Source organism: Cupriavidus sp. C1SS-2L, from assembly GCF_057073735.1.
In genome coordinates this window covers 674,820-730,813 of the sequence record NZ_CP172708.1, presented here as the reverse complement: position 1 = coordinate 730,813, position 55,994 = coordinate 674,820, and the positions used below count along the sequence as shown (strand labels likewise).

General features: G+C 66.1%; 52 protein-coding genes and 1 riboswitch (2 of these 53 cut by a window edge). Of the genes, 23 read left to right on the top strand and 29 right to left on the bottom strand.

The annotated features are described in order from the left end of the window. From ACIGJG_RS03430 to apbC, 4 genes are all read right to left on the bottom strand, one after another. A protein-coding gene (locus ACIGJG_RS03430; RefSeq protein ID WP_483672754.1) for a 4Fe-4S dicluster domain-containing protein crosses the window boundary here: on the bottom strand, positions 1–1,388 show its 5' portion. Its footprint begins 766 nt before the window's first position; the window shows 1,388 of its 2,154 coding nt (coding positions 1–1,388); its start codon is at positions 1,386–1,388; its stop codon lies beyond the left edge, outside the window. A 99-nt stretch (positions 1,389–1,487) separates the two neighbouring features. Continuing rightward, entirely contained in the window at positions 1,488–2,045 is a 558-nt protein-coding gene (locus ACIGJG_RS03425; protein ID WP_483672753.1) for a DUF3306 domain-containing protein, read from the bottom strand. A gap of 12 nt (positions 2,046–2,057) precedes the next feature. Continuing rightward, positions 2,058–2,570 carry a DUF3305 domain-containing protein gene (locus tag ACIGJG_RS03420; protein ID WP_011296864.1) on the bottom strand — a complete coding sequence of 171 codons (513 nt, stop codon included), beginning with the start codon at positions 2,568–2,570 and terminating at the stop codon, positions 2,058–2,060. 11 nt (positions 2,571–2,581) lie between these two features. Next, positions 2,582–3,670, bottom strand: a complete 1,089-nt coding sequence (gene apbC / locus ACIGJG_RS03415; protein ID WP_011296863.1) for an iron-sulfur cluster carrier protein ApbC — start codon at positions 3,668–3,670, stop codon at positions 2,582–2,584. A 366-nt stretch (positions 3,671–4,036) separates the two neighbouring features. On the opposite strand from apbC, the gene ACIGJG_RS03410 reads away from it, so the two are divergent. After that, positions 4,037–4,675 carry a YiaD family glycine zipper/OmpA-like lipoprotein gene (locus ACIGJG_RS03410; protein WP_011296862.1) on the top strand — a complete coding sequence of 213 codons (639 nt, stop codon included), beginning with the start codon at positions 4,037–4,039 and terminating at the stop codon, positions 4,673–4,675. Positions 4,676–4,985: 310 nt separating this feature from the next. After that, a complete protein-coding gene (gene metG / locus ACIGJG_RS03405; protein ID WP_011296861.1) occupies positions 4,986–7,052 on the top strand; it encodes a methionine--tRNA ligase in 2,067 nt (688 codons plus the stop codon). Between the two features lie 74 nt (positions 7,053–7,126). Here metG and bamE read toward each other — a convergent pair whose 3' ends face one another. The 3 genes from bamE to ACIGJG_RS03390 are packed head-to-tail and all read right to left on the bottom strand — an operon-like array spanning position 7,127 to position 13,759. Beyond that, positions 7,127–7,675: an outer membrane protein assembly factor BamE domain-containing protein gene (gene bamE / locus ACIGJG_RS03400; protein ID WP_011296860.1), complete on the bottom strand. Its 549-nt coding sequence runs from the start codon at positions 7,673–7,675 to the stop codon at positions 7,127–7,129. 52 nt (positions 7,676–7,727) lie between these two features. Further along, complete coding sequence (locus ACIGJG_RS03395; protein ID WP_483672752.1) at positions 7,728–11,921, bottom strand: translocation/assembly module TamB domain-containing protein; 4,194 nt, start codon at positions 11,919–11,921, stop codon at positions 7,728–7,730. Further along, complete coding sequence (locus ACIGJG_RS03390; RefSeq protein ID WP_011296858.1) at positions 11,921–13,759, bottom strand: autotransporter assembly complex protein TamA; 1,839 nt, start codon at positions 13,757–13,759, stop codon at positions 11,921–11,923. Before ACIGJG_RS03390 ends, ACIGJG_RS03395 begins: the two co-directional genes overlap by 1 nt. Before the next feature lie 231 nt (positions 13,760–13,990). Between ACIGJG_RS03390 and ACIGJG_RS03385 the strand changes: the two genes are divergently transcribed. From ACIGJG_RS03385 to panC, 3 genes are all read left to right on the top strand, one after another. Next, a complete protein-coding gene (locus ACIGJG_RS03385; RefSeq protein ID WP_041679489.1) occupies positions 13,991–14,182 on the top strand; it encodes a DUF3460 family protein in 192 nt (63 codons plus the stop codon). A gap of 34 nt (positions 14,183–14,216) precedes the next feature. Continuing rightward, positions 14,217–15,107: a segregation and condensation protein A gene (locus ACIGJG_RS03380; protein WP_140950942.1), complete on the top strand. Its 891-nt coding sequence runs from the start codon at positions 14,217–14,219 to the stop codon at positions 15,105–15,107. A gap of 149 nt (positions 15,108–15,256) precedes the next feature. Next, entirely contained in the window at positions 15,257–16,105 is an 849-nt protein-coding gene (panC, locus tag ACIGJG_RS03375) for a pantoate--beta-alanine ligase (protein WP_011296855.1), read from the top strand. Between the two features lie 66 nt (positions 16,106–16,171). Here the strand turns inward: panC and ACIGJG_RS03370 are convergent, their stop codons facing one another. Continuing rightward, positions 16,172–17,389: a PepSY-associated TM helix domain-containing protein gene (locus tag ACIGJG_RS03370; RefSeq protein ID WP_483672751.1), complete on the bottom strand. Its 1,218-nt coding sequence runs from the start codon at positions 17,387–17,389 to the stop codon at positions 16,172–16,174. 162 nt (positions 17,390–17,551) lie between these two features. Here ACIGJG_RS03370 and ACIGJG_RS03365 point away from each other — a divergent pair, with 162 nt between their 5' ends. After that, positions 17,552–18,109: a GNAT family N-acetyltransferase gene (locus ACIGJG_RS03365; RefSeq protein ID WP_011296853.1), complete on the top strand. Its 558-nt coding sequence runs from the start codon at positions 17,552–17,554 to the stop codon at positions 18,107–18,109. On the opposite strand, the gene ACIGJG_RS03360 is transcribed toward ACIGJG_RS03365, so the two are convergent. Continuing rightward, the gene (locus ACIGJG_RS03360) at positions 18,106–19,572 is read right to left on the bottom strand and encodes a cobyric acid synthase (protein ID WP_011296852.1); all 1,467 of its coding nucleotides are present in this window, start codon (positions 19,570–19,572) and stop codon (positions 18,106–18,108) included. The genes ACIGJG_RS03365 and ACIGJG_RS03360 overlap by 4 nt on opposite strands. A gap of 121 nt (positions 19,573–19,693) precedes the next feature. Here ACIGJG_RS03360 and cobU point away from each other — a divergent pair, with 121 nt between their 5' ends. Genes cobU through ACIGJG_RS03340 form a run of 4 tightly spaced genes read left to right on the top strand, consistent with a single transcriptional unit; the run spans position 19,694 to position 23,268 of the window. After that, the gene (gene cobU, locus ACIGJG_RS03355) at positions 19,694–20,356 is read left to right on the top strand and encodes a bifunctional adenosylcobinamide kinase/adenosylcobinamide-phosphate guanylyltransferase (protein WP_483672750.1); all 663 of its coding nucleotides are present in this window, start codon (positions 19,694–19,696) and stop codon (positions 20,354–20,356) included. Further along, positions 20,350–21,330: an adenosylcobinamide-phosphate synthase CbiB gene (cbiB, locus tag ACIGJG_RS03350; RefSeq protein WP_011296850.1), complete on the top strand. Its 981-nt coding sequence runs from the start codon at positions 20,350–20,352 to the stop codon at positions 21,328–21,330. Before cobU ends, cbiB begins: the two co-directional genes overlap by 7 nt. Next, the gene (gene cobD, locus ACIGJG_RS03345) at positions 21,327–22,349 is read left to right on the top strand and encodes a threonine-phosphate decarboxylase CobD (protein WP_011296849.1); all 1,023 of its coding nucleotides are present in this window, start codon (positions 21,327–21,329) and stop codon (positions 22,347–22,349) included. The genes cbiB and cobD overlap by 4 nt, the downstream gene beginning before the upstream one ends. A gap of 16 nt (positions 22,350–22,365) precedes the next feature. After that, the gene (locus ACIGJG_RS03340) at positions 22,366–23,268 is read left to right on the top strand and encodes a cobalamin-binding protein (RefSeq protein WP_483672749.1); all 903 of its coding nucleotides are present in this window, start codon (positions 22,366–22,368) and stop codon (positions 23,266–23,268) included. Here ACIGJG_RS03340 and ACIGJG_RS03335 read toward each other — a convergent pair whose 3' ends face one another. The 7 genes from ACIGJG_RS03335 to ACIGJG_RS03305 are packed head-to-tail and all read right to left on the bottom strand — an operon-like array spanning position 23,269 to position 30,128. Next, complete coding sequence (locus ACIGJG_RS03335; RefSeq protein ID WP_011296847.1) at positions 23,269–23,859, bottom strand: histidine phosphatase family protein; 591 nt, start codon at positions 23,857–23,859, stop codon at positions 23,269–23,271. Further along, a complete protein-coding gene (locus ACIGJG_RS03330) occupies positions 23,844–24,620 on the bottom strand; it encodes an adenosylcobinamide-GDP ribazoletransferase (RefSeq protein ID WP_011296846.1) in 777 nt (258 codons plus the stop codon). Before ACIGJG_RS03330 ends, ACIGJG_RS03335 begins: the two co-directional genes overlap by 16 nt. Positions 24,621–24,627: 7 nt before the next feature. Further along, positions 24,628–25,668 carry a nicotinate-nucleotide--dimethylbenzimidazole phosphoribosyltransferase gene (gene cobT / locus ACIGJG_RS03325; RefSeq protein ID WP_483672748.1) on the bottom strand — a complete coding sequence of 347 codons (1,041 nt, stop codon included), beginning with the start codon at positions 25,666–25,668 and terminating at the stop codon, positions 24,628–24,630. 46 nt (positions 25,669–25,714) lie between these two features. Further along, the gene (gene cobO, locus ACIGJG_RS03320) at positions 25,715–26,356 is read right to left on the bottom strand and encodes a cob(I)yrinic acid a,c-diamide adenosyltransferase (RefSeq protein ID WP_140949605.1); all 642 of its coding nucleotides are present in this window, start codon (positions 26,354–26,356) and stop codon (positions 25,715–25,717) included. Next, a complete protein-coding gene (locus ACIGJG_RS03315) occupies positions 26,353–27,189 on the bottom strand; it encodes an ABC transporter ATP-binding protein (RefSeq protein ID WP_011296843.1) in 837 nt (278 codons plus the stop codon). The genes cobO and ACIGJG_RS03315 overlap by 4 nt, the downstream gene beginning before the upstream one ends. After that, positions 27,186–28,193, bottom strand: coding sequence for a FecCD family ABC transporter permease (locus ACIGJG_RS03310; RefSeq protein ID WP_011296842.1), 1,008 nt, complete (start codon positions 28,191–28,193; stop codon positions 27,186–27,188). Before ACIGJG_RS03310 ends, ACIGJG_RS03315 begins: the two co-directional genes overlap by 4 nt. A gap of 18 nt (positions 28,194–28,211) precedes the next feature. Further along, entirely contained in the window at positions 28,212–30,128 is a 1,917-nt protein-coding gene (locus ACIGJG_RS03305; RefSeq protein ID WP_483672747.1) for a TonB-dependent receptor plug domain-containing protein, read from the bottom strand. A gap of 73 nt (positions 30,129–30,201) precedes the next feature. Next, a riboswitch (cobalamin riboswitch) is annotated at positions 30,202–30,452 on the bottom strand. A 219-nt stretch (positions 30,453–30,671) separates the two neighbouring features. On the opposite strand from ACIGJG_RS03305, the gene ACIGJG_RS03300 reads away from it, so the two are divergent. From ACIGJG_RS03300 to ACIGJG_RS03280, 5 genes are all read left to right on the top strand, one after another. Then, on the top strand, positions 30,672–30,998 hold the full coding sequence (locus ACIGJG_RS03300) for an MreC domain-containing protein (protein WP_041679487.1): 327 nt from the start codon (positions 30,672–30,674) through the stop codon (positions 30,996–30,998). Beyond that, positions 30,995–31,336 carry a cell division protein ZapA gene (locus tag ACIGJG_RS03295; protein ID WP_483672746.1) on the top strand — a complete coding sequence of 114 codons (342 nt, stop codon included), beginning with the start codon at positions 30,995–30,997 and terminating at the stop codon, positions 31,334–31,336. Before ACIGJG_RS03300 ends, ACIGJG_RS03295 begins: the two co-directional genes overlap by 4 nt. 575 nt (positions 31,337–31,911) lie before the next feature. After that, the gene (locus ACIGJG_RS03290) at positions 31,912–32,415 is read left to right on the top strand and encodes an EVE domain-containing protein (RefSeq protein WP_011296838.1); all 504 of its coding nucleotides are present in this window, start codon (positions 31,912–31,914) and stop codon (positions 32,413–32,415) included. Positions 32,416–32,491: 76 nt separating this feature from the next. Then, on the top strand, positions 32,492–33,304 hold the full coding sequence (locus ACIGJG_RS03285) for a sulfite exporter TauE/SafE family protein (protein ID WP_140949603.1): 813 nt from the start codon (positions 32,492–32,494) through the stop codon (positions 33,302–33,304). 121 nt (positions 33,305–33,425) lie between these two features. Beyond that, entirely contained in the window at positions 33,426–34,130 is a 705-nt protein-coding gene (locus tag ACIGJG_RS03280) for an SIMPL domain-containing protein (protein WP_011296836.1), read from the top strand. 43 nt (positions 34,131–34,173) lie between these two features. Here ACIGJG_RS03280 and ACIGJG_RS03275 read toward each other — a convergent pair whose 3' ends face one another. From ACIGJG_RS03275 to ACIGJG_RS03255, 5 genes are all read right to left on the bottom strand, one after another. Further along, positions 34,174–35,727 carry a malonate--CoA ligase gene (locus ACIGJG_RS03275; RefSeq protein ID WP_140949602.1) on the bottom strand — a complete coding sequence of 518 codons (1,554 nt, stop codon included), beginning with the start codon at positions 35,725–35,727 and terminating at the stop codon, positions 34,174–34,176. Positions 35,728–35,819: 92 nt separating this feature from the next. Continuing rightward, positions 35,820–36,602 (bottom strand): enoyl-CoA hydratase/isomerase family protein, encoded by a 783-nt coding sequence (locus ACIGJG_RS03270; RefSeq protein ID WP_140949601.1) that lies wholly within the window; start codon positions 36,600–36,602, stop codon positions 35,820–35,822. A 3-nt stretch (positions 36,603–36,605) separates the two neighbouring features. Next, positions 36,606–37,610, bottom strand: coding sequence for a Bug family tripartite tricarboxylate transporter substrate binding protein (locus ACIGJG_RS03265; RefSeq protein WP_140949600.1), 1,005 nt, complete (start codon positions 37,608–37,610; stop codon positions 36,606–36,608). A gap of 146 nt (positions 37,611–37,756) precedes the next feature. Then, positions 37,757–39,199: a malonyl-CoA decarboxylase domain-containing protein gene (locus tag ACIGJG_RS03260; RefSeq protein ID WP_011296832.1), complete on the bottom strand. Its 1,443-nt coding sequence runs from the start codon at positions 39,197–39,199 to the stop codon at positions 37,757–37,759. Beyond that, positions 39,196–39,930, bottom strand: a complete 735-nt coding sequence (locus ACIGJG_RS03255) for a GntR family transcriptional regulator (protein ID WP_483672745.1) — start codon at positions 39,928–39,930, stop codon at positions 39,196–39,198. The genes ACIGJG_RS03260 and ACIGJG_RS03255 overlap by 4 nt, the downstream gene beginning before the upstream one ends. A 751-nt stretch (positions 39,931–40,681) precedes the next feature. On the opposite strand from ACIGJG_RS03255, the gene ACIGJG_RS03250 reads away from it, so the two are divergent. Together ACIGJG_RS03250 and ACIGJG_RS03245 are read left to right on the top strand one after the other, a co-directional pair. Then, a complete protein-coding gene (locus tag ACIGJG_RS03250) occupies positions 40,682–41,782 on the top strand; it encodes a YjgN family protein (RefSeq protein ID WP_483672744.1) in 1,101 nt (366 codons plus the stop codon). 50 nt (positions 41,783–41,832) lie between these two features. Further along, on the top strand, positions 41,833–42,876 hold the full coding sequence (locus ACIGJG_RS03245) for a M48 family metallopeptidase (RefSeq protein WP_483672743.1): 1,044 nt from the start codon (positions 41,833–41,835) through the stop codon (positions 42,874–42,876). An 18-nt stretch (positions 42,877–42,894) separates the two neighbouring features. Here ACIGJG_RS03245 and lgt read toward each other — a convergent pair whose 3' ends face one another. Further along, positions 42,895–43,725 carry a prolipoprotein diacylglyceryl transferase gene (gene lgt / locus ACIGJG_RS03240; protein WP_011296828.1) on the bottom strand — a complete coding sequence of 277 codons (831 nt, stop codon included), beginning with the start codon at positions 43,723–43,725 and terminating at the stop codon, positions 42,895–42,897. 17 nt (positions 43,726–43,742) lie between these two features. After that, positions 43,743–44,699 carry a LysR family transcriptional regulator gene (locus tag ACIGJG_RS03235; protein WP_011296827.1) on the bottom strand — a complete coding sequence of 319 codons (957 nt, stop codon included), beginning with the start codon at positions 44,697–44,699 and terminating at the stop codon, positions 43,743–43,745. Between the two features lie 128 nt (positions 44,700–44,827). Between ACIGJG_RS03235 and ilvD the strand changes: the two genes are divergently transcribed. Further along, entirely contained in the window at positions 44,828–46,501 is a 1,674-nt protein-coding gene (gene ilvD / locus ACIGJG_RS03230; protein WP_483672742.1) for a dihydroxy-acid dehydratase, read from the top strand. 759 nt (positions 46,502–47,260) lie between these two features. Here ilvD and ACIGJG_RS03225 read toward each other — a convergent pair. Next, positions 47,261–47,812, bottom strand: coding sequence for a nucleoside 2-deoxyribosyltransferase (locus ACIGJG_RS03225; protein ID WP_011296825.1), 552 nt, complete (start codon positions 47,810–47,812; stop codon positions 47,261–47,263). 160 nt (positions 47,813–47,972) lie between these two features. Between ACIGJG_RS03225 and ACIGJG_RS03220 the strand changes: the two genes are divergently transcribed. The 5 genes from ACIGJG_RS03220 (at position 47,973) to ACIGJG_RS03200 (ending at position 51,657) form a co-directional block, all read left to right on the top strand. Next, positions 47,973–48,914 (top strand): 2-hydroxyacid dehydrogenase, encoded by a 942-nt coding sequence (locus tag ACIGJG_RS03220; protein ID WP_483672741.1) that lies wholly within the window; start codon positions 47,973–47,975, stop codon positions 48,912–48,914. 63 nt (positions 48,915–48,977) lie between these two features. Further along, positions 48,978–49,172 carry a DUF1059 domain-containing protein gene (locus tag ACIGJG_RS03215; RefSeq protein WP_011296823.1) on the top strand — a complete coding sequence of 65 codons (195 nt, stop codon included), beginning with the start codon at positions 48,978–48,980 and terminating at the stop codon, positions 49,170–49,172. 218 nt (positions 49,173–49,390) lie between these two features. Then, a complete protein-coding gene (gene modA / locus ACIGJG_RS03210) occupies positions 49,391–50,191 on the top strand; it encodes a molybdate ABC transporter substrate-binding protein (protein WP_011296822.1) in 801 nt (266 codons plus the stop codon). 18 nt (positions 50,192–50,209) lie between these two features. Beyond that, complete coding sequence (gene modB, locus ACIGJG_RS03205) at positions 50,210–50,926, top strand: molybdate ABC transporter permease subunit (protein WP_011296821.1); 717 nt, start codon at positions 50,210–50,212, stop codon at positions 50,924–50,926. An 8-nt stretch (positions 50,927–50,934) separates the two neighbouring features. Then, entirely contained in the window at positions 50,935–51,657 is a 723-nt protein-coding gene (locus ACIGJG_RS03200; protein WP_011296820.1) for an ATP-binding cassette domain-containing protein, read from the top strand. Here ACIGJG_RS03200 and ACIGJG_RS03195 read toward each other — a convergent pair. The 5 genes in view from ACIGJG_RS03195 to ACIGJG_RS03175 are tightly spaced (at most 52 nt apart) and all read right to left on the bottom strand, a layout consistent with a single transcriptional unit that may run on beyond the window. After that, complete coding sequence (locus ACIGJG_RS03195; protein ID WP_011296819.1) at positions 51,627–52,166, bottom strand: class IV adenylate cyclase; 540 nt, start codon at positions 52,164–52,166, stop codon at positions 51,627–51,629. The genes ACIGJG_RS03200 and ACIGJG_RS03195 overlap by 31 nt on opposite strands. 41 nt (positions 52,167–52,207) lie before the next feature. After that, entirely contained in the window at positions 52,208–53,002 is a 795-nt protein-coding gene (locus tag ACIGJG_RS03190) for a TOBE domain-containing protein (RefSeq protein ID WP_483672740.1), read from the bottom strand. Positions 53,003–53,054: 52 nt separating this feature from the next. Continuing rightward, positions 53,055–53,333, bottom strand: coding sequence for an RNA recognition motif domain-containing protein (locus ACIGJG_RS03185; RefSeq protein WP_483672739.1), 279 nt, complete (start codon positions 53,331–53,333; stop codon positions 53,055–53,057). 29 nt (positions 53,334–53,362) lie between these two features. Next, positions 53,363–54,142, bottom strand: coding sequence for an enoyl-ACP reductase FabI (gene fabI, locus ACIGJG_RS03180; protein ID WP_011296816.1), 780 nt, complete (start codon positions 54,140–54,142; stop codon positions 53,363–53,365). 33 nt (positions 54,143–54,175) lie between these two features. Continuing rightward, positions 54,176–55,994, bottom strand: partial view of a DUF3141 domain-containing protein gene (locus tag ACIGJG_RS03175; RefSeq protein WP_483672738.1) — the 3' portion only. Its footprint extends 557 nt past the window's final position; the window shows 1,819 of its 2,376 coding nt (coding positions 558–2,376); its start codon lies off the right edge, out of view; its stop codon occupies positions 54,176–54,178.

The window sequence follows — 55,994 nt, the reverse complement described above, 5'->3', positions numbered from 1 at the left end:
AGCCAGAGTTCCAGCCCGGCCGAGGCCGGATGGAACACCTGCACCGGCATCACGTTCGGCGGCACGCCCTGCGCCAGTCCGGCGCGCGCGGCACGCCCGAGCGCCAGGATGGCCGGCGTGCCAGCCTCTTCGCCATGCAGCAGCACCACGGCGTCTCGGCCGCCTGCCGAGCGATACGCCGACAGCAGCGTGCGCAGGCGCGTGCCCAGCACCTCCGGGGCCGGATACGCGTAGCTGATTGCCCCGCTCGGGCAGACCGTGGTGCACGCTCCGCAGCCCATGCAGAGATTTGGCGTGACCTCGATGCGTCCCTTGCCGTCATGCCATTGCGAGCGGATCGCCTGCGTCGAACAGATGTCGATACAGGCCGTGCAGCCGGTGGTCTGGTTGCGGCCGTGGGCGCAGAGGCTTTCCTTGTAGCGGAAGAATTTCGGCTTTTCGAACTCGCCCACGAGCTGCGTCAGGGCCAGCGCCTGTTGTTGCTGGCGCAGTGCGGCGCCGCCTGCGTGCAGGTAGCCCTGCGGCGGCTGGTGCATCGTAAAGGCCGGCGTGTCATTGAGGTCGAAGACCAGGTCGAAACGGCCCCCGGCAACCGCCGCCGGCCGGTCGAAATCGATCGCAGCCGCCGCGCCGCAGGCGCGCACGCAATCGCGGTGGGCACGACAGCGGTCCATGTCGATCTGGTAACTGAAGTCGATCGCGTTCTCGGGACAGGCTTCGATGCAGGCATTGCAGCGCGTGCACAGATCGAGGTCGATCGGGTTGCCGCGGCCCGCGCCGGTATCCCACGAGGCCTCGAACGCGCCCAGCCACCCGGATAGCGCGCGCAGCGTTCCGCTGTGCACTGGCCAGGCACGCTCCGCTGGCGCGGCAGCCGATGCCACCTGAATGTCGCCGTGCGTCAGCAGGACGGTGACCTCCAACGACATCGCCGCCAGACGTTCGGCCCACGGCAACGCGCGATCGGGGGGGCCCATCACGAGCACGGAGCCGTCTGAACGGTAGTCCACCACGGGGACCGGGTCCGGCTCGGGCAGCGCGGCGACGGCCAGCAGCGCGGCAATCTTGGCGTTGGCGGTCTTCGGGTCGCGCTTTGCGCCCTGCGACCAGCCGCCGGTCTCGCGGATATTGACGAAGCGCACAGGCGCGACCACCACCGGGCGGCCGTTGTCGCCGCGCGCGGCCTGCGCGGCCACCTCGGCAAAAAGATGCCGCTCCTGCGTGCAGGCGACGATCACGTCGTCCGTGCCGTCGAGCGCCGCCATGAAATCGCCGATCTCCCGGCGACACAGCAGGCGGTGGACCTTAAGCGGGCCACCATGGGCTTGCGACAGCGCCGCCCCATCAAGCGGCATGGTCTCATTGCAACTGCAAATCAGCGTCGGCATGGCGAATCCGGCTGACCGGCCCGGATGCCCTTCTTGCGAGGGTCTGCAGGCCGGGAGTTCATGGGGAGTCCTATTCTAGGCGCGGCTGCAGCCGCGGGGCTACGCGTGTTTATCCGGCCCCGTATCCTCGGGCTGCGCCGGAGATCCGGACGGGGCCGCGTCATCCGGTGCGGCATCGGACAACGCTGCTGCCTGCGCTGCTGGCGCAGGCAGCTCTTCGGCGTCCGTCGCTCCGGTTGCTTCCGTCGCCTCCTCGGCGTCGAACAATCCCAGCGCCTCCGACTGCCGCAGGCGCCGCAGCACGTCGGGGGGAATCGGGTCAGGCTTGCCGTAGTCGTCGATATAGGTATCGAGACCGTCCATCACATTGAAGTGCGGGTCGGCAAACAAGTTCTTGAGCGCGGCGCGCTTGACGCCCTCGTCCACGCCGCGCACGACAAAGCGCGCGATGTTATCGCCAGGCTGCAGCAGGGCCACGTCGGCCATGGTCGGCAACTCGACCGGCATTTCGGCGGCGGCCGGTGTTTGCTCTGCAGCGTCCGGCACTTGCGCGGGCAAGGTCGCTTCGGGTGCGTCAGGTTCGTCCGGCACGACACCGCCTTCCCGCACTGCGGCCTTGCGGCGCGACCAGCGTGACAGGAAGGACGATTCGCTCATGGCAGGTGGCCGTCAGTAACGCGCGCGATCCTCCGGCGCCTTGAACGACTCGGGCCGGCGGCGCTGCTTCGGTTCGGGGCGGTAGTTCTGGTCGACGTAGGCCTGCAGCCAGTCACGCTGGTCGGGCGCAAGCGGCACGTTTTCCACGGTTTCGCCGGCGTCCAGCCAGCGGCCGGCCTCGTTGTACGACAGCGAGACCGTCACAGGCACCGGCCGCGCCTCGTCCGCGGGCACGTCTTCCTGCATGCGCCAATGCACGAACCAGCAGGGCTGCGTCGATGTGAGGTTGAGGTAGTAGCCTTCGCCCTGGTCATGGAACAGCACGACCTCGAACCCCGGATACAGCCAGCGTGCGCCGTGCTCGTCCTGCTCGAGGCACATGGGCACGGTGCCGAATTCGCCCAGGTCCGGCCAGACCGCGTCGAGTTCCCATTTCCAGGGCTGCCAGCGGCTGGCCAGCGCCACCCTGCGCATGACCACCGCCATGGTGACGGCGGGACGGGCTTGCGGGGCGCTCGTTTCCATGGCGCAGGGCCTCAGGTGTTCTGCACGACGATGCTGGGGAACTTGCTGGTCATGTCGCGAGCCTTGTCGGCCACCTTGATGGCGACCTTGCGGGCGATGCCACGGTACAGCTCCGCCACCGGGCTGTCGGGGTCGGATACCACCGTCGGGCGGCCCGAGTCCGCCTGTTCGCGGATCGACAGGTTCAGCGGCAGGCTGCCCAGCAGGTCGACCCCGTAGTCGGCGCACATCTTTTCGCCGCCGCCCTGGCCGAAGATATGTTCGACGTGGCCGCAGTTCGGGCAGCAGTACACCGCCATGTTCTCGACGATGCCCAGGATGGGGATGCCCACCTTCTCGAACATTTTCAGGCCCTTCTTGGCGTCTAGCAGTGCAATGTCCTGCGGCGTGGTCACGATCACGGCACCCGTGACCGGCACCTTCTGCGACAGCGTGAGTTGGATGTCGCCGGTGCCCGGTGGCATGTCGACGATCAGGTAATCGAGGTCATGCCAGTTGGTCTGCCGCAGCAGTTGTTCAAGCGCCGACGTGACCATCGGGCCGCGCCACACCATGGGGTTGTCCTGTTCGATCAGGAAACCGATCGAATTGGCCTGCAGGCCATGGCCTTCCAGCGGCTCCATGGTCTGGCCGTCGGACGATTCCGGGCGGCCGTCGATGCCCAGCATCATCGGCAGGCTCGGGCCGTAGATATCGGCGTCCAGCATGCCAACACGCGCGCCTTCGGCAGCCAGCGCCAGCGCCAGGTTGACCGCCGTGGTGGACTTGCCCACCCCGCCCTTGCCCGACGCCACGGCAATCACGTTCTTCACGCCAGCCAGCAGCTTGACGCCACGCTGCACGGCGTGGGCGACGATCTTCATGCTGATGTTGACGCTGACATTGCTGACGCCAGGCAGTTGACGCACTGCAGCGACAACCAGCTTGCGAATCGGCTCGAACTGGCTCTTGCCCGGATAGCCGAGTTCCACCTCGAGCGACACGTCGCCGCCGTCGACACGGATATTCCGGGCCGAGCGGGTGGACACCAGATCTTTGCCCGTATTGGGATCGATGACCGTGCGCAGGACTTCCGTGACCTGTTCAGTGCTGAGGCTCAAGACAAACTCCGCTTGTTTGTAGATAGTGGGGACAGGCTAATGTATCAAAGTATGAAGCAGTGGCCATCAAGTCCGCGAGTCGGCCCGCAATCCCTTGCATGGCTTATGGGTTTTCCCGCTGCGGGCCGCGTGGACTTTTTGTGGGATTACAGACATTTACAATTCTCACAAGCTTGCACTTGTGCGCGCGCCGCCATATCCATATTGTAGTGCCCCGGTGCTGCACGGGGCTCTGCCCTGCCCGCCGCATGCACGGCGCCCAGGGAGTTGCGAGGTGCGCCGGGTGCGCAGCGCGTTACTATCGGCGTTACCATCTACGTTGCAGCAGGCAAGAATACTTCTACGGGATCTTCAGAAGGAGAAAGCATGAAATTCAAGTTCGCCACCGTCTCGCTCGCCGCGGCCACACTTCTGGCTGCCGGCTGCGCCACCGAACAACAGACGCACACCGCCGTCGGGACCGGCGTGGGCGCTGCCGTGGGCGCGGGGCTGGGCAACCTGATCGGCGGCAACACGACTGGCACACTGGTCGGCGCTGCCGTGGGCGGCGCAGTCGGTGGTGCCACGGGCTACAACTGGAACGCCATCCGCGGCAAGCTGAACAAGGACACGGCCGGCACCGGCACCCAGATCACCGAGCAGCCGGACGGCTCGCTCAAGGTCAATATCCCGAGCCAGGTCACGTTCGATACCGACAGCGCCACGATCAAGCCGTCGTTCCGCTCGGTGCTCGACCAGGTCGCCCAGACGCTGGGCCAGCACCAGGACGTGGTCGCCAATGTCGTGGGCCATACCGATAGCACCGGCAACGCGCAGTACAACATGCAGCTGTCGCAGCGGCGCGCCCAGAGCGTGGCCACCTACCTGGGTGATCGCGGCGTCGCACGGAACCGCCTCTCGGCCGAGGGGCGCGGCCAGACTCAGCCCGTCGCGGACAACGCTACCGAGGCCGGCCGGACACAAAATCGCCGGGTCGAAATTTTTTTGAAACCAATTCAGGGATGACCTAGTCATAGAAACAGGTACCGCTTGCCACCGTTGCTGGCTCGCGATAGGTGGCTGACCTCCCGGGCGGTGCCTGATTTCTCCTCCTTTTCCGTTGTGGAAAGCTGCGCCGGCGCTGACCGGCGCTTTTTTTTGGCCCGCGCCACAAGGAGTGTCCATACGAGCACTCGACAATCCACGGGATTTCGCCGCGCGCAATGCCGGCCCTGTGACGCGGTGCTTGCTAGAATAGCCCTTTCGCGCCTGCCGCCCGGCTTCGCCGTAGCCGCTTGTCCGAACGCTTCCCCGTCACCCCCACCGGCTCTTTTTTATGACCGCACGTCGTATCCTCGTCACATCTGCCCTGCCATATGCCAACGGCCAGATTCATATCGGCCACCTGGTGGAGTACATCCAGACCGACATCTGGGTGCGCTTCCAGCGCATGATGGGCAACGAGGTTTACTACGTCGGCGCCGACGACACCCACGGTACGCCGGTCATGCTGCGCGCCGAGAAGGAAGGCATCACGCCCAAGCAACTGATCGACCGCGTCTGGACCGAGCACAAGCGCGACTTCGACAGCTTCCTGGTGTCGTTCGACAACTACTACAGCACCGACGCGGAGGAAAACCGCGAGCTGTGCGAAAAGATCTACCTGGCCCTGAAGGCCGACGACCTGATCGCCGAACGCGAAGTCGAACAGTTCTACGACCCGGTCAAGAACATGTTCCTGCCGGACCGCTTCATCAAGGGCGAGTGCCCGAAGTGCGGTGCAAAGGATCAGTACGGGGACTCGTGTGAAGTCTGCGGCACCACCTATGTGCCGACCGACCTGAAGAATCCGTACTCGGTCGTCTCGGGCGCCACGCCGGTGCGCAAGTCGTCGACGCACTTCTTCTTCAAGCTGTCCGACCCGCGCTGCGAAACCTTCCTGCGCGAGTGGGTGGCCGATCTGGCCCAGCCTGAAGCCGCCAACAAGATGCAGGAATGGCTCGGCAGCGAAGGCGAAGCCTCGACGCTCTCGGACTGGGACATCTCGCGCGACGCGCCGTACTTCGGCTTCGAGATCCCGGGCGCACCGGGCAAGTACTTCTATGTGTGGCTGGACGCCCCGATCGGCTACTACGCAAGCTTCAAGAACCTGGCCGAGAAGAAAGGCATCGACTTCGACGCATGGGTCGGCCCGCACTCCACGGCCGAGCAGTACCACTTCATCGGCAAGGACATCCTGTACTTCCACACGCTGTTCTGGCCGGCCATGCTGCGCTTCTCGGGCTACCGCACGCCGACCAACGTGTTCGCGCACGGCTTCCTGACCGTGGATGGCGCCAAGATGAGCAAGTCACGCGGCACGTTCATCACCGCGCAGAGCTACATCGACACCGGCATGAACCCGGAATGGCTGCGCTACTACTTCGCCGCCAAGCTCAACGCGAGCATGGAAGACCTGGACCTGAACCTGGACGACTTTATCGCTCGCGTCAACAGCGACCTGATCGGCAAGTACGTCAACATCGCGAGCCGCGCGGCGGGCTTCCTGGTCAAGCGCTTCGAAGGCAAGGTCGACGAAGCCGCGCTGGCGCACCCGCTGCTCAAGCAACTGCGCGAAGCCGCGCCGCAAGTCGCGCAGCTCTATGAAGCACGCGAGTACAGCAAGGCGCTGCGCCTGGTGATGGAGCTGACCGACACGGTCAATGCGTTCGTCGATACCGAAAAGCCGTGGGAACTGGCGAAGGATGAAGCCAAGCGCAGTGCGCTGCATGCCGCATGCTCGGTGTCGCTCGAGGCCTTCCGTCTGCTGACGGTCTATCTGAAGCCCGTGGTACCGACCGTGGCCGCCGGCGTGGAGCGCTTCCTCAATGTCGAGCCGCTGGACTGGCGCGCGATCGACAAGCAGCTGTCGGCTTCCAGCCCGGTGCAGGCGTACCAGCACCTGATGACGCGCGTCGATGCCAAGCAGGTCGATGCGCTGCTGGCCGCCAACCGGGAATCGCTGCAGGCGACGGCGCCCGCCGCCGGCGCGGCAGCGGCCGCTTCGATCGAGCCGATCGCCGACACCATCACGATCGACGACTTCGCGAAGATCGATCTGCGGGTTGCCAAGATTGTGGAATGCCAGAAGGTCGAAGGCTCCAGCAAGTTGCTGCAGCTGACGCTGGACCTTGGCGAAGGCCGTACGCGCAATGTGTTCTCCGGCATCCAGTCGGCCTACACGCCGGAGCAGCTTGTCGGCAAGCTGACCGTGGTGGTTGCCAACCTGGCACCGCGCAAGATGAAGTTTGGCGTATCCGAAGGGATGGTGCTGGCTGCTTCGGCCGCTGATGAGAAGGCCAATCCGGGGCTCTACATCCTGGAGCCGCACAGCGGTGCGGTGCCCGGCATGCGGATCGGCTGATCTGCCTGCACGACAGGAAAAAAACGGCGGCGCCCTCCAGGCAGCCGCCGTTTTTCTTTATCGCCTCGGAGCTATCACCCGCCCTGCATGCGAGAAGGATCGTCGCTGCGCGACGTCGTCGTCACCACCCCCTCAGGATTGAAGTGCACATTAAAGAACGCCTTCTCCTGCGACGACTCCCACCACCGATACCCCCAAACCTCTTCCTTCTTCAAGGCAAATTTCTCAACCTTGGTCGGCTTGCCAAGGATCCGCCTGACCTGATCCTGGTTCATCCCAGGCCGCACGCGCGTGAAGTTCTCCGCGGTCAGCACCTGCTCGATGCGCGCGACCTTGCCATCCGCACCGATCGTCACCATCCAGGTGGTCGCTCCTTCCGGCCCACGCGGGTACTCCAGCCGCCGGGCCCCATTCTCATCTTCCCAGACGATATCGGGCTTGCCCGCCTGCCGCAGCACATCCTCTTCAGTCGACTGCCCCGGCTCGATGCCCTTGAACAGCTGGCTGTCAGGCTTGACCGAATTCCACGTCGCGCGCGCCGTGTCGCCGGCTTTTTTCATGGCCTCGTCGACCTTCCGCTGGTCGCAGCCAAACAATGCAAGCAAGGAAGCTATCAGACCCATGGCGGCAAGGCGTCGCGGCGACGCGTAATGGAATGGGGAACAATCAAAGCGGTCAGCGCTTGACCGGCTCAGCGACCGCGGCGGATGCGGCCTGCACCGCGCTTTCGATATCGGATTCGGGATTGCCATCGTCCTGGCTCCTTCTGGTACTGCTGCGGTTCGAGGCACCCGAAAACAGGACGCCCCAGTTATCGAAGCGGCGGTTGAACAAGACCGACAGGCCATTGATGGAGCCGCCCTTGGCGATCAGCGACCAGCGTCGCGAAAACGCCCAGGTCAGCTTGACCACGTTGGACGCCGACGTCAGGCTCTGCTCGTAGCCCACCGACAGCTTGTCGGTCACCGCCTTGCCCACGCTCACAACCTGCTGGTCGTTCAGGCCGGCGGTGGAAGGACCGATGGAAAACTCGTCGAGCCCGAAATGCTGCACGACGCCCTTCCCCGCCTTGCCGCCGATCATGCCGAGCGCGGCGCCGCCGAGTGCCGCGCCGCCGAGCTGCTTCTGCTGGCCCGCCGCAGCGCTTTCCGCTCCGTAGCCGAACATCAGCCAAGACAGCTTGTCTTCCTCCGGCACATTGGGCTCGGACACCAGCCGCACGCGCGGAAGCCGCACCGTGCCGGTCACTTCCACGCCAGCCTCCACTTCCTGTCCGCGCCGCATCGCGCGGATGTACATGTTCGGATTGTCGATCGGACCGTTGAAATTGATGGTACCGCGTTCGATGTTCAGCTTGCGGCCAAAGGCTTCGTAGGTGCCCTCGGTGACGCGCACGGTGCCCGTGGCCCGCATCGGCGCGAGCGGCTCGCTGCGCACGTTCATCTGCCCGGCCAGTTCCAGATCAGCACCGGCGCCGCGGAAGCGGAAGTCGTTGCCGAGGTCCACGGTAATCTCGATCAAAGGACTGAACTTGCTCGCAGGTTTTGCTTCCGGTGCGGGCGTGGCCGCCGTCTTCAGTTCGCGCTGGTCCTTGCGGCGCACCACCACGACGTCGTCGCCAAGCACCGGCGCGCCGGCCTTTGGCAGGTCGAACAGGCCGCGGTCGACGCGGAACTTGCCGCGGATCACCATCTGGCGGTTTTCGTTGCCAATGGTCGCATCACCCGACAGGATCAGCGTGCGTTCGGGGCTCGCGAACAACTGCAGCTTGTCGGCGACGATCCTGGCCGTCAGGTTCGGATCGGCCTCGCCCAGCTTGACGTTACCGGTCGCGGTGACCTTGCCGTCGCCGCCGCGGAATTCCACCTGCTTCAGCTCCACGGTGTTCTGGTCGAGCACAATACGCACGATGCCATCCGTGAGGCGGATGCCGAGGTCGTACATCGTCAGCGCGATGCCGTCGCCGTCGACGGTGCCAGTCAGCACCGGCGCGCCCACGGTGCCGGACAGCTTCAGCGCGGCCGCCAGCTTGCCTTCGAACGCGTACTGCGGGCCGCTCAGCGCTTCCAGCGATTTGAGCCGCGGCACATCCACTTGCACCGACCCACCCAGTGTGGAGGCCGGCCCAACGCTGAGCAGGCCTTGATCCGGCACCAGGCCGGCCGATACATCGACCGCCACCTTGCCGATGCGATCGGCCAACGTACCGCCACGCAGCGTGATGCGATTACCGGCAATATCGGCGCGCAGCGAGGTCTCGCCGAGCCCGAGCGATGTGAAGCCACGCCCCGCGTTGACCGAGGCATCGCCGCTGCGGCGTCGGATCTCGGCAAACCCGGCAGCGGTTTCCGCGAGCGTCAGGTTCCAGCGGCCATCGATGACCAGGTCGGAACGCAGTGGCGGCTTCTCACCCGTCAGCGTTTCGACGAGTTCGAGCACGTGGCCGACCTGCAAGCCGTCCAGGTGGCCTTGCGTGCGGATGCGGCCATGATCCCAGTTCAGGCTGTCGATCTGCAGCACGGCGCGATCGAACAGCAAGCGCGTGGCACCGAGCTCCAAGCGCTGCTCGGCCACAGTCAGCTGTGCCGGCGCGGCCAGCCGCAGGTTGACCGAGCTGCGTTCCTCAAACGTGCGGATGGTGCCCTGCCAGCCGTCCTTCGGCCCCTTCCAGCCGCCCTGCCCGGACAGTGCCACGTGCAGCGGCCGCTGATGCAGCGTGCCGTCAGCCTTGGCATCGAAAGTATGGCTGGCCTGCGTGCCGTTCAGCGTGGCGTCGAGCGTGCTGAGGCTGGCCTGCGGCCCTTTGTAGCCGCGCGCCGCGAGCTGCACCGACAGCGTGCCGTCGAGGCCGCCGCGTATCTCGGCATGGCCGCTGGCCGTGGCCACGCTGTGCGGGCCGACGGTCAGGGCCTGTGCGCTGTAGTCGCCCACGACCTCGGGCCGCTTGATCGTCCCGCTCACGTCGGCGTCAAGCTTCAGCTTGCCTGCCACGCCGAATTTCAGCCGATCGAGCTGGGGCGCATCCACGGCCACATGCAGGCGATCGCCGCGCGCGCCGAAACTGCCGCGCAGATCGACCTGGTTGCCGGCCATGCTGAGCGAGGCCTCGCTCGGCAGCAAGCGCTCGCCGGCCACGCGGATCTTGCCGGAGCCGGTCATCGGCAGGCCCGCGTACTCGCTCTCACGCACCGTGAAATCCACGGCGGCGCGAATTTCCTTCGCCAGCGTGCCTGTCGTGCTGAAGTCGGCATTGATGCGGCCGCTGGCAACCTTGGCGAGCCGCGCCGGATCGAACGCGGCCAGCTTGCCCTTGAATTCGAACGCCTGTTCGTCCTTGAGGCCAAGCTTGCCGTCGGCGGTGAGGGTTCCTGCCCCGAGCGTCGCGCGCAATGCCGACAGGGTCAGCGTTTCTTCGTCCATGCTGGCATCGGCAAACAGCTTGAGCTCGCCACCGGTCAGGTCCAGCGCCACACTCTGCCGGCCGGGTTCCAGGCGCACGGCCAGCGGACCGGACAGGCTGGCCTCTGTCAGGGAACCGTACAGCGCGGCCGGGTTGAGCCGGTGCACGTCCAGGTCGAACGCACCGCGGCCATCCTGCAGCGTGCCGCTGCCGGTAATCTCGGCCTTGCCGGACAGCGCAATACGCAGGTCGCGCAGGGTCTGGGACTTCTCGTTGAGCTGCACTTGCGCCTGCACGGACTGCAGCGGCAACTTGCCGGCATCGATCAGTCCCGGTTCGAGGTTGCGCACTACGATGTCGCCGGCCACGGTGAGCGGCGCGGCGGCGGATGCAGGCGCGGACACGGCGGAAGCCGCCGTCGATGCGGGTGCCGATGCGGGTGCCGATGCGGGTGCCGATGCGGGTGCCGATGGTGGCGCCGACGCAGCGGCTGGCTTCGCCGGCGCACCGGCTTCGTCGACCGGCCGCAATTCGGCATGGACCGTCAGGTTCGCCTGTGGCGCCGACGGACTGAACAAACGTGGATTGATGCGCTCCCCGTCGACGAGCAGGTGCGTGAACGGCACCTTGCCGAACGGCGTCACATCGGCATTCGCCCGCGCGCGGATCCGCTCGCCAGTGGCCTCGAGCTCGGCGCGCAATGTATCCAGAGAACCCTTCGCGCTCGCACTGATGGTGAAGGCCTCCTTCTGCCAGCTCGCCTCAAGCAGCGCCTCGGCGTTCAGCGCGAACGGCGCCTGCGCGGCGATCTGCGCGTTGGCGGCAAGCTTTCCATACGGTGTCTCGAGCCTGTCGATCGTCAGCCGGTGCCGCTGTCCGTCGGAATGAAAGGCCCCCGCGAGCCCGGAAAAGATCATCGGTTCCGTCGTGGGAGCCGGGCTCGTGCGTAGGGCCAAGCGGTCCAGCGTCAGCGTGTCGATGTCGATCGCCAGCGGCAATTCGAGCGAGGCCGGCATCTTTGCCGGCGTCGTACTGGGCTCCGATGGCCCGAGTTGCACATCCACCTTGCCGATGCGCAGCCACACCACATGCCAGTGCCGCGGCGACCACGCCAGGTCCCAGCTGCTGTCGACGCGATCGACGGTCACGCGCGTTTCGCCGCTCGCGAACACCACGTCGCGTAATCGCAGTCCCTGGAACACCGTGCCGCCCTCGAACTTGCCCGAGAGCATGCCCGCCGACAGCCTGGTGGCCAGCGTCCATAGCTGCCGCGTGCCGGTTTCCGAGCGCAGGGCGAACACGCCGGCAGCAACCAGCGTGACCAGCAGGGCCACCAGCAAGGCGGCGATCCAGCCGAGCACTCGCCAGATTCGCCGGCGGCGCCGCGGCGGGGGCGTGGGGGACGGCGACTCAGGCGGCGGCACGTCGCCGCCCCGGCCCGGCACGGAAGGCATGTCGACGAGGCTCATCAGAACGCCACCCCGAGCGAGATATGGGGACGGAACTGCTGTTTCTGGACACCGTAGCCCACGTCGAGCTGCACCGGCCCGACCGGGCTGCGCCAGCGCGCGCCGATACCCACGCCGTTGTAGATCTTTACGTCATTGAGCGCATCGGCTGCCGTGCCGGCGTCCCAGAACACCGCGACACCCCATTCGGGCTTGAACCAGTACTGGTATTCCAGTCCGCCGGTGGCGAGGTACTTCGCTGGCAGCACGCTCGAGCCGCTCGGCGTGCCGATCGACTGGTAGCTGTAGCCTCGGATGGAGTCGGTGCCGCCGGCCCGGAAGCGCAGCGTCGCCGGGATCTTGCTGGAATCGGCGGTGGTCATGTTGGCGCCCAGTTCCAGCCGCGCGACGAACAAGTCGCGATTGCCAACCGGCACGTACTGGCGGATACGCCCGTACATGCGGAAGAACGTGGCATCGCTGAGCAGGCCCTTGGCCGCCACGCCAAGCTGGGTACTGATGACATTGCCGCGGCGCGGGAACACGGGGTTGTCGACATCACGCCGCGTCCAGGCAAAGGCCGGCACCAGCGCCTTGCTGATCTGCGCCTGCTGGCCCTCCGGCAGCAGGTTGTCGTAGTAGAAGTCCAGCGACATCGTAATGTCGTACTTCTCGCGCGAGCGTGAGCGCTTCAGGCCCGCGCGCCAGCTGGTAGTGTCAGTGTTCTCGAGGTCGATGGTGCGCTCGTAGCTGCTGTAAATGCTGTTGCGGAAGGTACTGCGGTCCGGCGGCATGGCCGTTTCCGCGAACAGGTAGGAGCGCTTCTGCTCGATGCGGGCCTGGGAATCGAACACCCACGCGCGGTTGAACAGGTTGTAGTACGAATAGCGCCCTTCCACCTGCGCGCCGGTATCGGTGGTAAAGCCCACACCGCTGTTGAGCCGGTGCTCGGGATACTCGCGCACCTTGACCGACACGGGCGCTGTCACTACGCCGTCGGGCGGATTGGCCGCCGTGCCTTCGGGCGTGACCAGGTCGACCTGCACGTTCGAGAAATAGGGCTGGTTCTGGATCGCACGCTGCAGTTCCAGCAGCCGCTCCACGCGGTAGGGCTCGCCTTCGTTGAGCGGATTGACGTTGTAGATGATCTGCTCGGGATAGCGGCGCGTGCCGCTCACGCGCAACGGCCCCAGCAGGTAGGCCGGGCCGCTGTCATAGCGCGCCGACAGGTCCGCGCGCAGTTCATCGGGCTCGATCCGCGCCTGCGACTGCGCCAGCCGCGCGCCAAAGTAGCTGCGGCTCTGCAGCGTCACCAGCGCATCTTCCTTGGCCTTGTCCCAGTCCTCCTGCCGGAACGGGTCGCCCACCGGCAGGCCCCATTTCTTCTGCACCTCGGCCACCTGCTCGGGCGAGCGCGTGGCCGCGGGCCCGTCCACCTTGATGTCGACGTTGCGGATGATCGTGCGCGCGCCGGGATCGACTGTGACATGGACAACGCGCTTGTCGCCCTCGCCTTCCACGCGCGCGGTGGTGACAGGATCGAAATACCCTTCAGTCGAGGCAAACTGGCGCACCTGGTCACCCACGGTTTCCACCATGTAGGCGAACTGGTTGGGCGACAGGTCGGTGCGGTCCTTGTAACGGGACAGGTCGAGGTGGTTTTCCAGGATCTCGCGCAGCGGCTTGGGCGCCTCGACCTCCACCTTGTAGGCGGCCTGTGCCGGCAGCAGCCACGCGACGGCAAGCGCGGACAGGAACACCCTGCGCAGGCGCGCGGGTGTCCATGACCGCGCCTCCGGGCGGACAGTCCTGTCAGGGGCGGCCGCCACGCGGGCCGATTCGGTCCTTTCGGTCCTCATTCGCTGCAATTGCTCCGCCGGGCGGGATGGCGCGTGCCGGCAGCACGCAAAGTGGGTATTTGACCACACCCCCGCCTATGCCCGGAACCATGACCTGCGACAACATGCGCCCAGGTGCGGGCTGCGTCGCATCCGGCTGCCCCGAAGGGAGCGTTGCACGGCGCGGATACTGTAAAATCCTGCGGCACCGTACCTTTCAGCCGCCAAGCGGCGCATTACCAGAATCCCACCATGGCCATGTACGAATCGGAAATCACCCAGTTCCTGAAGTCCCTGAAGCAGGAACGTCCCGCACTCGAGACCGAGCAGCGCGAAGGCCGCGCCCTGCTGTGGGACAAGGAACCGATCGATCTCGAAGAACGGTCCCGCGCCCAGGCTTCCCGTGTGGCGCAAAAGCCCTACGTGTATTCGCTGGACAACTGATCGCGCCTGACGTGCCGTATAGCGCACGCCACTCATGAACCAGAGCGATCAGGACAAGCTGCTTGCCGTGGAACTGCCCGCTGCGCCGCAGGCCGCATCGGCCGGCGAGGACGGCCCCACCGACGTGGTCGACGGCATGGCGTTCGCACGCCTGTATGGCGAGCCGCTGTTCAAGCTGCCGCAGGACCTGTACATCCCGCCCGATGCGCTCGAGATCTTCCTCGAAGCGTTCGAAGGCCCGCTGGACCTGCTGCTGTACCTGATCCGCAAGCAGAACTTCAACGTCCTCGACATTCCGATGTCGCAGGTCACGCGGCAGTACCTGTCGTACATCGAGCAGATCCGCAAGACCAATCTGGAATTGGCGGCGGAATACCTGCTGATGGCGGCGATGCTCATCGAGATCAAGTCGCGCATGCTGCTGCCGGTCAAGAAGGCCGACAGCGACGAGGATGCCGAAGATCCGCGCGCCGAGCTGGTGCGCCGCCTGCTTGAATACGAACAGATGAAGCTGGCCGCGCAGCGCCTGGATACCGTGCCGCAGCTCGGCCGCGATTTTCTGCGCTCGCAGGTCTATATCGAACAGAGCCTGGCGCCGCGCTTCCCGGACGTGGAAACGGTCGACCTCCAGTCGGCCTGGGCCGACGTGCTCAAGCGCGCCAAGCTCAACCAGCACCACAAGATCTCGCGTGAAGAACTCTCGGTGCGCGAGCACATGAGCCAGATCCTGCGCCGGCTGCAGCACGCGCGCTTCATGGAATTCACCGAGCTGTTCGATGACGCGATCCGTTCCGGCAAGGGCGTGCCCATCGTGGTGGTGAACTTCATCGCCATGCTGGAGCTGTCGCGCGAGTCGCTCGTGGAGATCACGCAGGCCGAGCCGTTCGCGCCAATTTATGTTCGATTGGCGTACACCCCTACCTGACCTCCCCGTCGCGCCGCGCCCACCGCGGTGCCACATGTTCTACAATCCGCCGACAACCGCGAAGAGCCCGGACAGGGTCCGCCGAGACTTGTCGATGCGCCCGCCAGAAGGCGCCAGGATCACCCATACCACGACAGCACACCAAGTTCATGAAAGTCATTTCCTCCATCCAAGAGCTGCGTGACCAGTTGCGCGGGCAAAACCGGGTCGCGTTTGTCCCGACCATGGGCAACCTGCACGAAGGTCACCTGTCGCTGATGCGCCTGGCGCGCCAGCACGGCGATCCGGTGGTGGCATCCATCTTCGTCAACCGCCTGCAGTTCGGCCCGAACGAGGACTTCGACAAGTACCCGCGCACGCTGCAGGACGACATCGAAAAGCTGCAGAGCGAAGGCGTGTACGTGCTGTTCGCGCCGACCGAGCGCGACATGTACCCGGAGCCGCAGGAATACCGCGTGGATCCCCCCCACGATCTCGGCGATATCCTGGAAGGCGAGTTCCGCCCGGGCTTCTTCAAGGGCGTCTGCACCGTGGTGATGAAGCTGTTCACGGCCGCGCAGCCGCGCGTGGCGGTGTTCGGCAAGAAGGACTACCAGCAGCTCATGATCGTGCGCCGCATGGTCCACCAGTTCGCGCTGCCGATCGAGATCGTGCCCGCGGAGACCGTGCGTGCCGAGGACGGCCTGGCGCTGTCGTCGCGCAATCGCTACCTCACCGAAGCCGAGCGCGCCGAGGCGCCCATGCTTTACCGCACGCTGCACGACGTGCGCGACACCGTGCTGGGCAGCGACCGCGCGGCCACCCGGCTGGCCACCGTCGAAGCGGACGCTTGCGCCACCCTGGCGCAGCGCGGCTGGAAGCCCGACTACGTGTCGATCCGCAAGCGCAGCAACCTGCAGGCGCCGACGCCCGAGGAATTCGCCGCCGGCGAGCCGCTGGTGGTGCTGACGGCTGCCAAGCTCGGCGCCACCCGCCTCATCGACAACCTCGAAATCTGAGCCCCGCGGCCAGCGGCCACTTCGCCCAGACAAGAAGAGCAAGCCTTGCGGCTTGCTCTTTGCATTTCAGGCCTCGGCCTTTTCAGCGCTGCGCGTGCTGCGGATGCCGGCCCGCTGGCGGACCTTGGTCACGTGGCGCTGGTGCCCGCGCCGGCGCTTCCACCAGATCAGCACGCCGGTGATCCCGAACATCAGCGGCGCCAGGCCAAAGACGGTGATGAAGAGGCCGCCGGGCACGCCGAAGGCCTCGCCCGTATGCAGCGGGAACAGCCAGTTCAGGAAGGTGTCGCCGGCCGGCGCATCGGCCGGGTCGCGCGCGCCAAGGCGCTTGCCGGTATAGGCATCTAGCCATAGCCGCGTAGCGCCGCTGTCCTTGCGCACCTCGTCGGGCTGGCGCAGGCGCACTTCATAGGCATCGCCCGCCTTACGAGGAAAACTGATGCGGGTCACGGTGGCGTCGGGATATTCGGCTTGGGCGGTCGCCATGATCTGCGCGGCGCCGAGCGGCCGCGCACCGGGCTCGGCGGGTGCCGATGCATGCTTGGCCGGCGGCGTCACCGTCATGACGCTGGAAACGATGGGCGTCACCCACTTCGGCAGGTTCAGGTACCAGCCCGAGAAAGCGATGGTCGCCAGCACCGGCGCGGCAAAGATGCCGCCCGCACGGTGCAACGTATAGGTGAAGCGCGACCACGAGCCGCCATGCGTGATGCGGAACGCCTGGAACACGGAGCGCGGCCGCAGCTTCGGCCACCATGCCACAATGCCGAGCAGCACCATGATCAGCAGCATCATGCCGGTCACACCTGTGATGGTCTTGCCGGTTTCGCCGCTGAGCAGGTAGCGGTGCAGATGGAACAGCGTCGGCAGCAGCAACTGGCGCGACAGGCCAAACTCGCCCCACACCCGCTCGCCCTTCACTTCGAACGTGACCGGATCGACCATGACCTGGCGCGAGCGGCCCGGCACCACGCCATCGGGTCCCTTGACCGGATACCAGGCGACGAAGACGCCGTGTTCCTCCACCGGCAGCATCAGCATGTTCGGCCGGCCATAGCCGGGGCCGGACAGGCGCTCGGTGACGGCCTGCACCGTATCGGAGGACACCGGCATCCGCACGGGCGCCGATGCCACCAGCAGATCGGGATTCAGCCATGCATCGAGCTCGTCGCGCCATGCGATGGTAGTGCCGGTCAGCCCCATCAGGACGAACAACAGGCCGAAGATCAGCCCGATATACAGGTGCAGCTTGACGATGACAACGCGTAGGCGGCCGGTGACCATTGGGCGACAGAAGGGATTGTGGGAGTCGGCAGGAAAGGCGCGTGGTGCCAGCCCCGACAATGCAAATGGGAAAGATTCGCAATTCTATCAGGGTACGAGCGGCCCGCCTGTACTTGAAGCAATGCGGCAGAATGACGCCCTGACCCCTGATATCCGCCAGCCATGCCCCTTGTCACCCTGACGTCCGCCACGGCCGCAGACGCTGATCTCATTGCCGCCATGCACACTGAAAGCTGGCGGCAAACTTACCCGGGCCTGTTGCCCGACGCCTATCTTTCGCAGACGGCGCCTGCGGAGCGCCGCGCGGCCTGGCACGCGCGCCTGCATGACGGTGCGGAAGCGCCACTCGAAGTGACGCTGGCACAGGTAGATGGTGACCCTGCCGGCTTTGCGTGCCTGATGCCCGACGCAGAGCCGGTCTATGGCATCTACCTGGACAACCTGCATGTGCTGCCGGCTTTCCACGGGCACGGACTGGGCAAGCGCCTGCTGGCACACTGCGCGGAGCGCGTGGCAACAGGCTGGCCGGGCCAACCACTGTTCCTGTACGTGCTGGAAGGCAACACGCAGGCGCGCGATTTCTACCGGCGCCTTGGTGGGCAGGAATCCGAGAGCTTCCAGGATCCGTTTCCGGGCACGGACATCATCGTGGCAATACGGCGCGTGACGTGGCCTGACGTGCCCGCACTGCTCGCGCGCCTGACACCCACCGCGCGCTAGCGGCGCAGCGGCGCAAACATGGCCCCAAGGTCCAGATGGCTGGCGAGTGTATCGGCCAGCCGTTCGATCGAGGCCTCGCGCAGTGCCGCAAGGTCGATCCCCTGTGCCCCGTCGAGTCCGGCCCAGCGCAGCAGCCCCTCGCATGCCGTGGGCTCGTCAAACACGCCATGTACATAGGTCGCCAGCACCTGGCCATCCTCTGAGCAGGCACCATCCGCGCGACGCGTGCCGTTTTCATCGTCCAGCCACAGTGCCGGTCGCTCCAGGCCTGAGCCGGTACTCACACCCATGTGGATTTCATAGCCGCTGACAGCGGCTTCTCGATCAGCATCCGCAAGCCGCCCGCTGACTCGGCGCAGCTGCTTGTGCGGCGCCAGTGTCGTTTCATAGTCGAGCCAGCCGAACCCTGCGCTGCTGCCAGCAGGACCTTCATGGCCGGCCGGATCATGGATCTGCCGGCCCAGCATCTGCATGCCGCCGCAGATGCCGATCACCTTGCCGCCATAACGCAGATGCCGCCGCAGCGCCGGCTCCCAGCCATTGGCGCGCAGGAAATCCAGGTCGGCACGCACGCTCTTGCTGCCGGGCAGGATCACGAGGTCCGCGGGCGGCACGGGCATGCCGGGCCCGATAAAGCGCAGGTCGACCTGCGGGTGCGCGCGCAGCGCATCGAAATCGGTGTGGTTCGAGATGCGCGGCAACACCGGCACGATCACGCGCAGCAGCGCGTCAGGCGTACCCCGCTTGGCCGACTGCGCGCCGACGATGGCATCTTCCGCATCCAGATGCAGGCCATGCAGGTACGGCAGCACGCCGAACACCGGCTTGCCGGTGCGTGCCTCCAGCCAGTCGAGCCCCGGCTGCAGCAGGCTGATATCGCCGCGGAAACGGTTGATGATGAAGCCGGTCACGCGTGCGCGCTCACTGTCCGACAGGCAGTCCAGCGTGCCCACCAGATGGGCGAACACGCCGCCGCGATCGATGTCGGCCACCAGCACGACCGGGCAATCGACGCGCTCGGCAAACCCCATGTTGGCGATATCGCGATCGCGCAGGTTGATCTCGGCCGGACTGCCCGCGCCTTCCACGACCACCACGTCGTAGGCCTGCGTCAGCCGTTCATGCGAGGCGAGCACGGCCTTCATGGCCTCCGGCTTGTACGCGTGATAGGCGCGCGCGTCGAGATCCAGCCGGGCTTTGCCGTGGATGATGATCTGCGCGCCGGTGTCGCTGCTCGGCTTGAGCAGCACGGGGTTCATGTCGGTGTGCGGTTCGACCCGCGCCGCCTGTGCCTGCAGCGCCTGCGCGCGACCGATCTCGCCACCATCGGCGGTCACCGCGCTGTTCAGCGCCATGTTCTGCGGCTTGAATGGCGCCACGCGCATGCCGGCCCGGGCCAGTACGCGGCACAGGCCTGCCACGACCGTACTCTTGCCGGCGTCGGAAGTCGTGCCCTGCACCATCAGCGTGCCGCGCAAGGCACTGGCACCGTCCGTGCGCGAGGTTTCAGAAGAATCACATTGCATAGCGGCCAATTATCGCACCCGCCGTGCGGCTATCGGATGCGACCGCTACAATACCCGGATGGACACACCGGCCACCGACACCGCGCCTGCCACGGCCGCGGAGCCTCGCCGGGCCGCGAACGGCCACGGCGCCCACCAGCTCACGCTGGTGCTGGGCGGCGCGCGCTCGGGCAAGAGCCATTACGCCGAGCAACTGGCGACCGACCACGCGGCCATCAAGGGCGGGCCGGTCACCTACATTGCCACCGCACGCCAGGATCCAGACCAGACCGACGAAGAGCTCGAAGTGCGCATCGCGCTGCATCGTGCGCGCCGCCCGGCCGACTGGCATCTCGTCGAAGAGCCGGTCCGCCTGGCCGACGCGCTCTACGCGCACGCGCGCCACGACGGCTGCATCCTGGTGGATTGCGTCACGCTGTGGATGAACAATCTGCTGTTCCCGAAAGACCGCACCTATCCCGAGCACGGTGTGATCACGCCGCCCGATATCTTCGCCGAAGAAATCGAATCGCTGCTCAACGCCCTGCCCACGCTGCCCGGCCACGTGATCCTGGTCTCGAACGAGATCGGCTTCGGCGTGGTGCCGATGGGCGCGATCACGCGCTTCTACGTCGATGAACTGGGGCGCCTCAACCAGAAACTCGCTGCCGCTGCCGATTGCGTACGTCTGCTAGTCGCGGGCATTCCCGTCGCGGTCAAGGGCCCTGACCCCGCATGCTGATGTTGTCCTGGCCGGCGTGCGCGGCCGCGGCGCTGGCTGGCGTATGGCTGGACCAGTGGCTCGGCGAACCGAAGCGCTGGCATCCGCTCGTTGGCTTCGGCAAGCTTGCCAGCGCGCTGGAGCGTCGCCTCAATCGTTCTCCGCAAGCCACGCCCGCATGGCGCCAGCGCATCACCGGCATTGCTGCATGGCTGTTGATCGTGCTGATACCGGCCGCGCTGATCGCGTTGCTGGCCGATGCTGCAAGCCGATGGCATCCATGGCTCGGATGGTCGGTGCACGCAGTCGCGCTCTATGCCGCGCTCGGCGCGCGCAGTCTCGAGCAACACATCGCCCCAATTGCGGCGGCGCTGGCAAGCGGCGACCTTGACGCTGCGCGCACACTGACCGCCCGTATCGTCTCGCGCGATACAGCCGATGCCGACAGCGAAGCCCTGGCACGCGCCGCATGTGAATCGGCACTCGAAAACGGCAATGACGCGATCTTCGGCGCGCTGTTCTGGTTCCTGGTGGGCGGCGCACCCGCCGTGGTTGCCTTCCGTCTCGCCAACACGCTCGACGCGATGTGGGGCTATCGTACGCCGCGCCTGCGATATTTCGGCTGGGCCGCGGCCCGGCTCGACGATGTGCTGAACCTCGCACCGGCACGGCTTACTGCGCTGTCCTATGCACTGCTCGGTGCGACCGTGCAGGCCCTGCGCTGCTGGCGTACGCAGGCGCCCGCATGGTCCAGCCCGAACGCCGGCCCGGTGATGGCTGCCGGCGCAGGCGCCGTCGGCGTTGCGCTTGGCGGACCGGCTCGCTACCACGGCGAAATCGAGGCACGTCCGCCGCTGGGCACTGGTGCCCGGCCTGACGCCGAACATGTGCTGGCCTGCCTGCAACTGGTGCAGCGCACGCTGTGGCTCTGGCTGGCAATAGCCATTGCCAGCGCCGCGGCGCTGCACTGGCTCCCTGCCCTGTTGAGCCTATGAAATTCGCGCTGGCCCCCATTCGCCACGGCGGCGACCTGCAGGCCGCCGTACGCCGCTATGGCCAGCCTGTTGGTGAATGGCTGGACCTGTCTACCGGCATCAATCCGACGGGCTACCCCGTGCCGCCGATTCCGGCCGAGGCCTGGCAGCGCCTGCCGGAGGACAACGACGGCCTGGCGGAAATTGCCTCCCAAGCGTTCGGTGCGCCTCAAGCCCTGCCTGTCGCGGGCTCGCAGGCCGCGATCCGCACGCTGCCGCAACTCCTCGCGCGCGGACGCGTCGGCGTGGCCGCGCTCGGCTACAGCGAGTACGCGCCAGCGTTCGCCGCCGCCGGCCATGACGTTGTGCTGCTCGGCGAATCGGACTTCGCCCAGCCATCGCTGGCAGACGGCCTCGACCACCTCGTCGTGGTCAATCCGAATAACCCGTCAGGCCGTTTGCTTGCGCCGCAAACGTTACTGGCATGGCATGCGACGCTGGCCGCGCGTGGCGGCACGCTGCTTGTCGATGAGGCCTTTATCGACTGCACGCCGCAGCATTCGGTCGCGGCGCACAGCGGCGCCCCGGGGCTCGTGGTACTGCGCTCGCTCGGCAAGTTCTACGGGCTCGCCGGCGTACGCTGTGGCTTCGTGCTTGGGGAAGCTGCGTTGCTCGAAGCGTTGCGCGAACGGCTGGGCCACTGGACCGTATCGGGCCCGGCGCGCGTGATCGCGCGCGCGGCGCTGGCCGACCATGGCTGGCAGGCTGCCAACCGAGATCGTCTGGCCGCGTGGGCCGAACGACTGCGCGCGCTGCTGGCAAGCCACGGCCTTGCACCGGTGATGCAACCCCTGTTCTGCTGGGTGCCGCTTCAACACGCCGCGAATCTGCACGACGCGCTGGCCCGCCATGGCGTCTGGACGCGCCGCTTCGATGCCGCTGGCGACTGCGCGCCGGGCCTTCGGCTCGGACTGCCACCCGATTCGCCGCACGCATGGCAACAACTGGAAACCGCGCTGTCCGCCGTCACGCGCGCCTGAACGCACTCTGACCCGCATGCTCCTCGTCCGCCAGATCGCTGCAGCTGTGCTGCTTGTCGCCACCACTCAGGCCATGGCCACTGTTTCGGCTGTCGATGACGCCGGCCAGACCGTCACCCTCGCCCAGCCCGCGCGCCGCGTGGTTTCGCTCGCCCCACACGTGACCGAGCTGCTCTACGCCGCGGGCGGCGGCGACCGCATCGTCGGCACCGTGCACTACAGCGACTATCCGCCGCAAGCGCGCGATATTCCGCGCGTCGGCGACAACAAGGCGCTGGACCTCGAACGGATTGCGGCGCTCAAGCCGGACCTGATCGTGGTGTGGCGCCATGGCAATGCGCAGAAGCAGACCGACCGCCTGCGTGCGCTGGGCCTGCCGCTGTTCTACAGCGAGCCGCGCCGGCTCGAGTCGATCCCGGACAATCTCGAAAAGCTTGGCACGCTGCTCGGCACGGAAGCCACGGCCCATCGCGCCGCGGACGATTTCCGCCAGCGCGTGGCAGCGCTGCGCAAGACCTACGCGGCCAAGCCGCCGGTCACCGTGTTCTACCAGGTCTGGCAACAGCCGCTGATGACGCTGAATGGCCAGCACCTCGTGAGCGACCTGCTTGCACTATGCGGCGGCCGCAATCTGTTCGCGAATGAATCGCCTCTCGTACCGACCGTGTCGGTAGAGGCCGTGGTGGCTGGCAACCCCGAAGTCATGCTGACCGCAGGCAAAGGCGCCACGGTGTCGGACCGGCCGCTCGCGGACTTCGCGATGTGGGAGAAATGGAAGCAGGTCACGGCGGTCGCACGAGGCAACCTGTTCACGATCGACGGCGATCTCGTTACTCGTGCCGGACCGCGCGTGGTACAGGGCGCCGAGCAGATCTGCAAGGACCTCGACACGGCGCGAAGCCGCCGGTCCGCGCGCTGATCAGCCTGCGCTGCGGTTCCACCACGCGAGCTGGGGCGTGCCGCTGCCTAGGCGGAACAGGCAACTCGCTCCGAAACCCAGTTCCCACCCGAGCGTCGTCGCCAGCGACAGCCCGAGCCAGTGCGCGGCGAGCAAGCGCATCGGCCCGGCATGGCCGACTACCCACAGGCAGGTATCGGTCGGGGCTGCCTCCGCCAACGACGCTGCCCAGCCCGACACGCGCGCCATGGCGAGTGCCGCGGTTTCGCCGCCATGCGGACAGGCATCGAGCAGATCCTGCGCCAGTGCGTCGAGTTCGCCGCGCGGAATATCGTCCCACGCACGCCCTTCCCAGGCGCCGAAGTCGATTTCGGCCAGACGTGGTTCGACTTCGGGTTCCAGCGTGTGAGCAGGCAACGATTGCATCAGCAGCCGGGTCGTTTCGGCCGCGCGCCGCAGCGGGCTTGTCAGCACGCGCTGCGGTGTGGGCAGCGCGGCGACGATGGCCCCCGGAGATGGCTCGACCGGCGTCATCAGACATAAATCCAGACTGCCGTAGCAAATGCCGCCGCCGACCTGCGGGCGCGCGTGACGAATCAGGACCACGTCCATGCGGCGGCCACCAGGTAGATAAGCAATTCGGCCAGTTGCTGCGCCATGCCGAGGCAGTCGCCCGTATAGCCTCCGATGCGGCGCACGAAATAGCGACCCAGAAAGAAGCGCAGAATTGCCAGCGCAACTACCGCCACACCAGCGAATAGTGGCGACACCAGCGCCAGCGGCGCAGCACCGCACAACAGTGCAAAGCCTAGCCCCGCCCCGCCAAGCCGCTGCGCCACGGGCTTGGCCTTACCCTCGTCGCGCACGTAGTCCAGCGTTGCCAGATAGCTCACGGCCATGGCCCGGCTGGCGCCATGCGCGGCGAGCAGCACGAGCAACAGCTCCTGCAATCCGCTGCGTGCGCCGATGGCGACAAGCAGTTGCCACTTGAGCAACAGCGCGATGACCAGCGCGATGGCGCCGAACGCGCCAATGCGCGAGTCGTGCATGATGCGCAGCACGTCCTCGCGCCGCCACGCGCCGCCGAAAGCATCGACGCAATCGGCAAGCCCGTCCTCGTGGAAGGCGCCAGTCAGCAGCAACGTAGCGGCCATGCCGAGCAGCACCGCGACGCCCGGCGGCCACCACTGCAGCGCGCCCCACGTGACCAGCACGGCCACGCCGCCGACCATCAGACCGACCAGTGGAAAGTAGCGCGCCGCCGCATTGAGGTAGCGCGGCTCATAGCCAACCCACTGCGCCAGCGGCGACGGCAGCGGCACGCGCGTGAAGTAGCCGAGCGCGGTCAGGAAGAAGCGCAGTTCGTCGGCCATGCGGCGGTCAGGCCGAGGCGCCGCTGACGCCTGCACCGCTGAACGTGGCCATCTCGTTCAGGAAAGCGGCGGCCGACGACACGAGCGGCCACGCAAGCGCCGCGCCGGTCCCTTCGCCGAGACGCAGGTCCAACGCCAGCAGCGGCTCGGCCTTGAAGTGGTCGAGCAGTGCGCGGTGGCCGCGTTCATGCGAGCAGTGCGAAAACACGCAGTACTGCAGCACGCGGGCGTCGATGCCGTGCGCCACCAGCAGTGCGGCCGAGGCAATGAAGCCGTCGACCAGGATTACCATGCGGCTCGCGGCCGCGGCCAGGAAGGCGCCCGCCATCATCGCGATCTCGAAACCGCCGAATGCGGCCAATGCATCGAGCGGCGCAAGGGCATCCGCGTGCAGCGCAAGCGCGCGCTCCAGCACCTCGCGCTTGCGCGTAAGGCCGGCGTCGTCGAGCCCGGTGCCGCGGCCGATGCAGTCCGCCAGCGGCACGCCCGTGAGCCGGCTCATGAGGCACGCTGCGGACGAGGTGTTGCCGATGCCCATCTCGCCAAAACCGATCACATTGCAGCCCTGCTGCGCGGCGCGCAGCACGCGCGCCATGCCGGCCATCATCGCGGCGCTGGCCTGCTCCGCACGCATGGCCTGCGTCTCGGCGAAGTTCTGCGTGCCGTCCGCGATCCGGCAATTGACCAGTCCCGGCGACGCGGGCAGCGGCACACGCACGCCGGCATCGACGACTTCCAGCGCAATGCCGTGCAGGCGCGAGAACACGTTGATGGCCGCTCCGCCCTTCAGGAAATTGAGCACCATCTGCGCGGTGACCTCGGCCGGATACGCGCTGACGCCCGCATCAGCAACACCATGGTCGCCGGCAAAGACGATGACGGTGGGTCGTTTCAGTGCCGGTTGCGTTGTGCCGCAGATCAGGCCGACCTGCATGGCGAGGTCTTCGAGCCGGCCGAGTGCGCCGAGCGGCTTGGTCTTGTCGTCGATGGCGGCCCGCAGGGCCGGACGCAGCGCGTCGTCGAGGGGGGCGATTTCTGGAAACAGCATGGTGCGCAATGAATACGGATAAAAATGAATCGGGCGCAGTGTACCGCTACATCTCCACGCCGCGCTGCGCCTTGATGCCCTGCTGGAACGCGTGCTTGACCGGCACCATGTCGGTGACGGTGTCCGCTGCTTCCACCAGCGCCGGCGGCGCGCCACGGCCGGTGATGACCACGTGCTGCATCGGTGGCCGCGCGCGCAAGTCCTCGACCACGCGCTCCACATCAAGATAGTGCAGCTTGAGCGCGATGTTGAGTTCGTCGAACAGCACGAGCCCGATCGACGGGTCGCGCAGCATGCCGCGCGCCACTTCCCAGGCCGCTTCTGCCTTGGCCACATCACGCGCGCGGTCCTGCGTCTCCCACGTGTAGCCTTCGCCCATCACATGGAAGTCGCAGACATCGGGGAAGCGGCGAAGGAACATCTCCTCGCCGGTGGGCTGCGCGCCCTTGATGAACTGCACCACGCCGGTCCGCATGCCGTGGCCGAGCGCACGCACCACCATGCCGAAGCCTGAGCTCGACTTTCCCTTGCCATTGCCGGTCGTGATGACGATCACGCCGCGCTCGTCCTGCGCGGCGGCGATTTTCGCGTCGACCACTTCCTTCTTGCGGACCATGCGGGCCTTGTGGCGCTCGTCGCGGCCGCCATCGTCCGTGCCGCCGCCCTGTGCTGTCGTGTTGTCGTTCATGATTGTTCGTTCGTGCCCGCCCGCGGGCGGGGAAATCCATCGGGAATCAGCGCGGTGTGGACGCCGTCAGTCACGCTGACGATCGGCGTGCGCAGCGCGCGCGAGCATTGTTCGGGGGTCAGCACCTGCTGTGCCGGGCCATGCAGCGCCGTGCCGTCTTCGGCCATCAGCAGCGCATGGGTGGCGTAGCGGCGCGCCAGGTTCAGGTCGTGCAGGATCACGACGATCGCATGGCGGCCCGCACGCGCCAGCGACGCGAGCACTTCGAGCACCATGATCTGGTGCCGCAAGTCCAGGTGCGAGACGGGTTCGTCGAGCAGCAGCAGCGGCGCCTGCTGCGCAAGCACGGCGGCCAGCGCCGCGCGCTGGCGTTCACCGCCGGACAGCGTCAGTACGTCGCGTGCGGACAGCGTTTCAAGGTCCATGGCATCAATGGCGGCGCGTACCACGGCATCGTCATCGCGCCCGGTCCAGCCCCAGCCGGACAGGTGCGGATGGCGGCCCACGCGCACCGCGTCGAGCACGGACATCGAGAACGTGTCATGCAGGGCCTGTGGCAGGTAGGCACGCTGGCGTGCCAGTGCGGCCGGCGACAGTCGCTCCAGTGACGTGCCGTCCAGGCTGGCGCTGCCACCATCGGCGCGGCGCAGGCCCGAAAGCACGCCCATCAGCGTGGATTTGCCGACGCCATTGGGTCCGGCCACGCACCAGAGCTGTCCCGGTGCGATCTCGAGCGACAGGCCATCGACCAGCACGCGCGTGCCGGTGCGCAGGCTCACGTCGTGCAGGGACAGCGTGGAGCATGCGGCTGCGGGTTCGGACCAGTGCGTCATCGCGGCCTCCGCAACAGCAGGTAGAGGAAGGTCGGCACGCCAAGCAACGCAGTAATGACGCCCACTGGCAGCTGTGCGGGCGCGATCACGGTACGTGCGATGAGATCGGCGGCCATCAACAACGCCCCGCCGAGCAGCGCGGAGGCTGGCAGCAGCAGGCGCTGATCATTGCCCCATGCGAGGCGCACCAGATGCGGCACCACCAGGCCGACAAAGCCGATCGAACCCGCCGTGGTGATGGCCACGGCAATCGACAGTGAGGCGAGCACGAACGTGGCCAGTCGCACGCGGCCGACGCGAACACCCAACGACTGCGCCACGGTTTCACCGAGGAGCATCACATTGAGCGAGCGCGCCATCGGCATGGCGAGCAAGACAGCGAGCGCCAGCATGGCCAGCGCGACGCCATATTCAGCCGTGCCGCCCAGATCGCCCGTAAGCCAGAACAGCATGCCGCGCAGACGCGCTTCCGGCGCAACGGCAAGAATCAGCGTAATCAGCGCGCCCCAGCCCGAGGCCAGGATCACGCCCGTCAGCAGCAGGCGCGCACCGGCCTCGTGGTGGCCGCCCTGCACCTGCGGAAGCAGCAGGTCACGCCGCGCGAGCGTGGCGACCAGCACCATCGACAGCAACGCACCACTCGCCGCGCCGGCCTGCACGGCCCATAGCGGCAGCATCAGCAGCATGGCGCCGAGCGCACCGGTGGCGGCGCCGCCGGACACGCCCAGCACATAGGGCTCGGCCAGCGGATTGCGCAGCAGCACCTGCATCAATGCACCGGACAAGGCCAGCAGGCCGCCGCAGGCAAATGCCGCGGCGGCACGTGGCAGGCGCAGGTCGCGCACGATGGCGCCCGCGGTGCCGGTGTCTGCGCCCGTCAGCGCCTGCCAGAGTTGCGCGGCGTCCATGCGCACGCTGCCAAACGCCAGCGACAGCAGGAACACCGCCACCGCGACCGCAGCGAGCGCCAGCCACACCGCGAGGGCGCGCCGGAAGTCAGACATGGCGCGCCACACCGCCCGTCATTTCTGGCGCCAGCCCAGCGTGATATAGCCGGCCCGGCCCTGCGTGTTGTAGGGGTAGACCAGCTGGTAGTTCTTGTCGAACAGGTTCTCGACCCGGGCAGCGACGAACCATTGCTTGTCGATGTTGTAGCGCGCGTTGAGGTTGACGATACCGTATCCGCCCAGCGTGCGCGAGCCCGTATCCAGGCGCGACGAGGACAGCAGCCATTCGCCGCCGAAACGCCAGTTGCCGAAATTGCGGCCCACGTCGAACGCGGCATGGCGGCGCGCGCGGCGCAGCAGCTGCGTGTCGGTCTGTTCGTCAACCGGGTTCTGGAACGTCACGCTCGCGCCCACATCGGTACCCCAAAGCGACGCACGCCAGGACGCCTCGATGCCCTGCACCTTCGCCTTGTTGACGTTGGTCGGCGCCAGCAGGCCGTTGGGCTGCGTGACGTTGACGATCAGGTCGTCGTAGCGGGTCTCGAACGTCGTCACGCGCAGCAGGCCGGTTTGCGGCGTGTTGTACTGCACGCCGACTTCCGCCGACTTGGCGCGCTCGGGGTTCAGGTTCGGATTGCCGAAGCCCGGGAAATACAGCTCGTTGAACGTTGGCGCACGGAAAGCATTGCTGACATTGGCGATCAGCTTGAGCGCGTCGGTCACGTTGTAGCCATAGCCCGCAAAGAAGCTGCCCTGGTTGCCGAAGTCCGAATAGTGGTCGTTGCGCCCGTTGAGCTGGATCTGGTGCTTGCCAAAGCGCCCGTCATAGCCACCGAACACCGAGAACACATTGCGCGACGGCGCGCCGTACGAGTTCGAATCGAGCTCTTGCTGCAGGTAGTCGGTACCGAACAGCAGCGTGTGGGTCGGCGCCAGCGCGTATTCGTTCTGCCAGTTGAACTGGCGGTTACGCGTGTTGAAGGTGCCGTTGTTGGCACCGTTGAGGAAGTTTTCGCTGCGGTCCTCGCTCTGTGCAAGCTTGAAATGCGTGGCCCAGTCCGGCAGCACCTTGCCGTTGACGAATGCCGACACCGTGTACAGCTCGCTGTTGCTGCGGTTGTCGTCGGTCGGGCGGCCGAAGCTGCTGTCATACGACAGCTTGCTCTTCGAGTAGTAGCCGGCCATGCCCGCATCCCAGTCCGGCGTGAAGCGGTGCTTGACTTGCGCCGATACGCTCTGGTTCTCGTACGGATTGTCGTTCGGGTTAGCGCGCGGCGCCTGCTTCGTGTTGATCGACGAAAATCCGTCGGTCTTGAACGCAGAACCCGTCACGTTGAACGAGGTGTCGCCGATCTGGCCGCCATAGCCAACCGTCCCCTGGCGCGTATTGTTGCTGCCGTACTCGACCTGCGCGTTCGCCGCCGGGGCCTGGCCCGCGCCGCTCTTGGTGAAAATCTGCACCACGCCGCCGATCGCATCCGAGCCGTACAGCGCCGACACGTTGCCCCGCACCACTTCGATGTGGTCGATCTGGTCAGGCAGGATGTTGGCCAGCTGAGCGGTGCCGCTGCTGACCGACGAGACGCGCGCGCCGTCGATCAGAATCAGCGTCTGGTTGGAGTTGGCGCCGCGCATGAATATCGACGTGTTCGAGCCCATGCCGCCGTTGGCGGTCAGCTCCACACCGGCCTGGTTGCGCAGCAGCGTGCGCAGGTCCGGCGCTTGCGAGTTGACGATATCCTCCTGCGTCACCACCGTGGTATGCGGCAGCGCCTCGGTCAACGGCTGTGCCGTGCGGGTCGAGGTGACCACCACCGGCGGCAGTTGTGTCGCAGCGGCGGTACCGGCAACCGGTTGAGATCCACTGGCAGTCTCGGTCTGGGCCAAGGCGGGATTCAGGACAAGGGAAGACACGGCAGCCAGGACGGCAGCTACGGACGGACGCACCGTCGGCAGTGCCGGACGGTACGACCTGTAAAGCGATGAACGCATGATGCAGGAATGGATAGGACGGCCGGGCCCGTTCCCCCGCGGGCCATGTGGCGATGAGGCGTGCCGCGCAGGGGCGGCAGCCCGCGTTCAGGCCGGTATCCGGGCTGGCGGCTCGGGACTGGCCGCCTTCCCGAACGCGTGAGGTTCAGTGGCGATTGGCCAGCCCTGCGACGCCGTGTGGGCAGGCATCGCGGCCGCTTACCGTTGCGGGGGCAGCACAGGTTGGCCTGGCCGAGCTGTTCGTCGGCCGCGGCTCCCTGTTTCCCGTTGAACTGCCAATCTGCCTTGGGCGGATGGCGAGCACCTGGAACGTGCGCGAGTGTAGGCAGTTTCCCTAATCGAGTCAAGGCGCGAGTCCATGCGGGCCGGACCGCGCTTGACGACGCACAAACGGGCCGCAAACCGGGCGCAAACGCCGTTTTCGGCGCAGAAGCGTGCAACTTCCGGGCGCCATGGCAGTCACACCCGCCTTGCCTCTCATTGTGCGCGACGACGCTTCGGCTAGAATCGCGATACCTGACACCATTCACCATGACAGGCCCTATGCTTAACGAACTCGAACAGCTGGCCGCCAAGATCGGGCGCGTGCTCCATCACGCGGACACCCTGGCGGCGGAGAACCAGCGGCTGCGCGACGAAATCGCGCGCCTGCAAGGCGAAGCCACGCAGTTGCGCAGCGAACGCGAAGCCATGGCCGCCGACCGCGAACTGCTCAACATCAAGATCGAGGAAGCGCAACTGCGCATCCAGTCCATCCTCGACAAGCTGCCCACCGCTAGCGATTCGCGCCAGCTCGACCTGCTGGACGAAGGCGCCGGATCTGCGGCCCCGGGCGACGCCGCGCACAAGGCCTCCGGAGAACACGCATGAGCAACAAGCAAGTCGAAGTGAACATCGCGGGCCAGCCCTACCGCTTCGCGATCGCGCCCGAGAACGAGGCCGCGCTGCTGGAAGCTGTCGCGCTGGTGGACACGCAGATGAACAAGCTGCGCAACAACGCCTCGGCCAAGGGTGTGGAACGCGTTGCAGTGATGGCGGCGATCGCCATCGCATCGGACCTGCTGGCCCTGCAGCGCAAGCAGCAGTCGGACGGGGCGATCCCCGTCGATGCCATCCGCGCGCGCATCCGCGAACTCAACGAGCGCGCCGACGAAGCGCTGCGGCAATACGCGCATGTCGGCACGGGGACGCCGGCACAGACGAACTGAGCGCCGGCCGCGCGCATGTGCGCTGTCGTGCAAAATGTAACGACGTGGCCGGGTGGGCTTGGTATGCATGAGGACGAGGTGTATAGTGTAGCCAGACTGCACGAGGCACCACAGACGTGCAGCAAAATGGCCGGGTTATCGCGCCTGGCCGCCGTTCTCATCCCATCCTAGTTAGAAACGGCAAACGTCTGACATCCCGCCCGCGGATCCGGTTTTTGGTCACGTCGGGATGTTAGGAGCGTCAGACGTTTGACAGTTTCCCTGCCTGGTTCGCAAGGGTCATAAACTCCTTGAACCGATATGCATCGCATGGTGCGGGATCATGTTGTATGGGCGAGCGCGTCGCCGCACTCATAGTCTGGGCCTGGCTTGGACTCCCTGAGTGGGTGATGTACCCGAAATACGACTTCCGCAGCCACTCTGAACCTCACTTGGGTTCAGGATGCCGACCCAACGGCCGAGGCGGGGACCCCTCAAAAAGGCGGTGGTTTAACAGACCACCGCCTTTTTTCTTGCCGTGCGCTGCCGCGTCGCGCGTGCAGCGCGTGTCGCCAACGCCCGCACCCCCGACTGCCATGAGCCGCGCCGAGAACAGCCGCACAGAAAAAGCGCCCGCACGTGCCCGCCAGTACTGGCTGATGAAGTCCGAACCGGACGAGGCCAGCATCGATACCCTAGCGAAAGACGGGACATTGCCGTGGACCGGCGTGCGCAATTACCAGGCGCGAAACTTCATGCGCGACGTCATGCGCATCGGCGACGGCGTGCTGTTCTATCACTCCTCCTGTCCCGAACCGGGCATTGCGGGGCTTGCCGAGGTCTGCTCGCAACCCTACCCCGACCCGACCCAGTTCGATCCGAAGAGCCACTATTACGACGCCGCATCGAAGCCGGACGAACCGCGCTGGCAGCTCGTCGACGTCAAGTACGTGCGCAAGAGCGCGCTGATTCCGCTGTCCGAATTGCGCGCGCACGAAGAACTGGCCGACATGGTCGTCCTGCGGCGCGGCAACCGGCTGTCTATCACGCCGGTCACGGCGGCTGAATGGCGTTTCATCACCACGCGGCTGATGGGCTGACCGTCAGGGCCACGGCCGCCCCGACGGCCTTCGCATCCATAACGACAACCACAAGCGACGCGACGCTTTCTGTTCCATGAGCCTTGCCCTGATTCCCGCCCTGCTTGCGCTGGGCGCCTTTACCGGCTTCTGTGCCGGCCTGCTCGGCGTGGGCGGCGGCATGATGATGGTGCCCTTCCTCACGCTGCTGTTCACGAGTCTCGGCTTTTCCGGCGAAGCGATCGTCCATATGGCCATCGCCACGTCGATGGGCACAATCCTTTTCACGTCACTGTCATCGGTGCGCGCCCACCACAAGCGCGGTGCGGTGCGCTGGCCGATCGTGCTTGCGCTTGCGCCAGGGATCCTGCTCGGCGGCATGATCGGCGGCGGCAAGGTGTTCGCGGCACTCAAGACGAGTTGGTTGTCGCTCGCGTTCGCCTGCTTCGTCGGTTTTTCCGCACTGCAGATGCTGCGCAGCCGGAAGCCCGCGCCGAGCCGGCAATTGCCGGGCGTGCCGGGCATGGTGGGCGCGGGGTCAGCGATCGGGTTCCTTTCCAGCCTGGTCGGCGCCGGCGGCGCCTTCGTCTCCGTGCCGTTCATGACCTGGTGCAACGTGCCGATCCACAACGCCGTGGCTACATCGGCGGCTCTGGGCTTTCCGATCGCAGTCGCCAGCGTGGTCGGCTACATCTGGAGCGGATGGCAGCAGCCGGGCCTGCCGGCCGGATCGCTTGGCTATATCTACCTGCCTGCGCTGGTCGCCATTGCGGTGGCCAGCGTGCTGACAGCGCCGCTGGGCGCGCGCACCGCGCACCGGATGGACGTGGGCCAGCTCAGGAAAGCGTTTGCGGTGTTGCTGCTCTGCCTGGCGAGCTACATGATGTGGAAGGCCTGGAACGCCTTCTGAAGCCGCCCACACACGGGGCTGCAATTTCCCGATACACCGACGATGCACCGGCATCCATCGCACCGGGAACGATTGCAGGCAGTTCGCGTCTCATACCCATCACTTTGACCGGGAGAACAAGATGAAACAACTGCTTGCCGCCACCCTGCTTGGCACGTCCGCGCTGGCCGCGTCCGCACAGGGCATGCCAGGCCATGCCGAGGTGCCGTCCGGCGTGCTGGCACTGTCCGCGCAGGCCGTGACCGAAGTGCCGACTGATGTCGTGCACCTCACGCTGGCTGCAGAGCAGGAAGGCGCGGAGCCGGGCGCGATCTCGTCGCAGCTTTCGACCCGCACGCAAGCCGTGATCAACCAGGCCAAGCGTACGCCGGGCGTGCAGGCCGAATCGGGCGGCTTCACGATCCGTCCGACCACCGACCGCAACGGCCGCATCAGCACATGGCGCGGCCGTTCGGAAGTCATCCTGCAATCGCGCGACTTCGCCGCCGTATCAAAGCTGGCTGGCGACCTTGCGAACCAGATGCAGGTGCAGGGCATTGCGTTCTCGCTGTCGCGCGAAGCGCGCCTGGCTGCGGAAGGCAAGCTCACCGAGCAGGCCGTCAGTTCGTTCCGCGACAAGGCGCAAGCCACGTCCAAGCTGTTCGGCTACAGCAGCTATACGATCCGCGAAGTCAATGTGAACGAGAGCGGCGTGGTACCGCCAATGCCGCGCATGTATGGTGCGGCCAAGGCCATGATGTCGGATTCCGCTGCACCGGTGCCCGTCGAGGGCGGCAAGACGCAGGTCACCGTGTCGGTGAATGGGTCGGTGCAAATGCTGAAGTAAGACGAAAACGGCCAGCCGCTCGGGCTGGCCGTCAAGTCGACGTTCAGAGTGCGGCGAACTGCTGCCGCAGCACGTTCTTCTGCACCTTGCCCATCGTGTTGCGCGGCAGCTCTTCCACCACGTGGACGCGCTTGGGCACCTTGAAGTTGGCGATGCGGCCCTTGAGCGTGCCGATCAGCTCGGTCTCATCCAGGTCGACACCTGGCTTCTTCACCACGACCGCCACCACAGCCTCGCCGAAGTCGGCATGCGGCACGCCGATCACCGCGCTTTCCGCCACGCCCGGCATCTCGTCGATAAAGCTCTCGATTTCCTTCGGGTACACGTTGTAGCCGCCGGAAATGATCAGGTCCTTGCTGCGGCCGACGATGGTCACGTAGTTGTCAGGCACCCGACGCTCGCCCGCCTGACTGACGATCGCGCCGCCGAAACGGCCCACGTCGCCGGTCTTGAACCAGCCATCCGACGTGAATTCTTCCTTCGTCTTCTCAGGCATGCGCCAGTAGCCCTTGAACACGTTCGGGCCCTTGACCTCGATATTGCCGATCTCGCCGATCGCGCTGGGCTTGCCTTCGCCATCGACCACGCGCACCGACACGCCCGGCAGCGGCACGCCGACCGTGCCACCGATGCGCTCTCCAAGCGCGCTGTCGTACGGATTGGAAACCAGCATCACGGTCTCGCTCATGCCGTAGCGCTCGAGGATCGTGTGGCCCGTGCGCTTGCGGAATTCCTCGAATGTTTCGAGCAGCAGCGGTGCCGAGCCCGACACAAACAGCCGCATGCGGCGGCAGGTGTCATCGTCAAAGCGCGGCTCCTGCAGCATGCGCACGTAGTAGGTCGGCACGCCCATCATCACCGTGGAACGCGGCAGGAATTTGAGCACCTGCGCCATGTCGAGCTTCGGCGCCCAGATCATCTTGGCACCAGCCAGCAGCGCACCGTGCGACGCCACGAACAGGCCGTGCACGTGGAAGATCGGCAGCATGTGCAGCAGCACGTCGTCGCTGCGCCAGCCCCAGTATTCGTGCAGCGTCTGCGCGTTGGCCGACAGGTTGCCATGCGTGAGCATCGCGCCCTTGCTGCGGCCCGTGGTCCCGGAGGTATAGAGGATGGCCGCGAGGTCATCTTCCGTGCGCTGCACGGTCTCGAACGTATCGGGCCGGGCCGCGGCGCGCGACAGCAGCGAGCCCGATCGGTCTTCGTCGAGCGTGAAGACATAGCTGGTGCCGTGGCGGAATGCCACCTTCGACACCCAGGCGAAATTCTTGCTGCTGCAGACGACCACCGACGGCTCGGCATTGCCGATGAAGTAGTCGATCTCCGCTTCCTGGTACGCCGTGTTCAACGGCAGGTAGACATAGCCCGCGCGCAGCGTGGCCAGGTACAGGAACAGCGCTTCGGGCGATTTTTCCACCTGCACGGCCACGCGTGCGCCTTCGGGCAGGCCGAGGCCGGCCAGCAGGTTCGCGAGCTTGGCGGTGGCGCGGTCAAGGTCGTCCCAGCTGTAGTACAGGCCGTCGTGCGTTTCGATGCAGCAGGCGGTACGGTCGGCGGGAAAGCGGGTTTCGAACAGTGCGAACAGATTGGCGTTCATGGTGCGGATGAAGACGGTAGCTTCCGGATCCGGGCTCCGGGCGCGTGTGAGCGATGGACGATTGTAATCGGGAAATCTGGCAACGAAATGCGCTACTTCCCTTCGAATTGCGGCGGCCGGCGCGCAAGGAACGCGGCCACGCCCTCGGCATGGTCTCCGCCTTCGGCATAGGCAAAGTGCGCGTCGAGCTCCTCGGCATTCAGCGGTTGCGGCTGCGGCGAAAGCCGCCGGATCGTGGCCTTGTTGATGCGCGCCGCGGCCGGGGCACCGGCCGTGATGCGGCGCACGGCGGCGTCGACTTCCGCCGCCAGTGCGCCAGCCGGCACAACGCGTGTCAGCAGGCCTTTGTCGCGTGCTTCGGCTGCATCGAAGACACGGCCCTCAAGCAGGATCTCGAGCGCGACGGCGCGACCGGCGAGCGCCAGCAGGCCTTGCAGTTCGCCCGGCGCCATCGGGAAACCGAGCCGGTTGATCGGCACTCCGAAGCGGCTGTTATCCGCAGCGATGCGCAGGTCACAATGGCAGGCGATCTCCAGTCCACCACCGACACATACGCCCTCGATCTTCGCAACGGTCGGGTGCAGGCAATTGGCAATGGCTTGCAGCGCCGGAGCGATGATCTCCATGTGGTAGCGGCGTACCGCAGCCTCATCGCCACGCACCACTGGAAACTCGGCAATGTCGGCGCCAGCGGCAAAATTGCCGTCGGCGCCGCGCACCACCACGCAGCGCAGCGAAGTATCGGCCGACAGCCGCGTAAAGCCGTCGGCCAGCGCCTGCCACATCTGCGCCGATATCGCGTTGAGCTTGCCCGAATGCGACAGCGTGACGGTGGCCGTCGTGCCCTCGACGGCGAAAAGCACAATACCGCTCATCGCTCAGTCGATCCTGGCGCCCGAGAGTTGCACCACTTGCGCCCAGCGCTTGATCTCGTTGCGCTGGAACTGGGCGAACTGCTCCTGCGTGAATTGCGGCGTTTCGGAGCCGTTGCTGATCCAGACCTGCTTGAGCTCCGGCGTGTTCAGCGCCTTCTCGGTCTCGGTGTACAGGCGGTCGACGATGTCCTTGGGCGTCCCCTTCGGCACCCACATCGCGTACCAGGTCGAGACTTCGTAGTTGGGCACGCCGGCTTCCGCGGCAGTCGGCACATTCGGGAACGCGGGCGAACGCTTGGCCGATGCCACGGCCAACGCCTTGATGCGGCCCGCGCGGATATGTTGTGCGGATGAACCGAGCCCGTCGAACATCAGGTCGACCTGTCCGGCAATCAGGTCCGACAACGCCGGCCCTGCGCCCTTATACGGGATATGCGTGATGAACGTCTTGGTCTGCAGCTTGAACAACTCGCCGGCAAGATGGTGCGATGATCCATTGCCTGCCGAGCCATAGTTCAGCTTGCCCGGATTCTTGCGCGCATAGTCGAGCAGTTCCTGCAGCGTATTGGCATGGACGCGCGTGGGGTTCACCACTATGACCTGCGGCGGCTGCGCGATGACCGTGACGGGAACGAAATCCTTCTCGATGTCGTAGTCGAGCTTCTTGTAGAACGACGGCGCAATCGCGTGGTGCGCGCCGCCGATGAAGACCGTGTAGCCATCCGGCGCGGCCTTGGCCGCTACACTGGCACCGACCGTGCCGCCGGCCCCGCCGCGGTTATCAATCACGAATTGCTTGCCCAGCTGCTTCGAAAGTTGCGCGGTCAGCGGACGCGCGAACGCATCGGTGCCGCCGCCTGCGGGGAACGGCACGATCACGGTGACCGGCTTGGACGGCCAGGTATCCGCGAGCGCCGACGGCGCCTGCCATGCCATGCCTGCGGCAATGCCAGCGACGAGGGCGGTGGCGCGCGCGCACGCGGCCAGGCTGAACTGACGACGATTCATCTTCACTGTCTCCTCTTTCTCTCGATGTGGAAAGTTGATCCCGATCCTGCGTTCTCTGTTCTCTGCTTTGTAAAGCCCGACAAAAGCCACCCTTGGAGGTCAAGGGCCAGCGGCGCCAAGACATGTGTTCCGTGACCTGACCCGAGTCACAACAGCTTCCCCACTGCACGGCTGATGCGCGGGTTGCCTTCGCCAAGGCGCGCTAGATTGTCATCCAGCGCCTCGGGCGCGTAAAGGTAATTCACCATCATGCCGCACGATTGTGTGCGGCCTTTTCGCGACATGTCTGCACCCCAGTTCAGCCGTTCCACGCAGGCGCCATTTCCCAGGTGGAAGCGAGCCACGGGGTCGGCGGGCATGGCGTGGCTGCGTTCGCGCACCAGGTAGTGAGCGGCAAGCGCGAGCGCCGTGTCACGCACGATGGCATCGTGGGAATCTGCGGGCAACGCTTCCAGCCACGCCGCGCCATCGGCCGGCACTTCGCCGTGCCGTTCTTTCCACCGTGCAATGCGCTTCTCGCCAAGCGCGCCGGCCACGCCTGCGGCGTCGAGCTTGCGCAGCCAGTCGGCAAACCCCGGAATCGGCGACAGCGTCGCGAACTGCCTGACCTTTGGAAACTCGCGCTGCAGTTCCTCGATCACGCGCTTGAGCAGAAAGTTGCCGAAGCTCACCCCGCGCAGTCCCGCCTGTGTGTTCGAGATCGAATAGAAGATGGCCCATTTCACGCGGCGCAGGTCTTCCAGCGGCGCAGCCTCGTCGAGCAGCGTCTGCACGTTGGCGGCCATGTCGGGCACGAACGCAACCTCGACGAAGATCAGCGGCTCGCGCGGGATGCGCGGATGGAAGAACGCGTAGCAGCGCCGGTCGGAATCGAGCCGGTTGCGCAGGTCCGTCCACGATGAAATCTCATGCACGGCTTCATAGCGGATCAGCTTCTCGAGCAGCGACGCCGGCGAGTCCCACGTGATGGGCTGCAACTCCAGCAGGCCGACATCGAACCAGTTGGAGAACAGCGCTTCGAGGTCCTCGTCCAGCACGCGCAGGCCCGGAATACGCCGCTGCCAGCGCAGCATGTCCGCACGCAGATGGATCAGGAAATGCAGCCCGCACGCACTGTTGCCGCGCTGGCCGTGCAACGCGGCCAGCCGCTTGAAGAAGCGGATGCGCGCATTCGACAAGGCTTGCGTCAGACCGGAACCGGCGCGTGCGGACTTGCCCGGTTTATCGGCGTCCGCCGCGCCCTCTTCCGGACCCGTGCTGCCGGCCACTTCCGCCAGCACCTCCAGCATCCCGCTGCGCACGGCTTCGTCCGCCGACTCGTACTCCGCCTGCCACGCCTGCGCCGCCGCGTTGGCATTGCTGTCGGTCAGCCGCGCGTCGAGGCACAACCGCAACTGTTCGCGCTGGCGTCGCGCCACGCGCGCGGGCAACAGCGCCGGGTCGGCGTTCTTCGCCGGGACTGGCGCGGCTTCCGCATCGCCCTTGCGGCCCCACCAGCGGCCGATCCGGGACAACAGGTTGGGGCCGGATGGTTCACTCACGCCCAGCGGGGCGCTGATCTTCTGGTCGCCGGAGTCGAGGGAGCTCATGGGGTATCCGCCTTGGTGCGTGATGAAACTGAGGAAACCGTTGAAGCATTCGGGAGCGCGTGCAGCACGGCAGTTCCGGCCTGCGCGCTGCGGTCCAGCGCCGTGAGCGCCACGCGCTGGCGCAACAGATGGGTCTTCATCAGCGCTTCCGCGCCTTCGGGATCATGCGCCTTGAGTGCCGAAAAAATGCTCAGGTGTTCCGCGCACGATTCGTTGATGCGACCCGGCAGCTTCAGGCTCTTGTGCCGCGACAGCCGCAGCACCTTGCGCAGGTCGCTGATCAGGCCCGACAGCCAGCGGTTGCCGGCCAGCCGCTGGATCGCTTCGTGAATCTGGAAATTGGTTTCGTAGTAGGCGTCGATATCGCCGGCGCCGGCATGCCGCGCCAGCTCGGCGTGCAGCCCTTCAAGCGCTTCGAGGTCCTGCGCCGTGGCATTGCGTGCCGCCTCGTAGGCACAACGGCCCTCGAGCAGCGCCATGAGCGGGAAGATCTCGTCGAGATCGCGCTCGGACAACTCGTTGACGAAGCAGCCACGTCGCGGCTCTAGCCGGACCAGACCTTCGGCGGCGAGCACCTTGAGCGCCTCGCGCAGCGGTGTGCGCGAAATGCCAAGCTGGGTCGCGAGCGTGGTCTCGTCGATCCATGCACCAGGCATGAGGGCGTGCGCGTCGATCATGCCGCGCAAGCGGTTCGCAACTTCAAGGTACAGCGCTTGCTGGATGATCCGCATGAGCCTCCGCCGAAAGCTGGGGTTCAAGGCTTCCGCGCATTGTGCCGTCAAGCCCATAATTCATAATTATGGATAACAATAAGTCACAGGCAAGGCATTTCAATGTTGCAACGCGCAAAGTCAGTGAGCGATAGAGCGATGTGGGCGAACTGCTGAGGGCAGGGATAGAGGTGCGGCGGACGGATGCCCGGCCTCCCTGCCGGCATCCGTCCGCGCCTGAAAGAAACGGCGTGTGGACTATGTCATCGCGGGTCGCTGCCGTGATGGCACCGTCCTGCGTGGGTCATGGACTTCCGGCGCTGACCCTGCGCCCCCCTTTGACGCGCACACTCGCATGTGCACGAATTTTCCCGTCTGCCTTTTTTGTCGTTCCGGCGCCCCTGTCCGTCCCGCAGGTCCTCCCTTGGCCCCGTTCATGGCGGACATCGGCATGGTCCGCTTTCTTGTAACAGCAGAGATAGCGAGTATCGTGCCACGGGCGGTAAGTTATTGTTTTTATTGACGTTGACCATGAGCAACTTGTTACAAGACGCCATCCATGTAACAGAATGTTTCTCGCTTGTTACGACCAATGTCACACTGTCGGCACGTGCAGGTTTTCGATTTCTCTTGAAGACCTTCGCATTTGTGGCGAATTTGCCAATTTGAACTGTCGTCGTATGTGGAATAAGGCACAATCGGCGCGCGCAAATTGGTTGCACGGATGAAACGACGTGGTACTGCTACCGCCATCCGACCAGGAGTCCAGACGATGCAAACCGGCAACAACAGCGCATTCCCCGCCCCACCTGAAACGCCCGACTTCGGACAGGCGCTTGCAACGCACACCGCCGCACCACAGCCGCTGCAGTTCGCCTTCACCGGCACGGGATCGGAGTATTTCCGCATCTGGATCGTCAATACGGTGCTGACCATCGTCACCTTCGGCATCTATTCCGCCTGGGCCAAGGTCCGCACGCTCCAGTATTTCTATCGCAACACCAGCCTGGATGGTGCGACTTTCGACTACCACGGCAAGCCCGCGGCCATCCTCAAGGGGCGCGCGATCGTATTCGTGCTGGCCCTGGCGTTCCAGATTGCCGGCAAGGTGGCCCCGATGCTTGCAGTCCTGCTTGCGATCGCGCTGGCGGTGGTATTCCCCTTGCTGCTGGTGCGCTCGCTGCGCTTTCGCATGGCGAATTCGAGCTACCGCGGACTGCGCTTCGCGTTCACGGGCAGCGATGCCGAGGCGTACAAGGTGTTCGTACTCTGGCCGCTGCTCACGGTGTTCACGCTCGGCGCGCTCGCGCCACTGGCACACCAGCGCCTGAAGCAGTATCAGCACAACCACACGTGCTTCGGCACCGCGCCGTTTGCGTTCAATGCGGACGTCGCCTCGTTCTATGGTGTGTACCTGCGTACCTTCGCGATGACCGTCGTGGTCGTGGTGGTAGCCGCCGTCGGCGGCATTGCCCTCGGCGTCAGTGCCGGTTCCGGCCGTGGTGCCGCGGTCTTCGCCGGCCTGCTGGGCACGCTCGGCATTTATGTGGCGCTGCTCGCCGTCGGGCCGTATTTCAATGCCGCGCTCCAGAACCTCGTCTGGAACCACACCACGCTGGCCCCGCACAGTTTCCGCAGCGAGGTGAAGGCAAGCCGGCTGTTCTATATTTTCCTGACGAACATGGTCGGTGTCGCGCTCACGCTGGGGCTGTTCCTGCCATTCGCACGGGTCAGGTCCGCACGCTACCGCGTGGAGTGCATGACGCTGATGGCACGCGGCCCGCTCGATGCCTTCGTCGCGGGCCAGGCGGAGAATGTCGGCGCGCTGGGCGATGCCGCCGCGGACTGGTACGACATCGACATCGCGCTCTGAGCCCGCGTTCGTCGCCGTGGCCGAAATGACTCACCGATGAAATTGCGCCGATGATTCCTGTCACCTACTTCGACGGCCGCTCGTCGCGGGCGCACCCGGCAACGCTTGCTGTGGATGCGGGCCAGGCCGTACTGCGCGATGCCGATGGCGCCGAACTGCGGCGCGCTTCGCTGTCGTCGCTGCGAGTATCGGAGCGGGTCCGGCGCGCCCCGCGGCTCGTGACGTTCGCGGACGGCGCGTTCTGCCAGGTCAGCGACCACGCCGCATTCGACCGGCTGCTGGCCGATACGGGACATCAGGAAGGCTGGGTGGCCCGGGCGCAGAACAGCTGGCGCATGGCGGGCATGGCCGTGGCCGCACTGGTGGCTGTGCTCGTGCTCGGCTACTACGTGCTGCTGCCGTGGAGCGCGGCCCATATGGCGCGCGCCGTGCCGCCCGCGCTGGAAGCGCAGCTTGGCCGTGCGACACTGGCCAGCCTCGACAACGGTCTGGTCGATCCGACCCGCGTGCCGCCTGCCGAACAGGCACGCATCCGTACGGGCTTCGCGTCGCTGAAGCGGCCAGAGGATCCCGGCCATGACTACCAGATCGTGTTCCGGCGCGGCGGACGCCTGGGCGCCAATGCGCTGGCCTTGCCCGGCGGCACCATCGTTGTGACGGACGAACTCGTGGGGATCGCCGGCACGGGCGCCGGCATGCTGGGCGTGCTCGCCCACGAGGCTGGCCATATCGCGCAGCGCCATGGTCTGCAGCAGGTTATCCAGGCGTCGGCGGTCGGCGCGCTGGCAGCGTATATGTTCGGGGATTTTTCGTCCGTGCTGGCAGGCGTGCCTGCCGCCATGCTGACGCTGCGCTATTCGCGCGAGCACGAACGCGAGGCCGATGCCTATGCGATCCAGATCATGCAGCGCAACCGGCTGCCGCCATCGGCGCTCGCCGATGTGCTGGTCGCGCTCGAGAACCAAAACCGCAGTGGGGACAAGAAAGAAGCCCCACCGCGTGCTCATGAGGAAGAACCCCCGCTGGACGATTTCCTCTCGACGCATCCGCACACGCGCGAACGGATCGAGGCACTGCGCGCCGCAGGCTCCTGACCGCGCGCGGGCGCGCTTTCAGGCGCCCGAATCGGTCACGGGGCGCTCCTCACCGGAACGCGCCTGCCGGCGATAGGCCCACACCACCATCGCGATGCCGATCAGGATCATCGGCAGGCTCAGCCACTGGCCCATCGACAGGTGCATCGCCAGCAGGCCGAGGAAGCTGTCCGGCTCACGCGCGAATTCCGCGGCAAAGCGGAAGCCGCCATAGCCGATCAGGAACACGCCCGACACCGCGCCCATCGGCCGCGGCTTGCGCGCGAACAGCCACAGGATGATGAACAGCGCCACGCCCTCGCCCGCGAACTGGTAGAGCTGCGACGGATGGCGCGGAATATTGTCGCCGGCCTGCGGGAAGATCATGCCCCACGGCAGGTCCGTCGGCCGGCCCCATAGTTCGCCGTTGATGAAATTGCCGATCCGACCGGCGGCCAGGCCGCACGGGATCATCGGCGCGATGAAGTCCGTGACCTCTAGCCAGTGGCGCTGGCGCAGTCGCGCGAACAGCCACATCGCCACCAGCACGCCGAGAAACCCGCCGTGGAAAGCCATGCCGCCCTCCCACACCTTGAAGATCTCGAGCGGGTGCGTGAGGTAGTACGACGGCTTGTAGAACAGCACATAGCCGAGCCGGCCGCCCAGTATCACGCCCATCACGCCGAAGAAGAGCATGTCGTCGAGGTCGCGCGCGGCCCAGCCTCGTGCCGCCATATGCGGCTGGCGAATGCGCAGGCGCCCGAACCACAGGAACATGATGAACCCGGCCAGGTACATCAGCCCGTACCAGCGGATGGCAAGCGGGCCGATATGGATGGCGACGGGATCGAATTGGGGATGAATCAGCATGGTGAGGTGGGTGGAAGTTAAAAAGGCCCGGCCGCCGCGGAGACTGAGGGTTGCGCAGATTCCGCCGAGGACAGCCCGCTCGCGATGTCGATCAGTGAACGCAGTGCCGGCGCGACGCCGGCAGCGCCTTCGCGCCAGAGCAGCCCGGTCTCGATCTGCGGCCCTGCCTCGCGTAACGCGAGGTACGACACGCCGGTACGGCGAAGGTTGCAGAGCGAGGCCGGCACCAGCGCCACCCCCATGCCCGCAGACACCAGGCTCACGATGGTCTGCATCTGGATGGCTTCCTGCGCGATCACTGGCGACAAGCCGTCGCGCGCATAGTAGCCTGTAATGATGTCATAAAAAACCGGCGCGCTTCGACGCGGGAAAATGATCAGCGGTTCGCGCGCGGCATCGCGCAGCGAAACTTTGCCATCCGCCGGCATGCTGCCATGCGCGGGCCGCCAGCCGTCCGGCACGGCCAGCACCAGCGGTTCGCGCACCAGCGGCAGGTAGGACAGGCCATGCGGCATCGCCGGCAACTGGGGGCGAATCACCAGCCCCGCGTCGATGCTGCCTTCGCTCAATGCTTCGAGCTGGACATCGCTGGTGGCTTCACGCAACTGAAGCTGGACCTCCGGATGCTGCGCGCGAAACCGCCGCAGAAGGTCGGGCAGGATGCCGTAATCGGCGGTGCTGACGAAGGCCAGCACGAGCGAGCCGATCTCCCCGCGTGCCAGCCTCTGGGCAAGCCCCGGCAACGCCGCAGCGTCAGCGAGCACGCGGCGAACCTCGGGCAGCCATTGCTGCCCGGCCGGCGTCATCATCACCGAACGGCGCGTGCGCACGAACAACTGCACGCCGATTTCCTCTTCCAGCGACTGAATCTGCTGGGAAAGCGGCGGCTGCGTCATGGCTAGCCGCGTGGCCGCCCTTCCGAAATGCAGCTCTTCCGCCACCGTGACGAAGTACCGCAGCTGGCGCAGGTCCAAAACCGCTCCTGATATGTTTTTCGACTCAATAAAGGTCAAATAATATATTTGACACTCCAAAACGCAAGTCGCATTCTTTGCGCAAACCCCCGAGCCTCAGCCGAAGAACATTCCCCGGAGACACGACCATGGCATTCAACAAACGCTCCCGCAACATCACGCAAGGTGTGGCGCGTTCCCCGAACCGCTCGATGTACTACGCGCTGGGCTACCAGAAGGAAGACTTCGACAAGCCCATGGTCGGCATCGCCAACGGCCACTCGACGATCACGCCGTGCAACGCCGGCCTGCAGCGCCTGTCCGACGCCGCGATCGACGCCGTGAAGGCCTCGGACGCCAATCCGCAGGTATTCGGCACGCCGACGATCTCCGACGGCATGTCGATGGGCACCGAGGGCATGAAGTACTCGCTGATCTCGCGCGAAGTCATTGCCGACTGCATCGAGACCGCCGCCCAGGGCCAGTGGATGGACGGCGTGGTGGTGATCGGCGGCTGCGACAAGAACATGCCGGGCGGCATGATCGCGCTCGCGCGCACCAATGTGCCGGGCATCTACGTCTATGGCGGCACCATCAAGCCCGGCAACTGGAAGGGCAAGGACCTGACCATCGTGTCGTCGTTCGAGGCCGTGGGCGAATTCACCGCCGGCCGCATGAGCGAAGAAGATTTCGAGGGCGTGGAAAGGAACGCTTGTCCGTCGACCGGATCGTGCGGCGGCATGTACACCGCCAATACGATGAGCTCGTCGTTCGAGGCGCTTGGCATGTCGCTGCTGTATTCGTCGACGATGGCCAACCCCGATCAGGAAAAGGTCGATAGCGCTGCCGAATCGGCGCGCGTGCTGGTCGAGGCGATCAAGAAGGACATCAAGCCGCGCGACATCATCACGCGCAAGTCGATCGAAAACGCCGTCGCGCTGATCATGGCCACCGGTGGCTCGACCAACGCGGTGCTGCACTACCTGGCCATTGCGCACTCGGCCGAAGTCGAATGGACCATCGACGATTTCGAGCGCATCCGTCGCAAGGTGCCTGTGATCTGCAACCTGAAGCCGTCGGGCCAGTACGTGGCCACCGACCTGCACAAGGCGGGCGGCATCCCGCAGGTCATGAAGATCCTGCTGAAGGCCGGACTGCTGCATGGCGACTGCCTGACCATCACAGGCCGCACGCTGGCTGAAGAGCTGGAACACGTGCCGGACCAGCCGCGGGCCGACCAGGACGTGATCATGCCAATCGAGAAGGCGCTCTATGCGGAGGGGCATCTGGCGATCCTGAAGGGCAATCTCGCCGAGGAAGGCGCGGTGGCCAAGATCACCGGCCTGAAGAATCCGGTCATCACCGGGCCGGCGCGGGTGTTCGAGGATGAACAGAGCGCGATGGAGGCGATCCTGGCCGACAAGATCAATGCGGGGGATGTGCTGGTGCTGCGCTATCTTGGGCCCAAGGGCGGGCCCGGGATGCCGGAAATGCTGGCGCCTACGTCAGCCATTATTGGCAAGGGGTTGGGAGAGTCGGTGGGCTTCATCACCGATGGCCGGTTCTCCGGGGGCACCTGGGGGATGGTCGTCGGCCATGTCGCGCCGGAAGCGTATGTAGGCGGCAATATTGCGCTCGTGCGGGAAGGGGATTCGATCACGATCGATGCGCACAAGCTGGTGTTGCAGGTGAATGTGTCGGATGAGGAGTTGGCTCGCCGCCGGGCTGAGTGGAAACAACCTGTTGCGCGTTATACACGGGGGGTATTGGCCAAGTTTGCTCGACTGGCGTCGACGGCCAGTAAGGGGGCGGTGACGGATTGAAGGAGAGGTTCGGGCTGGGGTATCGCTCTTGGCATGCGCCGCTGTTTCGCCGGCGTAGCCGGCGACCTACTTCTTGTCCAAGCGACAAGAAGTAGGCAAGAAAGCGTCGCTGCCGCTGGCCATCAATTCCGCGGCGGCAGTGGTTCAAACGGCTTTGGACGCCTGCCATGGTGGTCGGCCGTTCGACCCTGCTACGCGTAGGTTTTCAGCGCGGTGCCTGACGACAACCGACTTTTGAACGAGCCCCGACCACGTATAGGTACAGCGTTCCAATAGCGTCAGGGGTGGGACGCCTTCGGCTGCGCTGCGCGCACGTCGTCGTCGGGGTGCGAGTTCATCAATGTCGCTGGCGCCCGAGGTCAGTTTTCTTCTCCCTCTCTCTACTTGGCGCATCAATGCAGGGGCATCGTTACTGAGGCGTGGTTTGCCCTGAGCCTGCGTGCTCAGACTTGGGCTCTGCGCGCAGCGCAGCCGAAGGCGATCACACGATATCGCCAGCAGCAGGGGCCACGAACGCTTGCAGGGCTCGTTCAATCAGCGCTGTATTCCCGACCACGGTCGTGCCCCACGCGGCAGGCAGCCTGACGGACTCTGAAGCCCATACCCGTACAACACCCCTGGCACACTACGATAAAAATTCGCCCCTTTGGGGCAAGCCGTAAACGCGCTTTTGCCTACTTTTACCGCTCGGGTAAAAGTAGGTCGCCGGCTACGCCGGCGAAACAGCGGCGCATGCCAAGCACGCCCCCCCCAAACACCTCAATCATCCCCATCCCAAAACCCCGCCTCCCGCTCCCGTCGCACGGCGCGCCGCCGCTCACCATCGACCATCGCCTGCAGGCATTCCAGCGGCCCACCGCGCACCAGTCTGACCGGACACGCGAGCATCAGGTTTTTCGGCAAGCCGAAATCTTCGACGAGGAAACCCTTTGCATCGCGCGCGCGACCTTCGTCATCCGTATCCACTCCCACCCGTTCGCACAGCGTCCCGGCGTCAGCAAAATAACCCCATACCGGCTTCTGCAGCGCCACGGCAAACCCGACCTCGAAGACCGTGCCTGAGTCCGGCTCGCCCAGCCCGCGAAAGTCGTCGAGATTGGCCATGACCATGTCGGCGCGGCGCAGCAGCGCGATGTTGGCGTCGTAGATCCAGCGCGCGGCGTCGGGCCCTTGCAGGCCCGCCGGCACCTGCTTGTCGAGCGGATACAGCCCTTCAAAGCCGTACTCGGCGCACAGCGCCTTGAGCTTCCTGCCCCGGTCGAGGGCATCTTCGCGGAACACATCGAAACCGGCCAGGTAGAGGGTCTTCATGGCATGGGCGCATATGCGCGGCGGTGGATCGGCACGATTGCCAGCATAACGCAGCGCGCACGGCAGTGGCCGGCAAGATCGTGGGGGCTGCGCTACTATTGCCGGCCTGGGCATACAGCCCGCGCCTCTCCATTCATCGCTTCCGCTCTCCACACGTTTCATGTCCGCTATCCAGATCCTTCAGGTCGGCCCGCTCGCGCCGCAGACCAATTCCACGCTGCAGGAACGCTTCAGCGCGGCCGCGCTGTGGCAGCAGGCTGATCCGCTGGCGTGGGCGCGCGAGCACGGCGGCGAGGTGCGCGTGGTGGTGACGTCCGCGCGCCATGGCTGCACGGCGGCACTGATCGGTGCGCTGCCGAAGCTCGAGGCCATTGTCAGTTTCGGCGTGGGCTATGACTCCATCGCACTGGATGCGGCACGCGCACGCGGCATCCAGGTCAGCAATACGCCCGATGTGCTCAACGACTGCGTGGCCGACCTGGCCTTCGGGCTGCTGATCGACGCGGCGCGCGGCATTGCGCATGGCGACCGCTTCGTGCGTGCGCAGCGCTGGCCGCAAGGCGGCTTTCCGCTGACCACGAGGGTGTCCGGCAAGAAGCTCGGCATCCTGGGCCTGGGTCGAATCGGCGAGATCGTGGCGCGCCGGGCCAGCGGCTTCGACATGGAGATCGCGTACCACAACCGCCGCCCGCGCGACGGTGCGCCGTGGCGCTTCGAAGGCGACCTGAAAGCGCTGGCGGCATGGGCCGACTTCCTCGTGGTGGCCGTTGTCGGCGGCCCGGAAACTGCCGGACTGGTCTCGCGCGAGGTCATCGACGCGCTGGGTCCCAAGGGCATCCTGGTCAACGTGTCGCGCGGCAGCGTGATCGACGAGGCCGCGATGGTCGAGGCGCTGGTTGCAGGCCGGCTCGGCGGCGCGGGACTCGACGTGTTCCGCGACGAACCCAATGTCCCGCCCGCGCTGCTGGCGCTCGACAATGTCGTGCTGGCACCGCACATGGCCAGCGGCACCCATGAAACGCGCGCTGCCATGACTGCCCTTACGCTCCAGAATCTGGAAGCGTTCCTGGACACCGGCAAGGTGCTCACTCCGGTCCTGTAACCGACGCTAACCTGCGCCCTATACTGGAAAACGCCGGTTACCAGGCCGGCGTCAGGAGGCGATATGGGACGCAAGTATGTCGATTGCCGCGACTACCCGAGCGACACAAACTGTACGGTCGCGCTTAGCGCCGACAGCGAAGACGAACTGCTCGAAGCCGCGGTCCAGCATGCCGTGGCCGTGCACCAGCATCAGGACACGCCTGAGCTGCGCGCGCAGCTGAAAACCATGTTCAAGGACGGCGCTCCGCCTGCTTGAACCCGTCTGGCGCGCCAGTTCCGGCGCGCCATGTCCCTGCCCTGCAATTCCGTCCTGTGCGGCATTCGCCGCGCGTGATACCCGCCTTGTGCCTTTGCCAATACCCATACTGGCCGTGATGGCGCAACATTGACGCCTCGCTATATACAGCCTTATATTGCGCCTGACAGTACACCCCAGGCCATGCGCGCACGCGCGTGTCTCCCAGGAATCTTTCCATGCACACCTCCCGCACCGACCGTTCGCCGGGCTGGGCTTTTCGGCGCCGTGCCGTTCATGTCGCCAGCGCCGCGCTGGCCGCCCTGGCGCTGGCCGCACCGCCTGCCTTTGGCGCGGACCTCGTGGTATCGGCAGCCGCAAGCCTGACCAATGCGTTCAAGACCCTGGCCGAGTCGTACGAGAAGGCGCATCCGGAGACCAAGGTCGTGCTGAACTTCGGCGCATCGGACGTGCTGATGCAGCAGATCGTCAAGGGCGCGCCGGCCGACGTGTTTGCCTCGGCGGACCAGGAGGCCATGAACAAAGCCCAGGCCGAGAAGGTCGTGGTCCCGGCGACGCGCCGCGACTTCGCCGCCAACCAGATCGTGATGATCGTGCCGCAAGACAGCAAGCTCAACCTCGGCTCGCTGCAGGACCTGACCAAACCCGAGGTGAAGCGCGTCGCCTTCGGCAACCCGGCTTCCGTGCCGGTTGGCCGCTACACCAAGAGCGCGCTGGAAGCCGCCGGCCAGTGGAACGCGGTTTCCGCCAAGGGCGTGCTCGCGCAGAACGTGCGCCAGAGCCTGGACTACGTGGCACGCGGCGAGGTTGAGGCCGGCTTCGTGTTCGCCACCGATGCGGCGGTCATGCCCGACAAGGTCAAGGTAGCCGTGCGCGTGCCGAGCCGCACGCCGGTGACTTACCCCATTGCCGTAACCAGCGTGACCAAACAGAACGCGCAGGCGACAGCCTTCGTCAGCTATGTGATGTCGGCCGAAGGCCAGGCCATCCTGGCGCGCTACGGCTTTCAGAAGCCCTGACCGGAATCGCCGCAAGCCATGGACGCTGTCTGGGTACCACTGCTGCTGTCGCTGAAGGTCGCGGGCTGGGCTACCGCGCTCAATGCCGTGCTCGGCGTGGCGGCGGCCTACGCGCTGGCGCGCTGGCGTTCGCCGGCACGCGATGTCGTCGATGCGGTGCTGACCCTGCCGCTGGTGCTGCCGCCGACGGTGCTCGGCTACTACCTGCTGGTACTGGTGGGCCGCCGCGGCGTGTTTGGCGAGTGGCTCGTCAAACTTGGCATCGAGTTGGTGTTCACGTGGCAGGGCGCGGTGCTGGCCTCGACCATCGTTGCGTTTCCGCTGGTGCTGAAATCGGCCCGCGCTGCGTTTGAAGGTGTGGACCACCAGCTCGAGAACGCGGCACGCGTGCTGGGCGTGCCGGAAGCCGGCATCTTCTTCCGCGTGACACTGCCGCTGGCCGCGCGCGGCATCGGGGCCGGCGTGCTGCTCGCATTTGCGCGCGCGCTCGGTGAGTTCGGTGCCACGCTGATGATCGCCGGCAACCTGCCCGGACGCACGCAGACGCTATCCGTCGCGATCTACGAAGCCGTGCAGGCCGGCGACGACAACACCGCTAACCTGCTGGTGCTGGTGACCTCGGTCACGTGCATCGTGCTGCTGGTGGTGGCCGGACGGCTGGTGCCGGCCACAGCGCGCAACCCGGCGGAAATCTACGAGCGCGGACGCCTGCGGCGCACGCGCCCGGTCCAGTGAGGCACGCCATGGGCATGCAAGTCAGCATCCGCAAGCGCATGGTCTCTTCCGACCGCCAGTTCGCGCTCGACATCGCCTTCGATTCGGACAGCCGGCGCATTGCGCTGTTCGGGCCATCCGGCGCGGGCAAGAGCCTGACGCTGCGCGCGATCGCCGGGCTGCTGATGCCCGACGCGGGCCGCATCGTGCTCAACGGCCGCACGCTGTTCGATGCCGACGCCGGCATCAACGTGCGTCCGCAGGAACGCCGCGTGGCTTACCTGTTCCAGGAATACGCGCTGTTCCCGCACCTGACCGTGGGCCAGAATATCGCGTTCGGTCTCGCGAAGGGCTGGCGCAATCCGCGCCGCGGCGGCACCCATCCGGAAGCGCAGCGGTGGATCGAAGCCTTCGGCCTGCGCGAGATCGTCGGAAACTACCCGGCCGAGATTTCAGGCGGACAGAAACAGCGCGTGGCACTCGCGCGCGCGCTGGTCGCGCAGCCCGATATCGTGTTGCTCGACGAACCGTTCTCCGCGCTGGACCCGGCCCTGCGCATCCGCATGCGCGAGGAATTGCGCGCGCTGCAAGCCAGCCTGGACGTGCCGATGCTCGTGATCTCGCATGATCCGGCCGATGTGGAGGCCCTTGGCGAGCACGTGCTGGAGATTCGCGAAGGCAGGATCTACGGCAGTGGCAACACGCGCCAGCATCCGCCCGTCTACGCCCCGCTGCGAGCCGGCGTGGTCTGAACCGCGCGCAGCAGGTCCACATAGGCGCCCTCGATCAGGGCGCCCGCTTCTACCCCGAGCCGTTCGAGCAGGCCATGCGCCTCGGCCACGCCGGCCGCGACGCTTTCGTCGTCGGCCAGCACGACTTCGAGCTCGAGGAAATCGCCCAGCCCTTCCACGCGATCCAGATGCACGCGCGTGCGGCCCACCAGGTACAGCGTGCGCAGCTTGCGCACGCGTCCCACTTCGCCTTGCGCAGCCGCCAGTGCCGCACGCAGCGTATCGGGCGATGCCGTCGGCGACAGGATGTAGAAGCTTTCCTTGGGACCGGCCTGGTCGGCACGCGCATAGAAGATCAGCTGGCCGCGATCCGGCCCGAACGCGCGGAGCTTGAGCCGGCCGTTGGAGCACGGGAAAAAGGTGTCGTCCTGCTCGATCCGTTCGGGACCGCTGTTTGCCAGCGCGGCGACGCGTGATTCGATGGCGCCAATGCTGTCCAGGCGTGCCTTGATTTCTACGTTTCTTGCCATGGGTTATCTGCGTAACGGGAATGACGGACGCTCAGCGCAGCCTACCCGACCACGCCGAGGATCACGGCAGATGCCTTGAAGATCGCGAGCGCGTGCACGCCTGGCGTAAGCGCCAGCGTCTGCACGCTTTCATTGGTGACGATGGCCGCGACACTGCCACCGCCGTCGAGGTCCAGCACGACTTCGGCATTGACCGCGCCCGGCACGACACGCGACACCACGCCGGGCAACTGGTTGCGCGCGGACAGACGCAGGCCCGGGTCGGGCAGGCCGATCAGGACGGAGGACGCCTTCACCAGCGCGAACGCCTCGACGCCGGCCTGCAGTTCCAGCGTCTCGACACTCTCGTGCGTGATCGTCGACACGATGGTCTGCCCGCCCGGCAAGGCCAGCACCACCTCGTCATTGACCGCGCCGCCGCGGACGCTTTCCACCTTGCCGAAAAGCTTGTTGCGCGCACTGGTACGGATCATGAAACGCCTCATCACGTTAAGGTCTTCCGCGGCGGCATCGCCAAGGCGGCCGAGATGCGCGACGAAGCGCCGGTGTTCTTCCTCGAGCGCACGATAGGTCCGGATCAACTGCTCGGCGCGCTCGGTCAGTCGCGTGCCGCCGCCGCCCTTGCCGCCGGCGGCGCGCACCACGAGCGCTTCGCCCGCGCTGTTGTTCATGGCGTCGATGGCATCCCACGCGGCCTTGTAGCTGATGCCTACGGCGCGCGCGGCGGCCGTGATCGAGCCCTGCTCGCCAATGGCGGCCAGCAGCGCGATGCGGTCCTTGCCGCCCCAGTCCTGCGAGCCGGCGCGGAACCAGATGGCCCCCTGGAGTTCAAGCATGGCGTGAATGGCGCCGCCTTTGCGATGGCGGCGCGACAGAGTCGGAATGCGGCTATGGTAATCGCTTTGCGCCGCCAAGCCGTCCTTCGGGCTCCTGATGCACGGGGATGTACCAGTGCATGCGTCCGCCGGCAAAGACCTGCCGGTCCATCTGCCGCATCAGGCTCCACGCCATGAAACGGTCGACCGCCAGGTCCACCCACGCCCACGGACGCTCGGGATCGCCATCGCGCACGATCTCCACGGCGTTGACCGGCGCATGCCGCGCGAGCATGTCGCGCAGCATCGCTTCGGTCACGTCGCGGTGCAGGCCGCGGATCAGTATCTGCATGGCTTTCGTGGCCCTCGAACCTACGCGCGTCAGGCCATGATGTGCACGCCGCCATCCACGTACATCGTGTTGCCGGAGATGCGCCGTGCATACGGTGTGGCCAGGTAGGCCGTCGCGAAGCCGACGTCCATGATGTCGACCAGTTCGCCGAGCGGCGCACGTCCCGCGGCCTCGGCAAGCATCAGGTCAAAGTCCTTCAGGCCCGATGCCGCGCGCGTCTTGAGCGGTCCCGGCGAAATCGCATGCACGCGGATGCCTCGCGGCCCGAGTTCGTGCGCAAGATAGCGGCAACTCGCTTCCAGCGCGGCCTTGACCGGCCCCATCAGGTCGTAGTTGGGCACCACGCGGTTCGCGCCCTCATAGCTCATGGCGAACAGCGTGCCGCCTTGGGTCATCAGCGGTACTGCGCGCCGCGCCATGCGGATGAACGAGTGGCACGAGATATCCATCGCGCGCGCGAAGCCTGCCGCGGAAGAGTTGATCAGCCCGCCCTGCAGGTCTTCCTTCGGGGCAAACGCGACCGAGTGCACGACGGCATCGAGCCGGCCCCAGTCGCTGGCAATGCGTGCGAACAGCGCGTCCATCTGCGTGTCGTCCTCGACATTGAGCGGCATCAGGATCGGCGCCTGCACCGCTTCGGCCAGTGGCGCGACGTGGGGATGGGCCTTGTCGTTGAGATACGTCAGCGCGATCTCCGCGCCCAGTTCGCGGAATGCGCGCGCACATCCCCAGGCAATCGAATCGGCATTGGCGACGCCGACGATCAGCACACGCGCGCCGGCCAGCGGCGGACTCGATACTTGCACCATGGCGAACTCCCGGAAGGCTTCAGTCAGTGATGGCTAAGTGCGCGGACCGGCGTTGCGCTTGCCGGTCGTCTGCGTGTTGCTTGCTTCGGGACGCGTTACCCGCGCGCGTCCGTTGCCGGACTTTGCCGCCGAAGCCCCTGGCGCGACCGCCGGCTCGATCGGCTGTGGCCCGCCATGCGCGTGGTCGGTGCCAAGCATGTCGGCCACTTCGCGGTAGCGCGTCAGGCGTTCACCCTCCAATGGTGCGATCACGGTCAGTACGCGATGCGCGGCCACCATCAGCCTGCGCCGCTCGTCCTCGTCCGGTACGAGTTGCGGCAGCGCACGGAGCGCGCGCTGGCGGTCAAGCTGCACGATGGAGGTCTGCTGCCGCACGAGCGACTTGAACTCGGCCAGCGTCAGGCGGCCGCGCCCTTCCGGCTGTTCGCGCGCCATCTGGCGCAGCAGGTTGAACGGTCGCTCCTCGATCGCCGCGTTGGCGTCAGCCACGTAGGCCAGGATCCGCACGAAAGCTTCGCGCATACCGCCCTGTTCCGTGGCCGCCTGGGCGTCGCTCAGTCGGCGCTGTGCCAGTTCCTTGCGCAACTGCACCGTCACCGGCGATTCCAGGTTGACTGGCGCGTGCGCCTGCATGCCCACCAGCGCCGCCATCATCGGCGACTGGTAAAGGGTTTCGAACGCGAGTTCATACCAGGCATCGCGCGCATCGCGGTACTGGTCCAGGGCGCTGATAATCTGCGCCGACACCGCGCGCTCCATTGTCAGGAACGGATTGTCCTGCGCGACCGGCTGCCGGTGCTCGCGCACCATCGGCGCCAGTGCGCGGATCCACGCCATCCACGGATTGTTGTCGGTGGCGAGCGAGCGCTCCAGGCGCGACGGGTGAACGGCGCGCGCGGCCTCGGCGGTGAGCTCGGTCGTTGAGGCACGCACCACTGGCGACGCGAAGGTGTCGTAGAGATGCTGGTTGACTTCCGAAATCCGGCGCACCACCTCGAACGGACGCTCATCTTCGCGACCATCGTCCAGTGCGAGGATGTCGGCAATCTTGCGGCGCTCGAAGCGCACCATGTAGCGTCCTTCGATGAGGTCGCGATGCGGCGTACCCGGCGCGATGTCCTCGATCTTCGCCTCGTACAGGCCCGGCGGCAGCACGTCGATAAGATCGAGCGCGCAAAACAGTTCGCTGTGCTCGCGGTTGGCCACGCCAGCCGAAACAAAAATGCCGAGGTGCCCGACGGTCGGATGCAGGCAGTACACGATGACCTGGTCATTGGCCACCAGTTCCTCGTCCGTCGCGTAGAGGTCGGGAATCCAGTTCAGCGCCTGCTGCGGCGGCGTGATGTTGTCCCCCCACGACGCGAACACGACGATCGGCGAGCGGATGTTGCGCAGGTCCACCACCGTCTTGCCGTCGGCGCTGCGCACCTGCCCTGCGGTGAGGCGGTTGCCGACGAACAGGTTCTGCACGATCCAGTCGATCTCGGCGCGGTTCATCAGGAAGTGGCCGCCCCACCATCGCTCGAACTCGAGGAAGCGCGGACCTTCCGTATCGGCCTTCGCGTAGACGTTGTAGAGCTTGCCCCACAGCGTGTTTGAAGGATTGAGCTGCTCGAAGTTCTGCACGAGCCATGCGCCGTCGAAGCGGCCATTGCCCAGGTCCGCCGTCAGCGAGGCGAGCCAGGAGCCGCCAAGCAGGCCGCCGCTGTAGCGCATCGGGTTGGTGCCGCGCACGCCCGCCCAGTACGACAGCGGCGCGCCGGCCACCAGCAGCGGGCCGACGGCGTCCGGTGCCACCGCCGCGAGGATCATCAGCGCCCAGCCCGCCTGGCAGTTGCCGACCACGAACGGT

Coding starts and splice junctions, on each gene's coding strand:
- ACIGJG_RS03425 (WP_483672753.1), bottom strand. CDS start 2,045: ATGAGCGAATCGTCCTTCCTGTCACGCTGGTCGCGCCGCAAGGCCGCA.
- ACIGJG_RS03420 (WP_011296864.1), bottom strand. CDS start 2,570: ATGGAAACGAGCGCCCCGCAAGCCCGTCCCGCCGTCACCATGGCGGTG.
- ACIGJG_RS03410 (WP_011296862.1), top strand. CDS start 4,037: ATGAAATTCAAGTTCGCCACCGTCTCGCTCGCCGCGGCCACACTTCTG.
- metG (WP_011296861.1), top strand. CDS start 4,986: ATGACCGCACGTCGTATCCTCGTCACATCTGCCCTGCCATATGCCAAC.
- bamE (WP_011296860.1), bottom strand. CDS start 7,675: ATGGGTCTGATAGCTTCCTTGCTTGCATTGTTTGGCTGCGACCAGCGG.
- ACIGJG_RS03395 (WP_483672752.1), bottom strand. CDS start 11,921: ATGAGCCTCGTCGACATGCCTTCCGTGCCGGGCCGGGGCGGCGACGTG.
- ACIGJG_RS03390 (WP_011296858.1), bottom strand. CDS start 13,759: ATGAGGACCGAAAGGACCGAATCGGCCCGCGTGGCGGCCGCCCCTGAC.
- ACIGJG_RS03385 (WP_041679489.1), top strand. CDS start 13,991: ATGGCCATGTACGAATCGGAAATCACCCAGTTCCTGAAGTCCCTGAAG.
- ACIGJG_RS03380 (WP_140950942.1), top strand. CDS start 14,217: ATGAACCAGAGCGATCAGGACAAGCTGCTTGCCGTGGAACTGCCCGCT.
- panC (WP_011296855.1), top strand. CDS start 15,257: ATGAAAGTCATTTCCTCCATCCAAGAGCTGCGTGACCAGTTGCGCGGG.
- ACIGJG_RS03370 (WP_483672751.1), bottom strand. CDS start 17,389: ATGGTCACCGGCCGCCTACGCGTTGTCATCGTCAAGCTGCACCTGTAT.
- ACIGJG_RS03365 (WP_011296853.1), top strand. CDS start 17,552: ATGCCCCTTGTCACCCTGACGTCCGCCACGGCCGCAGACGCTGATCTC.
- ACIGJG_RS03360 (WP_011296852.1), bottom strand. CDS start 19,572: ATGGTGCAGGGCACGACTTCCGACGCCGGCAAGAGTACGGTCGTGGCA.
- cobU (WP_483672750.1), top strand. CDS start 19,694: ATGGACACACCGGCCACCGACACCGCGCCTGCCACGGCCGCGGAGCCT.
- cbiB (WP_011296850.1), top strand. CDS start 20,350: ATGCTGATGTTGTCCTGGCCGGCGTGCGCGGCCGCGGCGCTGGCTGGC.
- cobD (WP_011296849.1), top strand. CDS start 21,327: ATGAAATTCGCGCTGGCCCCCATTCGCCACGGCGGCGACCTGCAGGCC.
- ACIGJG_RS03340 (WP_483672749.1), top strand. CDS start 22,366: ATGCTCCTCGTCCGCCAGATCGCTGCAGCTGTGCTGCTTGTCGCCACC.
- ACIGJG_RS03335 (WP_011296847.1), bottom strand. CDS start 23,859: ATGGACGTGGTCCTGATTCGTCACGCGCGCCCGCAGGTCGGCGGCGGC.
- ACIGJG_RS03330 (WP_011296846.1), bottom strand. CDS start 24,620: ATGGCCGACGAACTGCGCTTCTTCCTGACCGCGCTCGGCTACTTCACG.
- cobT (WP_483672748.1), bottom strand. CDS start 25,668: ATGCTGTTTCCAGAAATCGCCCCCCTCGACGACGCGCTGCGTCCGGCC.
- cobO (WP_140949605.1), bottom strand. CDS start 26,356: ATGAACGACAACACGACAGCACAGGGCGGCGGCACGGACGATGGCGGC.
- ACIGJG_RS03315 (WP_011296843.1), bottom strand. CDS start 27,189: ATGACGCACTGGTCCGAACCCGCAGCCGCATGCTCCACGCTGTCCCTG.
- ACIGJG_RS03310 (WP_011296842.1), bottom strand. CDS start 28,193: ATGTCTGACTTCCGGCGCGCCCTCGCGGTGTGGCTGGCGCTCGCTGCG.
- ACIGJG_RS03305 (WP_483672747.1), bottom strand. CDS start 30,128: ATGCGTTCATCGCTTTACAGGTCGTACCGTCCGGCACTGCCGACGGTG.
- ACIGJG_RS03300 (WP_041679487.1), top strand. CDS start 30,672: ATGCTTAACGAACTCGAACAGCTGGCCGCCAAGATCGGGCGCGTGCTC.
- ACIGJG_RS03295 (WP_483672746.1), top strand. CDS start 30,995: ATGAGCAACAAGCAAGTCGAAGTGAACATCGCGGGCCAGCCCTACCGC.
- ACIGJG_RS03290 (WP_011296838.1), top strand. CDS start 31,912: ATGAGCCGCGCCGAGAACAGCCGCACAGAAAAAGCGCCCGCACGTGCC.
- ACIGJG_RS03285 (WP_140949603.1), top strand. CDS start 32,492: ATGAGCCTTGCCCTGATTCCCGCCCTGCTTGCGCTGGGCGCCTTTACC.
- ACIGJG_RS03280 (WP_011296836.1), top strand. CDS start 33,426: ATGAAACAACTGCTTGCCGCCACCCTGCTTGGCACGTCCGCGCTGGCC.
- ACIGJG_RS03275 (WP_140949602.1), bottom strand. CDS start 35,727: ATGAACGCCAATCTGTTCGCACTGTTCGAAACCCGCTTTCCCGCCGAC.
- ACIGJG_RS03270 (WP_140949601.1), bottom strand. CDS start 36,602: ATGAGCGGTATTGTGCTTTTCGCCGTCGAGGGCACGACGGCCACCGTC.
- ACIGJG_RS03265 (WP_140949600.1), bottom strand. CDS start 37,610: ATGAATCGTCGTCAGTTCAGCCTGGCCGCGTGCGCGCGCGCCACCGCC.
- ACIGJG_RS03260 (WP_011296832.1), bottom strand. CDS start 39,199: ATGAGCTCCCTCGACTCCGGCGACCAGAAGATCAGCGCCCCGCTGGGC.
- ACIGJG_RS03255 (WP_483672745.1), bottom strand. CDS start 39,930: ATGCGGATCATCCAGCAAGCGCTGTACCTTGAAGTTGCGAACCGCTTG.
- ACIGJG_RS03250 (WP_483672744.1), top strand. CDS start 40,682: ATGCAAACCGGCAACAACAGCGCATTCCCCGCCCCACCTGAAACGCCC.
- ACIGJG_RS03245 (WP_483672743.1), top strand. CDS start 41,833: ATGATTCCTGTCACCTACTTCGACGGCCGCTCGTCGCGGGCGCACCCG.
- lgt (WP_011296828.1), bottom strand. CDS start 43,725: ATGCTGATTCATCCCCAATTCGATCCCGTCGCCATCCATATCGGCCCG.
- ilvD (WP_483672742.1), top strand. CDS start 44,828: ATGGCATTCAACAAACGCTCCCGCAACATCACGCAAGGTGTGGCGCGT.
- ACIGJG_RS03225 (WP_011296825.1), bottom strand. CDS start 47,812: ATGAAGACCCTCTACCTGGCCGGTTTCGATGTGTTCCGCGAAGATGCC.
- ACIGJG_RS03220 (WP_483672741.1), top strand. CDS start 47,973: ATGTCCGCTATCCAGATCCTTCAGGTCGGCCCGCTCGCGCCGCAGACC.
- ACIGJG_RS03215 (WP_011296823.1), top strand. CDS start 48,978: ATGGGACGCAAGTATGTCGATTGCCGCGACTACCCGAGCGACACAAAC.
- modA (WP_011296822.1), top strand. CDS start 49,391: ATGCACACCTCCCGCACCGACCGTTCGCCGGGCTGGGCTTTTCGGCGC.
- modB (WP_011296821.1), top strand. CDS start 50,210: ATGGACGCTGTCTGGGTACCACTGCTGCTGTCGCTGAAGGTCGCGGGC.
- ACIGJG_RS03200 (WP_011296820.1), top strand. CDS start 50,935: ATGGGCATGCAAGTCAGCATCCGCAAGCGCATGGTCTCTTCCGACCGC.
- ACIGJG_RS03195 (WP_011296819.1), bottom strand. CDS start 52,166: ATGGCAAGAAACGTAGAAATCAAGGCACGCCTGGACAGCATTGGCGCC.
- ACIGJG_RS03190 (WP_483672740.1), bottom strand. CDS start 53,002: ATGCTTGAACTCCAGGGGGCCATCTGGTTCCGCGCCGGCTCGCAGGAC.
- ACIGJG_RS03185 (WP_483672739.1), bottom strand. CDS start 53,333: ATGCAGATACTGATCCGCGGCCTGCACCGCGACGTGACCGAAGCGATG.
- fabI (WP_011296816.1), bottom strand. CDS start 54,142: ATGGTGCAAGTATCGAGTCCGCCGCTGGCCGGCGCGCGTGTGCTGATC.